At 71.8% G+C, this 55130-nt stretch carries 51 protein-coding genes and 1 pseudogene (2 of these 52 running past the window's edge); 19 read left to right on the top strand and 33 right to left on the bottom strand.

Translation table 11 applies throughout. The features are described from left to right. Both K318_RS0105680 and K318_RS0105675 read left to right on the top strand, forming a co-directional pair. Positions 1-855, top strand: the 3' portion of a protein-coding gene (locus tag K318_RS0105680; RefSeq protein ID WP_029088772.1) for an aspartate aminotransferase family protein. 381 nt of this gene lie to the left of the window's left edge; only the last 855 of its 1236 coding nucleotides appear in the window; its start codon lies off the left edge, out of view; it ends in the stop codon at positions 853-855. Then, positions 852-1874: a phosphotransferase gene (locus tag K318_RS0105675; RefSeq protein ID WP_029088771.1), complete on the top strand. Its 1023-nt coding sequence runs from the start codon at positions 852-854 to the stop codon at positions 1872-1874. The genes K318_RS0105680 and K318_RS0105675 overlap by 4 nt, the downstream gene beginning before the upstream one ends. 14 nt (positions 1875-1888) lie before the next feature. Here the strand turns inward: K318_RS0105675 and K318_RS0105670 are convergent, their stop codons facing one another. Beyond that, positions 1889-2872, bottom strand: a complete 984-nt coding sequence (locus tag K318_RS0105670) for a GlxA family transcriptional regulator (protein ID WP_035280731.1) — start codon at positions 2870-2872, stop codon at positions 1889-1891. 34 nt (positions 2873-2906) lie between these two features. After that, positions 2907-3506, bottom strand: a complete 600-nt coding sequence (locus K318_RS19695) for a cysteine hydrolase family protein (protein WP_245579776.1) — start codon at positions 3504-3506, stop codon at positions 2907-2909. Between the two features lie 163 nt (positions 3507-3669). Here K318_RS19695 and recQ point away from each other — a divergent pair, with 163 nt between their 5' ends. Then, complete coding sequence (gene recQ / locus K318_RS0105660) at positions 3670-5538, top strand: DNA helicase RecQ (RefSeq protein WP_029088769.1); 1869 nt, start codon at positions 3670-3672, stop codon at positions 5536-5538. A 104-nt stretch (positions 5539-5642) separates the two neighbouring features. Here the strand turns inward: recQ and K318_RS0105655 are convergent, their stop codons facing one another. The 8 genes from K318_RS0105655 to K318_RS0105620 all read right to left on the bottom strand — a co-directional run bounded on the left by K318_RS0105655 (position 5643) and on the right by K318_RS0105620 (position 15757). Further along, positions 5643-6800 carry an NAD(P)/FAD-dependent oxidoreductase gene (locus K318_RS0105655; RefSeq protein WP_029088768.1) on the bottom strand — a complete coding sequence of 386 codons (1158 nt, stop codon included), beginning with the start codon at positions 6798-6800 and terminating at the stop codon, positions 5643-5645. 138 nt (positions 6801-6938) lie between these two features. Then, entirely contained in the window at positions 6939-8402 is a 1464-nt protein-coding gene (locus K318_RS0105650) for an NAD(P)/FAD-dependent oxidoreductase (RefSeq protein ID WP_084499754.1), read from the bottom strand. A 77-nt stretch (positions 8403-8479) separates the two neighbouring features. Further along, a complete protein-coding gene (locus tag K318_RS0105645) occupies positions 8480-9364 on the bottom strand; it encodes an ABC transporter permease (RefSeq protein ID WP_245579775.1) in 885 nt (294 codons plus the stop codon). Beyond that, positions 9361-10290, bottom strand: coding sequence for an ABC transporter permease (locus K318_RS0105640; RefSeq protein WP_029088765.1), 930 nt, complete (start codon positions 10288-10290; stop codon positions 9361-9363). The genes K318_RS0105645 and K318_RS0105640 overlap by 4 nt, the downstream gene beginning before the upstream one ends. Further along, positions 10287-11444 carry a polyamine ABC transporter substrate-binding protein gene (locus K318_RS0105635; protein WP_029088764.1) on the bottom strand — a complete coding sequence of 386 codons (1158 nt, stop codon included), beginning with the start codon at positions 11442-11444 and terminating at the stop codon, positions 10287-10289. The genes K318_RS0105640 and K318_RS0105635 overlap by 4 nt, the downstream gene beginning before the upstream one ends. Beyond that, the gene (locus tag K318_RS0105630) at positions 11437-12579 is read right to left on the bottom strand and encodes an ABC transporter ATP-binding protein (protein WP_029088763.1); all 1143 of its coding nucleotides are present in this window, start codon (positions 12577-12579) and stop codon (positions 11437-11439) included. Before K318_RS0105630 ends, K318_RS0105635 begins: the two co-directional genes overlap by 8 nt. Beyond that, positions 12576-14279, bottom strand: coding sequence for an amidohydrolase (locus tag K318_RS0105625; protein WP_029088762.1), 1704 nt, complete (start codon positions 14277-14279; stop codon positions 12576-12578). Before K318_RS0105625 ends, K318_RS0105630 begins: the two co-directional genes overlap by 4 nt. Next, the gene (locus tag K318_RS0105620) at positions 14276-15757 is read right to left on the bottom strand and encodes an aminobutyraldehyde dehydrogenase (RefSeq protein ID WP_029088761.1); all 1482 of its coding nucleotides are present in this window, start codon (positions 15755-15757) and stop codon (positions 14276-14278) included. Before K318_RS0105620 ends, K318_RS0105625 begins: the two co-directional genes overlap by 4 nt. A 291-nt stretch (positions 15758-16048) precedes the next feature. Between K318_RS0105620 and K318_RS0105615 the strand changes: the two genes are divergently transcribed. Genes K318_RS0105615 through K318_RS0105605 form a run of 3 tightly spaced genes read left to right on the top strand, consistent with a single transcriptional unit; the run spans position 16049 to position 19420 of the window. Next, positions 16049-16609: an Lrp/AsnC family transcriptional regulator gene (locus K318_RS0105615; RefSeq protein ID WP_084499752.1), complete on the top strand. Its 561-nt coding sequence runs from the start codon at positions 16049-16051 to the stop codon at positions 16607-16609. Continuing rightward, on the top strand, positions 16606-18006 hold the full coding sequence (locus K318_RS0105610) for an aspartate aminotransferase family protein (RefSeq protein ID WP_029088759.1): 1401 nt from the start codon (positions 16606-16608) through the stop codon (positions 18004-18006). Before K318_RS0105615 ends, K318_RS0105610 begins: the two co-directional genes overlap by 4 nt. Positions 18007-18040: 34 nt before the next feature. Continuing rightward, positions 18041-19420, top strand: a complete 1380-nt coding sequence (locus K318_RS0105605) for an aldehyde dehydrogenase family protein (RefSeq protein ID WP_029088758.1) — start codon at positions 18041-18043, stop codon at positions 19418-19420. Between the two features lie 113 nt (positions 19421-19533). On the opposite strand, the gene K318_RS0105600 is transcribed toward K318_RS0105605, so the two are convergent. From K318_RS0105600 to K318_RS0105585, 4 genes are all read right to left on the bottom strand, one after another. Then, positions 19534-20841, bottom strand: coding sequence for a TRAP transporter large permease (locus tag K318_RS0105600; protein WP_029088757.1), 1308 nt, complete (start codon positions 20839-20841; stop codon positions 19534-19536). Between the two features lie 2 nt (positions 20842-20843). After that, positions 20844-21407 (bottom strand): TRAP transporter small permease, encoded by a 564-nt coding sequence (locus tag K318_RS0105595; RefSeq protein WP_051297597.1) that lies wholly within the window; start codon positions 21405-21407, stop codon positions 20844-20846. Then, positions 21407-22480, bottom strand: coding sequence for a TRAP transporter substrate-binding protein (locus K318_RS0105590; RefSeq protein ID WP_084499750.1), 1074 nt, complete (start codon positions 22478-22480; stop codon positions 21407-21409). Before K318_RS0105590 ends, K318_RS0105595 begins: the two co-directional genes overlap by 1 nt. Positions 22481-22790: 310 nt before the next feature. Next, the gene (locus K318_RS0105585) at positions 22791-23963 is read right to left on the bottom strand and encodes an acyl-CoA dehydrogenase family protein (protein WP_051297596.1); all 1173 of its coding nucleotides are present in this window, start codon (positions 23961-23963) and stop codon (positions 22791-22793) included. Between the two features lie 202 nt (positions 23964-24165). Between K318_RS0105585 and K318_RS24595 the strand changes: the two genes are divergently transcribed. Together K318_RS24595 and K318_RS0105575 are read left to right on the top strand one after the other, a co-directional pair. After that, positions 24166-24903 (top strand): IclR family transcriptional regulator, encoded by a 738-nt coding sequence (locus K318_RS24595; protein ID WP_169721447.1) that lies wholly within the window; start codon positions 24166-24168, stop codon positions 24901-24903. Positions 24904-25087: 184 nt separating this feature from the next. Continuing rightward, on the top strand, positions 25088-26131 hold the full coding sequence (locus tag K318_RS0105575) for an NAD(P)-dependent alcohol dehydrogenase (RefSeq protein ID WP_029088752.1): 1044 nt from the start codon (positions 25088-25090) through the stop codon (positions 26129-26131). 57 nt (positions 26132-26188) lie between these two features. Here K318_RS0105575 and K318_RS0105570 read toward each other — a convergent pair whose 3' ends face one another. The 6 genes from K318_RS0105570 to K318_RS19685 form a co-directional block, all read right to left on the bottom strand. Beyond that, a complete protein-coding gene (locus tag K318_RS0105570; RefSeq protein ID WP_029088751.1) occupies positions 26189-26830 on the bottom strand; it encodes a response regulator transcription factor in 642 nt (213 codons plus the stop codon). Further along, positions 26827-27993 (bottom strand): sensor histidine kinase, encoded by a 1167-nt coding sequence (locus K318_RS0105565; RefSeq protein WP_029088750.1) that lies wholly within the window; start codon positions 27991-27993, stop codon positions 26827-26829. Before K318_RS0105565 ends, K318_RS0105570 begins: the two co-directional genes overlap by 4 nt. 46 nt (positions 27994-28039) lie before the next feature. Next, positions 28040-28885: an ABC transporter permease gene (locus K318_RS0105560; RefSeq protein ID WP_245579774.1), complete on the bottom strand. Its 846-nt coding sequence runs from the start codon at positions 28883-28885 to the stop codon at positions 28040-28042. Further along, positions 28882-29877: an ABC transporter ATP-binding protein gene (locus tag K318_RS19690; RefSeq protein WP_051297595.1), complete on the bottom strand. Its 996-nt coding sequence runs from the start codon at positions 29875-29877 to the stop codon at positions 28882-28884. Before K318_RS19690 ends, K318_RS0105560 begins: the two co-directional genes overlap by 4 nt. A gap of 79 nt (positions 29878-29956) precedes the next feature. Beyond that, the gene (locus K318_RS0105550) at positions 29957-30733 is read right to left on the bottom strand and encodes an SDR family NAD(P)-dependent oxidoreductase (RefSeq protein ID WP_029088748.1); all 777 of its coding nucleotides are present in this window, start codon (positions 30731-30733) and stop codon (positions 29957-29959) included. Further along, entirely contained in the window at positions 30730-31725 is a 996-nt protein-coding gene (locus tag K318_RS19685) for a 3-hydroxyacyl-CoA dehydrogenase family protein (protein WP_051297663.1), read from the bottom strand. The genes K318_RS0105550 and K318_RS19685 overlap by 4 nt, the downstream gene beginning before the upstream one ends. 155 nt (positions 31726-31880) lie before the next feature. Here K318_RS19685 and K318_RS0105540 point away from each other — a divergent pair, with 155 nt between their 5' ends. From K318_RS0105540 to K318_RS0105515, 6 genes are all read left to right on the top strand, one after another. Further along, positions 31881-33002: a LacI family DNA-binding transcriptional regulator gene (locus tag K318_RS0105540; protein ID WP_084499749.1), complete on the top strand. Its 1122-nt coding sequence runs from the start codon at positions 31881-31883 to the stop codon at positions 33000-33002. Continuing rightward, a complete protein-coding gene (locus tag K318_RS0105535; protein WP_029088746.1) occupies positions 32999-33772 on the top strand; it encodes an SDR family oxidoreductase in 774 nt (257 codons plus the stop codon). The genes K318_RS0105540 and K318_RS0105535 overlap by 4 nt, the downstream gene beginning before the upstream one ends. A 32-nt stretch (positions 33773-33804) precedes the next feature. Next, positions 33805-34740, top strand: coding sequence for a 3,5-dioxohexanoate:acetyl-CoA acetone transferase (gene kce / locus K318_RS0105530; protein ID WP_029088745.1), 936 nt, complete (start codon positions 33805-33807; stop codon positions 34738-34740). 62 nt (positions 34741-34802) lie between these two features. Further along, positions 34803-35840 (top strand): TRAP transporter substrate-binding protein DctP, encoded by a 1038-nt coding sequence (dctP, locus tag K318_RS0105525; RefSeq protein WP_029088744.1) that lies wholly within the window; start codon positions 34803-34805, stop codon positions 35838-35840. Beyond that, positions 35837-36376, top strand: a complete 540-nt coding sequence (locus tag K318_RS19680; RefSeq protein WP_051297594.1) for a TRAP transporter small permease — start codon at positions 35837-35839, stop codon at positions 36374-36376. The genes dctP and K318_RS19680 overlap by 4 nt, the downstream gene beginning before the upstream one ends. Next, on the top strand, positions 36376-37653 hold the full coding sequence (locus tag K318_RS0105515) for a TRAP transporter large permease (RefSeq protein WP_029088743.1): 1278 nt from the start codon (positions 36376-36378) through the stop codon (positions 37651-37653). Before K318_RS19680 ends, K318_RS0105515 begins: the two co-directional genes overlap by 1 nt. Positions 37654-37724: 71 nt before the next feature. Here K318_RS0105515 and hisD read toward each other — a convergent pair whose 3' ends face one another. Continuing rightward, positions 37725-39068 carry a histidinol dehydrogenase gene (gene hisD, locus K318_RS0105510; RefSeq protein WP_245579773.1) on the bottom strand — a complete coding sequence of 448 codons (1344 nt, stop codon included), beginning with the start codon at positions 39066-39068 and terminating at the stop codon, positions 37725-37727. A 187-nt stretch (positions 39069-39255) separates the two neighbouring features. Between hisD and K318_RS0105505 the strand changes: the two genes are divergently transcribed. Then, positions 39256-40239: a LacI family DNA-binding transcriptional regulator gene (locus K318_RS0105505; protein WP_029088741.1), complete on the top strand. Its 984-nt coding sequence runs from the start codon at positions 39256-39258 to the stop codon at positions 40237-40239. On the opposite strand, the gene K318_RS19675 is transcribed toward K318_RS0105505, so the two are convergent. Further along, on the bottom strand, positions 40233-40430 hold the full coding sequence (locus K318_RS19675; protein WP_035280723.1) for a hypothetical protein: 198 nt from the start codon (positions 40428-40430) through the stop codon (positions 40233-40235). The two genes, K318_RS0105505 and K318_RS19675, sit on opposite strands and share 7 nt — an antisense overlap. A gap of 239 nt (positions 40431-40669) precedes the next feature. On the opposite strand from K318_RS19675, the gene K318_RS0105495 reads away from it, so the two are divergent. Further along, complete coding sequence (locus K318_RS0105495) at positions 40670-40948, top strand: DUF6480 family protein (RefSeq protein ID WP_051297593.1); 279 nt, start codon at positions 40670-40672, stop codon at positions 40946-40948. On the opposite strand, the gene K318_RS0105490 is transcribed toward K318_RS0105495, so the two are convergent. Continuing rightward, positions 40924-43116 (bottom strand): catalase, encoded by a 2193-nt coding sequence (locus tag K318_RS0105490; RefSeq protein ID WP_035280721.1) that lies wholly within the window; start codon positions 43114-43116, stop codon positions 40924-40926. The two genes, K318_RS0105495 and K318_RS0105490, sit on opposite strands and share 25 nt — an antisense overlap. A 234-nt stretch (positions 43117-43350) precedes the next feature. Here K318_RS0105490 and K318_RS0105485 point away from each other — a divergent pair, with 234 nt between their 5' ends. Beyond that, positions 43351-44457: a hypothetical protein gene (locus K318_RS0105485; protein WP_051297592.1), complete on the top strand. Its 1107-nt coding sequence runs from the start codon at positions 43351-43353 to the stop codon at positions 44455-44457. 48 nt (positions 44458-44505) lie between these two features. After that, the gene (locus tag K318_RS0105480) at positions 44506-45255 is read left to right on the top strand and encodes a GAF and ANTAR domain-containing protein (RefSeq protein WP_051297591.1); all 750 of its coding nucleotides are present in this window, start codon (positions 44506-44508) and stop codon (positions 45253-45255) included. Positions 45256-45315: 60 nt separating this feature from the next. On the opposite strand, the gene K318_RS0105475 is transcribed toward K318_RS0105480, so the two are convergent. From K318_RS0105475 to K318_RS0105455, 5 genes are all read right to left on the bottom strand, one after another. After that, positions 45316-45603 carry a GNAT family protein gene (locus K318_RS0105475; protein WP_029088736.1) on the bottom strand — a complete coding sequence of 96 codons (288 nt, stop codon included), beginning with the start codon at positions 45601-45603 and terminating at the stop codon, positions 45316-45318. 112 nt (positions 45604-45715) lie between these two features. After that, positions 45716-45874: a hypothetical protein gene (locus K318_RS24590; protein WP_156913814.1), complete on the bottom strand. Its 159-nt coding sequence runs from the start codon at positions 45872-45874 to the stop codon at positions 45716-45718. Between the two features lie 164 nt (positions 45875-46038). Then, a complete protein-coding gene (locus tag K318_RS0105465) occupies positions 46039-46923 on the bottom strand; it encodes a glycosyltransferase family 2 protein (RefSeq protein ID WP_029088735.1) in 885 nt (294 codons plus the stop codon). After that, the gene (gene rfaE2 / locus K318_RS19670; protein ID WP_051297590.1) at positions 46910-48415 is read right to left on the bottom strand and encodes a D-glycero-beta-D-manno-heptose 1-phosphate adenylyltransferase; all 1506 of its coding nucleotides are present in this window, start codon (positions 48413-48415) and stop codon (positions 46910-46912) included. Before rfaE2 ends, K318_RS0105465 begins: the two co-directional genes overlap by 14 nt. Next, entirely contained in the window at positions 48412-49782 is a 1371-nt protein-coding gene (locus tag K318_RS0105455) for an aldehyde dehydrogenase family protein (RefSeq protein ID WP_035280718.1), read from the bottom strand. The genes rfaE2 and K318_RS0105455 overlap by 4 nt, the downstream gene beginning before the upstream one ends. Positions 49783-49817: 35 nt before the next feature. On the opposite strand from K318_RS0105455, the gene K318_RS0105450 reads away from it, so the two are divergent. Further along, on the top strand, positions 49818-50915 hold the full coding sequence (locus tag K318_RS0105450; protein ID WP_035280716.1) for a glycosyltransferase family 9 protein: 1098 nt from the start codon (positions 49818-49820) through the stop codon (positions 50913-50915). Positions 50916-50935: 20 nt separating this feature from the next. Here the strand turns inward: K318_RS0105450 and K318_RS0105445 are convergent, their stop codons facing one another. The 5 genes and pseudogenes from K318_RS0105445 to K318_RS19655 form a co-directional block, all read right to left on the bottom strand. Further along, the gene (locus K318_RS0105445; protein ID WP_029088733.1) at positions 50936-51637 is read right to left on the bottom strand and encodes an SDR family oxidoreductase; all 702 of its coding nucleotides are present in this window, start codon (positions 51635-51637) and stop codon (positions 50936-50938) included. A 32-nt stretch (positions 51638-51669) separates the two neighbouring features. Then, positions 51670-53067, bottom strand: coding sequence for a PfkB family carbohydrate kinase (locus K318_RS19665; protein WP_051297589.1), 1398 nt, complete (start codon positions 53065-53067; stop codon positions 51670-51672). Continuing rightward, on the bottom strand, positions 53064-53651 hold the full coding sequence (locus tag K318_RS25870) for a D-sedoheptulose-7-phosphate isomerase (RefSeq protein WP_425393438.1): 588 nt from the start codon (positions 53649-53651) through the stop codon (positions 53064-53066). Before K318_RS25870 ends, K318_RS19665 begins: the two co-directional genes overlap by 4 nt. Before the next feature lie 93 nt (positions 53652-53744). Then, positions 53745-54977, bottom strand: a pseudogene (locus K318_RS25865) (glycosyltransferase); the annotation flags it as partial. Next, positions 54962-55130, bottom strand: partial view of a glycosyltransferase gene (locus tag K318_RS19655; RefSeq protein ID WP_156913812.1) — the end only. It continues 890 nt past the right edge of the window; the window shows 169 of its 1059 coding nt (coding positions 891-1059); its start codon lies off the right edge, out of view; it ends in the stop codon at positions 54962-54964. The pseudogene K318_RS25865 and the gene K318_RS19655, both read right to left, overlap by 16 nt.

Genomic DNA, 55130 nt, shown 5'->3' with positions numbered 1-55130 from the left:
GGCACCACCGCGGCTGTCGCGGAGGTCTCGCCCTCGCTCTCGGGAGCGGTGCCCGATCGCGTCGCGCTCGTCGACGTCCCGGAGCCCCACCGCACGGACTTCGACGCCGAGCTGGGCAGGCGGGTGGCCGAAGCCTGCCGCGCGCTCACGGCACGCGGCCACGGCGTCGCGGCACTCCTCGTCGACTCGACCTTCACGAGCGACGGCATCCTCGCAGGCGAGGGCGTCCGCCTCACGGCGGCGGTCGATGCGGTGCACGCGGCCGGCGGCCTCTATATCGCCGACGAGGTGCAGTCCGGCTTCCGCCGCACGGGCTCCTGGTGGGGCTACGAGCATCTGGGCGTGGCCCCCGACCTCATCACGCTGGGCAAGCCGATGGGCAACGGCCTTCCGATCTCCGCAGTCGCGGGCCCACGCGTGGTCTTCGACGACTTCGGCGCGCGCCGGCGCTACTTCAACACCTTCGCCGGCACCCCCGTCCCCGTCGCGGCGGCACAGGCTGTGCTGCGGGCGCTCTCCCGGCCGGGCTGGGCCGAGCGGGTCGAGGAGGCGGGCGCGCGCCTCGGCCACGGTCTGTGGGAGGTCTGTGCGGAGGCGGGAGTCCACCCCGACGTGCGCCGCAGCGGGCTCATGCTCGGGCTCGACCTGCGGCCCGCCCACGGCGGCGACGCGGATGCCGCAGGAGCGCATGCGGGCCGGCTCGTCGAGGACCTCTACCGCCGCGGCGTCCTCGTGAGCTCCACGGGGCCGGCGGGCGCGGTGCTGAAGATCAGGCCGCCGCTCGTCATCGCGGATGCGGAGATCGATGTGCTCACGGCGACGATGCGGGACGCGCTCGCCGAGGCACCGCGATGAGTCCCGGTCCGGAATCGCGGGGCAGCCCCGAGCGTGACCGCGTCCTCGCAGCGGTGGCGCAGGAGTACGGCTGCGAACCGTGCGATCCCCGCACCTACGACGGGGAGCACGACAGGAACTACAGGTTCACGGATCAGGCCGGACAGGACTGGGTGGCGAAGGTGAGCGACGCTTGGGTCCCGGCCGTCTCCCTCGACTGGCAGGAGTCCCTGCTGCAGACCGCCGCCGAGGCGTCCCTTCCCTTCGCGGTGCCGTCGCTGCGGCGCACACGGGACGGGCGGACGCGGATCTCCGTTCCCGCCGGGGCAGGCGGCGCGCTCGCCGTGCGAGTGGTGGGCTGGGTGGCGGGGACGCGGCTGGCTGAGGTGCCCGATCCGGGCCTGTCGACGTTCCGCAAGGTGGGTGAGGCCTCGGCGCTGCTGACGGAGGCGTTCTCACGGCTGAGCGCGCCCGCGGACCTGCCCGCGCACGACTGGCTCCTGCACCGCGGGCCGGAGGTGGTGCGCGCAGGGCTCGCCCGGCTGGATGCGGCCGGCAGGCGGACCGGAGCCGCCGAGCTGCGGGAGCGTGCGGAACGCGTGCGGCGCTTCGTCGAGGAGTTCGAGCGGGTGCATGCGCCGCGACTGGACGGGGTGCCCTGGACCGTGGTGCACCAGGACCTCCACGACGGGAATCTGCTGGTGGATGCCTCCGGCAAGCTCAGCGGCGTCATCGACTTCGGCGATGCGCACCGGGTGCCGCGCGTGTGCGATCCGGCCATCGCCGCGGCGTACGCGATGCGCAGGACGGAGGACCCGCTCGCGCGGCTGAGGGCAGTGGCCGAGGGCTATGAACGGCACGTCCCGCTCACGGCGGAGGAGCGGGCGCTGCTGCTGCCGCTCGCGACCCTCCGGCTGTGCGTGAACTGGGCGCTCTGGCACGCCCGTGCCGCGGAATCACCGGTCCTCATCGAGGAGGACGACTACGAGCGCCTCCGGTCCAAGGACACCTGGGCGACGCTGGAGGCGCTGCTGCGCTGACGTGCGCACCTGTCTCACCGCCTCCGCAGCGAGCGGGCGTCGGCGTAGCCCACCTCCCTCGCCGCGGCCTCCCGGGTCCAGCCCTGCGACACGAGCTGCTCCGCGCGCTCGCGCCGCACTGCGGCGCCGTAGGCGTGCGGCGTCAGGCCGGTGGCCGTCCGGAAGGCGCGTGCCAGCGTCCTGCCGCTCACCCCGAACCGCGCGGCCAGTCGGTCGAGGGGGAGGGGCGGCCCGTCGGCCGCATCGAGCACGTCCTGCACCCTGTGCACGAGGTCCTGCATGTGGTTGCGGTGGAGCAGGGTGACGGGTGTCTGCGAACCCCCGCCGGGCCGCCATGCGGGCACCACGAGGGCGCGTGCGACCCGTGCTGCGAGGGCGGATCCGTGGTGATGCGCGATGAGGTGCAGTGCCAGGTCGATCCCGCTCGAGATGCCCGCCGAGGTGTGGACGCGCTCCGCGCACGTGTAGAGCACATCCCGCTCCACGGTGCCGGGCACCAGGCGGGCGAGCTCGTAGACCAGCTCGTGGTGCGTGGTGACGGGCACGGAGCCCAGCACGCCCGCCTTCGCCAGGGCGAAGGCGCCGGCGCACACGCTCGCCACGTCTCCGCCTGCGGCATGGTGGTCTGCGATGACGGACAGCTGGGGCTCGGTGAGCGGCACGGTGCGGCGGTCGTGCCATCTCCAGCCCGGCACCATGATGAGATCGTCCGCTGTGAGCACCGGCAGCGTGGGCGAAGCGCACATGCGCACACCCTGCGCCGATTCGACGAGCGGGACGTCCGCGTACAGCTCGACGGCGTAGCCGGCCTCGGCCTCCGCATCGGCCCAGGCACCCTCACCGGGCCCTGGACCGTCGCCGCTGTCGCTGCCGCTGCTTGGCTCGGCGAGGATCTCGGCGGCCGCGCTGAAGGCCTGGAGCGGTCCGGTCACATCGAGCAGGTGGAAGCCCTCCGGAACGATGAAGACGATGCGGTGCGGTGCTCCGGCGGGTCTCATGGGTCTCAGCATGGCATATGCGACAGCGCCGAGCTCAGGACGCCGGACCGGACGCGTTCCAGCCCTCCACGCCCAGCTGCTCCAGGGTGACGATTGCGGCGAACCGCCCGGAGAGCACCGCCGCCGTGCGCGCGATGAGTGCGTCCGGGGCGAGCGTTCCCGTTCCGTCGTGCAGCGGGAGCGGGTGGGTGGCGGTGGCGTCGATGACGAGCTCGGCGCGGTAGCCCAGATCCCCTGCCACCCGGGTGGTGGTCTCCACGCACTGCTCCGTGCGGATGCCGCAGATGCGCAGATCCGTGATCCCCTGCGCCGTGAGCAGCCGCTGCAGGTGCGTGGTGGTGAAGGCGTTGTGGCTGCTCTTGACCACCACGGGTTCGCTCTCCTCCGCCCCCAGCCCGCCCGCCAGCCGCACGAGGCCGTGCGCGGGATCGAAGCGGTCCCCGCTTCCGGGCTCGGCGTGCAGGATCCAGATGACGGCCTCGCCCGCGGTCCGCGCGTGCCGGGCCAGCGCAGCGGCCTTCTCCACGATCCGGGGATCGGAGATGTCCTCCCAGCTCCGGTGCAGCCGGAATGAGTCCTGGACGTCGATGACGAGCAGTGCCCTGCGTGTTCCTCGCATTCGGATTTCTCTCATGCGGACCATCATGCGCCTCCGGACCCCCGCCGCGGCAGGGCTGGGAGTGACTGCCTGCGGAACGATCCGGACACGGATCCAGGCATGCCTCCGCAGCCCTGTGGTGACAGACCCGACGCCGGAGCCCGACGGCCGCACGCGCCCGGCCCCCTAGGCTGGGCTCATGGACGTTCCCACATCAGCGCCGCCGGACTCCGCCCTGGACCTCCTGTCCCGCGTCTTCGGCTACGAGTCGTTCCGCGGGAATCAGGCCGCGATCATCGACCGGGTGGCTGGCGGCGGCGATGCCGTGGTCCTCATGCCCACCGGCGGCGGCAAATCGCTGTGCTACCAGATCCCAGCGCTCCTCCGGCCGGGCACCGGCATCGTGGTCTCCCCGCTGATCGCCCTCATGGCCGATCAGGTCGCCGCGCTCGAGGCGGTGGGAATCCGTGCGGCCTACCTCAACTCGACCCTGGAGCCGTACGAGGCCGAGGCCGTCGAACAGCAGCTGCTCGCCGGCGAGCTCGACCTCCTCTACATGGCGCCCGAGCGCCTCGTGCTGCCCCGGACCCTCGATCTGCTGAGCCGGGCCCGGCTGGCGCTCATCGCGATCGACGAGGCTCACTGCGTCTCCCAATGGGGGCACGACTTCCGGCCCGACTACATGGGACTGTCCGTCCTCGCCGATGCGTTCCCCTCCGTCCCGCGCATCGCGCTCACCGCCACCGCGACGCGGGCGACCCACCGGGAGATGACCGAGCGGCTCCGGATGGAGGGTGCGGAGCACTTCGTCTCCAGCTTCGACCGGCCCAACATCCAGTACCGGATCACGCCCAAGGACCGGCCCCGGGAACAGCTGCTGCGCCTCATCCGGAGCGAGCACGCCGGTGAGGCCGGCATCGTCTACTGCCTCTCGCGCAGGAGCGTCGAGCAGACGGCGGAGTGGCTCGCCGCCCGCGACATCCCCGCGCTGCCGTACCATGCCGGGCTCGAGGCGCGCGTGCGGGCCGAGCATCAGGCGCGCTTCCTGCGCGAGGACGGCCTCGTCATGGTCGCGACGATCGCCTTCGGCATGGGCATCGACAAGCCGGACGTCCGCTTCGTCGCTCATCTCGACCTCCCCAAGAGCATCGAGGGCTACTATCAGGAGACCGGCCGCGCCGGCCGCGACGGCCAGCCCTCCACCGCCTGGATGGCTTACGGTATGCAGGACGTCGTGAACCAGCGCCGGTTCATCGACGACTCGGAGGGCAGCGATGCCTTCAAGCGCAACGCGCGCAGCCACCTCGATGCGATGCTCGCGCTGTGCGAGACGGTGACCTGCCGTCGCGTGCAGCTGCTCGGGTACTTCGGCCAGGACTCCCAGGCCTGCGGCAACTGCGACACATGCCTCAGCCCGCCCGTCACCTGGGACGGCACGGTGGCCGCGCAGAAGATCCTCTCGGCGATCATCCGCCTGGACCGGGAGCGCGAGCAGCGGTTCGGCTCCGGTCAGATCATCGACGTGCTGCTGGGGAAGGAATCGGAGCGCTCCACCCGGTCCCGGCACCACGAACTCAGCGTGTGGGGGATCGGACAGGAGCTGAGCGAACGGGAGTGGCGCTCCGTGCTCCGGCAGCTCACCGCCCGCGGCATCGTCGAGGCAGTGGGAGACTACGGCGTGCTCGTCACGGGCCCGCAGTCCGGCCCCGTGCTCCGCGGGGAGGCGAAGGTGGAGCTCGCCGAGGACCGGGTGCCGGAGCCGCGGCAGGGTCGCGGCCGGGGAAGTGCGGGCGCTGCGGGCGGAGCCGGCCGGGCGCGCGCGGCCGAGTCCCTGGAGGAGGGGCAGAAGGAGGTCTTCGAGGCGCTGCGGGCCTGGCGCACCTCGGTCGCCAAGGAGAAGCAGATCCCGCCGTACATGGTCTTCTCCGATGCCACACTGGTGGGCGTCGTCGAGGCGCGGCCGGCGACCACGGGCGCACTCGGCACCGTGAGCGGCGTGGGCGCGAAGAAGCTCGCGGAGTACGGCGAGGCGATCCTGGAGGTGCTGGGTTCCGCTCACGCCGGGTGAGTGCGCCGCCTCCCGCTGAGTGAGCATTTCATGTCGCATTTCGGCACCGAATCCGACATGAAGTGCTCACTCGAGTGAACGCGGACGGGGACGAGACGGGGTCTTCACACGATCGTGAGTTCATGGCGGAGCGCTGCGCCTGCCCCGTCCGCGAAGCGCTCCGCGCTCAGTCCGCTCACGTCCACGAAGGGATCCGTCCCCAGCACGAGGTCCCGCATCACCTCGCCCACCGCCGGACCCTGGAGGAAGCCGTGCCCGGAGAAGCCGCATGCGTAGAAGAGGCCTGAAGCGGCCGTTGCCTCGCCGATGAGCGCATTGTGGTCCGGGGTCACCTCATACAGCCCCGCCCAGCCCGCCCGGACCTCGACCTCGGCAAGTGCCGGTGCGCGCTGCGCGAGGAAGCCGGCCAGGTGCTCGAGCCAGGCCGGGTCCCGGTGCTCGTCGAACTCCTCGACGGGGACCGCCTCCGGCGCGCCCATGAGCAGGCCGTCCCCCTCGGCGTGGAAGTAGAACGAGGTCGAGAAGTCGATGGTGAACGGCAGCGCGCGGACGTCGAAGCCCACCGGCTCCGTCACGACGATCTGCCGGCGCAGGGGAGCGACCGGCAGCATCACCCCCGCCGTCGCCGCCAGTGCCGGTGACCATACCCCCGCCGCGCACACCACGGCCTCCGTGCGGATGGTCCCCCGTGAGGTCTCCACGGCTTCGACGGCCCCTCCCGCGGTGCGGATCGCACTCGCCTCGGTGCGGGTGCGCAGCCGGGCGCCGGCGGAGCGCGCCGCCTTCGCGAAGGCGGCCACCGCCGACTCCGGCGTGCAGTGCCCGTCGTGGGGGTTGAAGGCGGCGGCGATGAGTCCCTCCGTGCTGATGTGGGGGTTGAGGGAGGCGGCCTCGGCGGGTGTGAGCATGCGGGAGGCCTGCCCCAGCGAGTTCTGCAGTGCCACGTCCCGTTCGAACCGGGCCACATCCGCGTCCTCGCTCAGGAGGAAGAGATAGCCCGAGCGCACGAGGTCGATATCCTGACCCGTCTCCGGCCCGATGCGGGCGAAGGCCTCCAGGCTGCGTGCCCCCAGCAGGATGTTCGTCTCGTCGGAGAACTGCGTCCGCAGCCCGCCCGCCGCCCTGCTCGTGGAGCCGGAGGCGAGTTCGCCCCGCTCCACGAGGACCACGGACAGTCCGGCCTCGGCGAGCCGGTGGGCCGTGCACACGCCCACGATTCCGCCGCCCACGACGACCACGTCCGCCCGCTCCGGAAACCCCATCGTCCCCTCCTCAGCCCGCCTGCTACTCAGCCCCCTGCGACCGATGCATGGGGCCAGTCTGGTGGCCGGATCGCCCGCGCACAAGGGAGGCGGCCGGAACGGGGCAGGGCCGGTGGGGCCGGGCCCCGTCCGGGCGGGTCAGGAGTCGAATCCCACCCCGAAGGCGTCGAGGACTTTGAGGAGGGGGCCGCGGCGCCCGGAGTTCTCGTCCGCGCGGATGAGCGCCTTGGTGGTGAGCGTGATCCCGGCCCAGGCGAAGGGCTCGGGCGGGAAGGGGAGCGGCGCCCGGCGCACCATCTCCAGCTGCGTGAGCTCCGTGGTCTCCCCGGACAGGAGGTCGAGCATCACCCGTGCTCCGAACCTGCTGGCCCCGACGCCCAGGCCGGTGTACCCGGCAGAATAGGCGACCCTCCCGCCGTAGGCCGTCGAGAAGAACGGGAAGAAGCGGGTGCAGGTGTCGATCGCCCCGCCCCACTTGTGGGTGAACCGCAGGCCTGTGAGCTGTGGGAACGTCTCGAAGAACTGGCGGGCGAGCGTCTCGAAGGTCTCCGGTCTCTGATCGTACTTCCACGAGACCTGGCGGCCGTAGTGGTAGACGGCGTCCCAGCCGCCCCAGAGGATCCTGTCGTCCGCTGTGAGGCGGAAGTAGTGGAAGCGGTTGGCGGAGTCGGAGAGCCCTTCGCGGCCCCGCCAGCCGATGGCCTCCAGCTGCGCCGCGCTCAGCGGCTCCGTCATGAGCGCGTAGTCGTACACGGGCACGGTGTGGAAGCGCGTCCGCGCCAGCAGCGAGGGGAAGACATTGGTGCCCAGCGCCACGTGTCCTGCCCGGATCTGGCCGGAATCGGTGCGGGCCAGGACGCGGCGGCCCTGCCCGGACGCGCCGCGCGGTGCCCACCCCAGCTCCCGCACTACCGTGTGCTCGTACACCTCGACGCCCAGCTCGCGGATGACGCGGAGCAGGCCCCAGCACAGCTTCGCGGGATGGATCATCGCCGCGACGCGGGGTTCCCGCAGCCCGCCCAGATAGGAGGGCGAGTCGATGTGCGCGCGCAGCTCCTCACGGTCCAGCCAGTGCGCCCCGCCCTCGGGATCGTGCCCGGCCCGAAGGTCCTCGACCTGGTACTGCTCCGTCGCGACGTTGATGATCCCGGTCCGTTCGAACTCGCAGTCGATCCCGTAGCGGCGCACCGCCTCCTCGATCGCGTCGAGGTTCTCCACGCCCAGCTCCGTGAGCCGGGCGTTTTCCTGCGGCAGGTGCTTCTCGCCGTTCTCGTGGCCGTGGGTGAGGCTCGCCTCGCAGAAGCCGCCGTTGCGCCCGGAGGCCGCCCACCCCACGGTGCCTCCCTCCACGAGCACCACGGGGCGCTCCGGATCCGCCTCCTTGGCAAGCAGCGCCGTCCAGAGCCCCACGAACCCGCCGCCCACCACCAGCAGATCCGTATCGATCTCACCATGGAGCGGGGGCAGCGGCGCCGGCCTGGCCGGGTCGTCCAGCCAGAAGGGGACGGTGGACGCGCCTGCGAGGGAGGCGGAGATCTCCGCCGCCGAGGCCGGGGCACTCGCCGCTGCGGGTGCCGGGCTGCTGGAAGAAGCTGAGGTCATGGTTCCTGCCTTGCGGAAGGGGAATGGGGTTGTGCGCGAATCGGGCGGAACCCGCTCGCGCCGGCCGTCCGGGGCGTTCAGCTGCCGGCCATGGTCTTGACGATCCCGGTCGCAGAGTCGCCGGAGCGTTTGAGGACGAGCGCCACGACTGCCAGGGCGATGAGCGTGAGCAGCAGCATGATGGTGGACATCGCCGCGACCTCCGGCCGGAGCGCCACGCGCACGGAGGCGAAGATGTACACCGGCCACGGCGTGTAGCCCGGCTGCTGGACGAAGCTGGACAGGATCGTGTTGTCGAGGCTGAGGGTGAAGGACATGAGTGCACCGGCGAGGATGCCCGGCCCCGCGATGGGCAGGGTGACGGTGCGGAACGCCTCGAACCTCCCCGCGCTCAGGTCTGCGGCGGCCTCCTCCAGCGAGGAGTCCACCCCGGCCATCCGCGCGCGGATGATGAAAGTGACGACGGCGACGGAGAACATGGCGTGGGCGACGATCAGCCGGACGAGGCCGTTGTTGAACGGGCCCAGTCCGGCGTCCACCCCCAGTGTCACGAACCAGGGGAGGAATGCGATGCCGTCCACGATCTCCGGGGTGATGAGCGTGAGCGCGAGGAGCCCCATGAGCCCTCCGGCCCACCACGCCCCGCGCCGCGCCCGGGCGAGCGCGATCCCGCCGAGCGTCCCCAGCAGCGTGGACAGCAGCGCCGCACCCACGGCCGCCTGCAGCGAGGTCACCACCGAGGAGACGATGACGCTGCTGTTGACGGCGCTCACATAGGCGCCGAACCCGAACCCGTCCCAGCTCGCCAGCACCCTGCCGGAGTTGAAGGAGTAGACGACGATGACGGCGATGGGGGCGAAGAGGAAGAGGAAGACGAGCGCGCCCCAGGCGGAGAACAGCCCGTTGCGCAGGCTCGTCCGTTTCCTGCCGCGCATCTTCTGCGGTGCGCCCGTGCTGCTCACGACCGTGCTCCTTCCGTGACTGCCGCCGCAGAGGTGTCGATCCGCACCCGCACCGCGCGGTCGAAGACCTGGCGTCCGGCCCACAGCAGCAGCCCGGCGGCCGCCGCCACGGCGAGGGTGACGAGGATGAGGGAGACCGCCATCGCAGATCCCAGTGCCCAGTTCTGCGCGGTGTTGAACTGGTTGGCGATGATCTGGCCGATCATCGTGCCGCTCGCCCCTCCCAGCACGTTCGCGGTGACGTAGTCGCCGGTGAGCGGAATGAAGACCAGCATGCAGCCGGAGATCATCCCCGGCATGGCCAGCGGCATCGTCACGCGGAAGAAGGTGGAGAAGCGGCCGGCGCCGAGGTCGTAGCTGGCCTCGCGCAGGTGCCTGCCCGCGGTGTCCATGCCCACGAACAGCGGCAGGATCATGAGCGGCAGGTAGTTGTAGACCACGCCGATCTGCACGGCCGTGCGGGTGTAGAGGATGTCCAGCGGCCCGCCCAGCAGGCCCAGGGCCTGGCCCCAGTCGGAGAGGAAGCCGTCCGGGGAGAGCATGATCTGCCAGCCCAGGGTGCGGACGAGGAAGTTCGTCCAGAACGGCACCATGACGAGCATGAGGAGCAGTCCGCGCCGCTCGGGCGGGACCTTCACGGCCAGCCAGTAGGTGAAGGGCACGGAGATGAGCAGGCACAGGAGCGTGCCGACGATCGAGATGCGCAGTGTGGCCAGCAGCGTGGAGAGGACGGAGCCGGTGAAGACCTCCCCGTAGCGGTCCAGGCTCAGCCGGTCCGTGGCGACGGTGGTGAACTCGTCCGGTTTGTAGCCGAAGCTGTAGAAGAGCACGAGCGCCACCGGCACCACGAAGAAGAACAGGGCGTAGCCCCAGGTGGGGAACGACAGCGCTCCCGGTCCCAGGACGCGTGCGGCGACTCGTCTCATGCTCCGCTCCTCGTCTGCGCATCTGTGAGGATCTCCACCCGGCGCTGCATCCCCTCGTTCATCTCCGAGGCCACGAGCCGGTCCAGCACGTGCTGCTCGGGGAAGATGATCTCCGCCAGCTCGAACCCGTCCTCGATGCCGGGCTCCGCGAACGCCGTGGAGCCGGTGGAGTAGCCGATGTAGTCCGTCTCCGCCAGTGCCTGCTCGGGTCCGATGATCCAGTCGATGAAGGCATGCGCGGCGTCCGGGTGCTGGGCGCCCGTGGCGATGCACCAGGTGTCCATCCAGAGATTGGCGGACGGTGTGGGAAACACGAACCTCCAGCGCTCCGGGTCGTCGGCCTCGAGCATTCCCTGCCGGGCGTCGCCGTTGAATGCCTGCATGAGCGCGAAGCTGCCCTGGGCCATCGCCGTGTTCGCGTTGCCCATGTAGGCGCGGACGTGCGGAGCGAGCTGGTCGACGACGATCTCCGCCGCCTCGTCGAGCTCCGCCGGCTCCACCGTGTTGAGGTCGTGCCCCAGCGCGGCGAGCGCGATCGAGCACACCTCCCAGGCGTCCTCGAGCAGCATGGTGGCACCGGATGCCTCCCCGACGGCGAGGTCGATGAAGTCCTGCCAGCTCGTGGGATCGCCGCTGATCCGGTGAGCGTCGTACACGAACCCGGTGGTGCCCCAGGCCTTGCACACCGAGTGCACGTTGCCGGGGTCGAAAGTCTGGTCCATGAACGCGGGGTCCATGGTCGCGAGGTTGGGCAGGAGGGAATGGTCGAGCCTCTGCAGCAGACCGTGCTCCACCATCGTGGGGATGTAGATGCCGGTGGGCACCACGATGTCGTAGCCGGACGTCCCCCGTGAAGCGGCCAGCTTGGCCATCATCTCCTCGTTGGAGCCGAAGGCGTCCACCTGGAGCCGGACGTCGTTGTCCGCGGACCACGCCTCGAGCAGCTCCGGAGGATCGTAGTCTCCCCAGGAGTACACGTTGAGCCGTGATTCCAGCTGCCCGTCGGGTGCCGGGCTCTCCGCCATGCCCCTCTGCCCGCAGGAGGCCAGCAGGCTGAGTCCCGCAGTACCCATGCCCGCGAGCACGGTCCTGCGGCTGAGCCTGCCGATCGTGCTGTGTCCGGCGAGGACGCGGACCGGATTCCGCTCACTCATGGCTGAACACCTGCACAGCTGCGGCCTCCCAGGTGAGCACCACATCGTCGCCCTCGTGCACGTCCGGGGCCGCGGACGTGCGCACGCGGGAGAGCAGCTCGTGGCCGTCCGCAGCGCGGACGAGGTACTGGACGACATCGCCCAGGAAGGACTCTCCCACCACGCGCCCGGCCACGGCGTTGAGACCGCCCGGGGCGCCCTCCGTGGCCGGTCGTATGCCCATGCTCTCCGGACGGATGGCCGCGCGCACCTGTGCCCCGGCGGCGAATCCCGCGGCGGTCGCCCGGAGGTCGCAGCGCGGCCCCCGCAGCAGGAGGCCCTCCGCGTACGCCTCCACCACCTCGGCGTCCACGAAGTTCTGCTTGCCGATGAAGCCGGCGACGAACGCGTTGGCGGGGCTGCCGTAGACCTCCTCCGCGCTGCCCACCTGCTGGATGCGGCCCTCACTCATCACCACGATCCGGTCGCTCATCGCGAGCGCCTCCTCCTGGTCGTGGGTGACGAAGACGAAGGTGAGCCCGAGGTCCGTGTGGAGGCGGATGAGCTCCAGCTGCATCTCCTCGCGCAGCTTGCGGTCCAGCGCGCTCATCGGTTCGTCGAGGAGGAGGACGCGGGGGCGGTTGACGAGGGCGCGGGCGAGCGCCACGCGCTGCTGCTGCCCGCCGGAGAGCATGTCCGGCCTGCGGTCCGCGAAGCGGCGCATCTGCACAAGGTCGAGCGCCTCCGCCACGCGCGGTGCGAGCTCCTTCCGCGGGACCTTGGCGCGCTTGAGTCCGTAGGCCACGTTCTCCGCCACGGTGTAGTGGGGGAAGAGCGCGTAGGACTGGAACACCGTGTTGACCGGCCTGCGGAACGGAGGGAGCCCGGTCAGGTCGTCGCCGTCCAGGGCGATCGCGCCGGAGGTGGGATCCTCGAAGCCGCCGATCATCCGCAGCAGCGTCGTCTTCCCGCAGCCGGAGGGGCCGAGCAGGGAGAGGAACTCTCCGGCACGGATGTCGAGGTCGACGCGGTCGATCGCCGTGTGCTCACCGAAGCGCTTGTGCACCCCGGAGAGCCGGAGCGCACCGCCGGTCGCGGAGCTGCCGGCGCCCGTCTCACCCGCCGTCCGCGCGTGGATCTGCTGTCGAGCTGTCACTGTGTGGTCCTTCCGGAAGGAGCGGCGTGCACCAGGCGGCCGCCTGCGACGGTGAGGAGGTTGCGGACCGTGTGGATCTGCGTCCGGGCGAGTGCGAAGGGGTCCGCCGAGGCCAGGGCCAGGTCCGCGGCTGCGCCCACCGCCAGCCTGCCCGCCGTGCGGGTGCGGCCGAGGTGCGCGGACCCCGTCGTGTAGGCCCGCAGGGCACAGGAGAGGTCGAGGGCCTGGTCCGGTCCCAGCGGCTCCGGGCGGGCGCCCGTGGGGTGGGTGCGGTTGACGGCGACGTGGATCGCCTGCCAGGGATCAGGGGTGCTCACGGGCCAGTCGGAACCCATCGCGAGGTGGGCGCCGGAGCGCTGCAGATCGCCGAACGGATACTGCCAGCCGCTGCGCTCACTGCCCAGCACCGGCAGGTTGAGCTCCACCATCTGTTCGTCGAAGTGCGCCCAGAGCGCCTGCAGGTTCGCGGACACGCCCAGCTGCGCGAACCGCGGCACGTCAGCCGGGTCCACGACCTGGATGTGGGCGATGTGGTGGCGGTGATCCGCAGCGGGTCCCCCGCTGCTCTGCGCGTGCAGGGCCGCGAAGGCGTCGAGCGCATCCCGCACGGCGCGATCTCCGATCGCATGGCAGTGGACGTCGAAGCCCGCCCTCTGCACTGCGGCGAAGGCCTCCTCGAGGTGAGCCGGGCTGAAGTAGCGGGTGCCGGTGGCCGCCTCCGCCGCGCCGGTGACCTGCTCGCAGCGGCAGTAGGGCGTGCTCATCGCAGCGGTCTGCGATTCGACGATCCCGTCCAGCATCATCTTCACATTCGTGGTCCGCAGCCGCTCCCGGTCGAACCGGTGCCCGGCGAGCTCCTGCGCGGCCGCCTCCGAATCGTGCACATCGCGCGGCCACCACAGCGAACAGGTGACCTCCATCGTGAGGGTGCCCGCGGCCTCGGCGCGCAGATAGACGGGCAGGGCGTCGGACATCCCGCCGTACTCGCCCACGATCGCGTCGTTCCAGCCGGTGATGCCCAGCGCATGCAGGCGGTGCTGCGCCTGGACCAGCGCGGCGTCGAGCTCCGCGTCGGCCGGTGCCGGCAGGTGTGCGCTCACGAGGTCCATGGCGGATTCGTGGAGCGTGCCCACCGGCTCGCCGTCCCCGTCGCGCTCGATCACGCCGCCGGGCGGCGCGGGCGTGTCGCGGCCGATCCCGGCCAGCCGCATGGCGGTCGTATTCACCCATGCGGAATGGTGATCGGCATTGATCAGGTACACCGGACGTGCGCCCGCGGGATCGAGTGCGTCGAGCTCCGCAGCGGTGGGAACCCCGCCGGGGAAGTCGGACATCGTCCAGCCGCCGCCCGTGAGCCAGCCGGAGCCGGAGGACAGCGCACGGCGCACTGCCTCAAGCGTCTCCGCCCGGCCGTCGCAGCCGCTGAGATCGAGAGACAGCGCCTCCACGCCGGCGGCGACGGGATGGGCGTGGGCGTCCACGAAGCCGGGAGTGACGAGCCTGCCCGCGGTCTCCACGACGGGAGCACCCGGGACGGGCGCCAGCCCGCTGCCGATCCCGGTGACCACCCCGTCCTCGACGGTGACGGTGTCTGCCGAAGTGCGCGCGCAGCCGTCGAACACGCGCGCGCCGCGGATCGTGAAGGAGGCACGCGCGCCGCGCCGCGCGAGCGGGGTCAGAGCTGCCAGGCCTGTGCTCATGCGGAGAACACCGCCGACTGCCAGGCGCGGACGGGGCCCTCCGTCCGGTCGATCAGCACGTGCTTGATCTGCGTGTACTCCTCGAAGGAGTAGTGTGACATGTCCTTGCCGAAGCCGGAGGCCTTGAAGCCGCCGTGGGGCATGTCGGGCATGATCGGGATGTGCTCGTTCACCCACACCGTCCCGGCCTCGATCTCCTCTGCGGCACGCAGCGCCCGGTTGGTCGTGGTCGTCCACGCACTCGCCGCCAGTCCGTAATGGGTGTCATTCGCCAGCTCGATCGCCTCGTCGTCCGTCTCGAAGGGGACGGCGACGAGGACGGGGCCGAACACCTCCTCCCGCCAGATCTCGGAGTCCCGGCCGACCCCGGTGAGGAGGGTGGGGGAGTAGAAGGCGGTGGGTGCCGAGGCGGTGCCCGCCGTGTGCTCCGGGATCCCTCCTCCGGTGACGACAGTGGCTCCGTCGGCCCGGGCACGGTCCACGAACCCTGCCACGCGGTCCCGGTGCCCCGTGCTGATGAGCGCTCCCATGTCCGTGGCGGGATCGGAGGGGTCGCCCACGCGCACGCTCTCCATGAGTGCGGCGACGTGGGAGGTGAACGCCTCGAACAGGGAGGAGTGGACGATCGCACGGGTGGCGGCGGTGCAGTCCTGCCCTCCGTTGATGAGGGAGCCCGCCACGGCGCCGCGGGCCGCGGCCTCCACGTCCGCATCCGCGAACACCACCAGCGGAGCCTTGCCGCCCAGCTCCAGGTGGACGCGGGCGCCCTTGGCGCTCGCGAGCTCCATCACCCTCCGGCCCACCCGGGTGGAACCCGTGAAGGAGGACATGACGACGTCCGGGTGGGAGACGAGCGCCTCGCCGCACTCCGGCCCGTCCCCGGCGAGGACGTTGAGGACGCCGGGCGGGAAGCCGGCCTCGGCGGCGGTCTGCGCGAGCAGGAGAGAGGTGCCCGGGGTCATCTCCGAGGTCTTGAGCACGATCGTATTGCCCGCCGCCACAGCGGGCAGGACCTTCCACGCCGCCATCTGCAGCGGGTAGTTCCATGGTGCGATGGAGCCCACGACGCCCAGCGGCTCGCGCCGGATCATCGAGGTGGACCCCTCCCAGTAGGCGGAGGCCGCCAGGCCGTGGAGCTGCCGGGCGGCGCCGGCGAAGAAGCGGACGTTGTCGATGCTGCCGGGGACGTCGAACTCCTGCGCCAGCCGCAGGGACTTGCCGGTCTGCCGGGATTCCAGCGCAGCGAGCTCGTCGGCGCGTGCGGCCAGGCCGTCCGCGAGTGCGAGCAGGAGGTCCGCGCGCTCCGCGGGCGTGCGGCGCTTCCAGCTCGGGTAGGCACGGCGGGCCGCAGCCACGGCCGCGTCCACGTCTGCGGCGGAGGCGAGTGCGTAGGTGTCCAGCACCTCTCCGGTGGCGGGGCTCACGAGGGTGTGCGTGCGGCCGGTGCCGCCCCTGCGCTGCCCGTCGATGAACTGCATGGGCTGCATCTCTCTCCTGGTGTGTGCGAGGGGTGTGTTCGTGTGCGTGGGGTCTGCCCGTGCTCACCTGCGGCGCGTGCGGCGGTGCACCGCCCGGCATGTGACCACTGACACGTTCGAGTGGCCTCACGCTAACACGTGGAGTCGGAGCGGAGAAGAGGAATCCGAAGCTAATCTTGATTCAAACGATTGGATCCGTATTTTTTTGCCCTTGCAATGCTGGAATTGGTGGGTGATAGTGGATCGTGAGCAGCGAGCGGCCGCTGGGTCGCCGGAGAGGAGACCTCGACGATGACCGAACATGGCGAGTCCGCACGGGGAGAGGCGGACAGCCAGTCCGCAGAACGGGGACGCCGGCACGCCGGAAGGGATCGCGGGCACGCGGACGTCCGTCTGCGCAGTCACGACCTCCAGCTGGACGAACGATCGAAGGCGATCATCGAGGCTCTGCAGCATGACGGGCGGCGCTCCTATGCGGACATCGCGAAGGAGGTGGGCCTCTCGGAGGCCGCGGTGCGGCAGCGGGTGGCGAAGCTGGTGGAGAACGGGACGATGCAGATCGTCGCCGTCACCAACCCCATGCAGCTGGGCTTCCAGCGGCAGGCGATGCTGGGCCTCCAGGTCACCGGCGACCTCGCTCCGCTCGCGGATGAGATCTGCGGGATGGAGCAGGTGGACTACGTCGTCGCAGCCGCCGGCACCTACGACCTCCTCGTCGAGGTGGTCTGTGAGGACGACGAGGAGCTCCTCGCGCTGCTGGGCCGCATCCGGACGCTTCCGCAGGTGCTCCGGACGGAGGTCATGACCTATCTGAAGCTGTGGGATCAGCGCTACAACTGGGGGACACGATGAGCAAGGCAACGACGGACGCCGCAGGCAGGACGGGAGACGCTCTGCAGGCCGGGATCCGGGACCACCTGTGGATGCACATGGCAGGCCACCGCCACCTCTACGAGGGCGGGCGCACGCCCGTCATCACCCACGGCGAGGGCCACCACATCTTCGACGACCAGGGCCGGAAGATCATCGACGGTCTGGCGGGCCTCTTCGTGGTGCAGGTGGGACACGGGCGGGAGGAGCTGGCCCAGGCGTCCTACGAGCAGGCGAAGAAGCTGGGATTCATGCCGCTGTGGTCCTATGCGCACGAGCCGGCGATCGAGCTGGCGGAGCGGCTCGCAGGCTATGCGCCCGGCGATCTCAACCGCGTGTTCTTCACCTCCGGCGGAGGCGACTCCGTGGAGAGCGCGTTCAAGCTCGCCAAGAACTACTTCAAGCTCCAGGGCAAGGGCGAGAAGCACAAGGTGATCTCCCGTGCCACCGCCTACCACGGCACGCCGCACGGAGCGCTCACGGTCACGAGCCTGCCGGGACTGCGCAACCAGTTCGGCCCGCTGGTGCCCGGCGGGCACAAAGTCCCCAACACCAACTTCTACAGGGCGGACGAACGCTTCGCGGGTGACGAGAAGGCATTCGGCAGGTGGGCCGCGGACCGGATCGCGGAGGCCATCGAGTTCGAGGGCGCGGATTCCGTGGCGGCGGTCTTCCTCGAGCCGGTGCAGAACTCCGGCGGCTGCTTCCCGCCGCCGCCGGGATACTTCGAGCGGGTGCGCGAGATCTGCGACGAGTACGATGTGCTGCTCGTCTCCGACGAGACCATCTGCGCCTTCGGACGGGTGGGGTCGATGTTCGCCTGCACCGACTTCGACTACGTGCCGGACATCATCACGTGTGCCAAGGGCATCACCTCCGGCTACGCCCCGCTGGGCGCGATGATCGCCTCGGACCGCCTGTTCGAGCCCTTCGGCCGCGGCGGGGAGACCTTCTACCACGGCTACACCTTCGGCGGGCATCCCGTGGCGTGCGCAGTGGCGCTGAAGAACCTCGACATCTTCGAGCGCGAGGGTCTCAATCAGCACGTCCATGAGAACGCCGGAGCCTTCCGCAGCACGCTGGAGAGGCTGCACGACCTGCCGATCGTGGGCGATGTGCGCGGAGCCGGGTACTTCTACGGGATCGAGCTGGTCAAGGACAAGGAGACGAAGGAGACGTTCACGGCCGAGGAGTCGGAGCGGGTCCTCAAGGGGTTCGTCTCCGAGGCGCTCTACGAGAACGGCCTGTACTGCCGCGCCGACGATCGCGGAGACCCGGTCATCCAGCTCTCCCCGCCGCTCACGGTGGGACAGACGGAGTTCGACGAGATGGAGGCCGTGCTGCGCACAGTGCTCACGCAGGCATGGGACCGGGTCTGAGGGAGCGTACAGCAGAACGGGGAGAGGATTCAGCATGAGTGAGACGGGATACCGCGTCCAGAACCCCGCCACCGGAGAGGTGGTGGAGCGATTCGAGACGCTCACGGACGAGGCGCTCGAGGCGGTCCTCGAGGCTGCGGCCCGCGCACAGAGGAGCTGGGCGGAGACGCCCATCGAGAACCGCGCGGCGGTGGTGAGGAGGGTCGCCGCGCTGTTCGAGGAGCGGAAGGAGGAGCTCGCCGCGATCATCGGCGAGGAGATGGGCAAGCGCGTGACGGAGGGCCGCGAAGAGGCGGAGTTCTCCTCGGAGATCTTCGGGTACTACGCAGACCACGGCCCGTCGTTCGCCGCGGACCAGCCGGTGGAGACTGCGAGCGGGACGGCCGTCATCGAACGCAGGCCCGTGGGCGTGGTCCTCGGCATCATGCCGTGGAACTTCCCGTACTACCAGGTGGCTCGCTTCGCAGCTCCCAATCTGGTGCTGGGCAACGGGATCGTCCTCAAGCACGCGGAGATCTGTCCGTGCTCGGCACTTGCGATCGCGCAGATCATGGAGGACGCCGGGCTGCCGGAAGGTGTGTACTCCACCATCTTCGCCTCTCATCAGCAGGTCTCCGAGATCATCGCGGACCGGCGGATCGCGGGCGTCTCCCTCACCGGTTCGGAGAGGGCCGGGGCGCAGGTGGCGGCACAGGCCGGAGCCGCGCTGAAGAAGGCGGTGCTCGAACTCGGCGGTTCCGATCCCTACGTCGTGCTGGACGCGGACGACGTGTCCGCAGCCGCAGAGCTCGCCTGGGGCACGCGGATGTACAACACCGGTCAGGCCTGCAACTCGAACAAGCGCCTCATCGTCATGGACGACATCTACGACGAGTTCGTGGAAGCGCTGGTGGGGCAGGCGCAGGCGATGCGGCCGGGGCAGTGGTCCGACGAGGACGCACAGGTCTACCAGCCCCTGTCCTCGCGCGCGGCGGCCGTGCGGCTGCGGGAGCAGCTGGACAGGATCGAGGTGGCGGGTGGAACGGTGCGCACCGGCGGCGAACTCGTCCCCGGAGACGGCGCCTATGTGTCTCCGGCCGTCGTCACGGACGTCCCGGTCGGATCGGAGGTCTACTACGAGGAGCTGTTCGGTCCGGTGGCCGCGGTGTTCCGGGTGTCCAGCGACGAGGAGGCCCTCGACCTCGCGAACGACACCCGGTACGGCCTCGGCGGCACGGTGTTCTCCGCGGACGAGGAGCGCGCCAGGCGGATGGCCTCCAGTCTGGAGGTGGGCATGGCGAACGTGAACACTCCCGCCGGCGAAGGTGCGGAGCTGCCCTTCGGCGGGGTGAAGAACTCCGGCTACGGGCGGGAGCTGGGACCGGTGGGCATGGACGAGTTCGTCAACAAGCGGCTCTTCTACGTGGAGGGGTGAAGCCCGAGCGCAGCGTCCCGGCACCCCAGCGCCCCGTCGAGTGAGCGCTTCCTGTCGGAAATCACGGGTGAAACCGACAGGAACCGCTCACTCGGGATTGGAAGAGGCCCGGCTCAGCCGGCGGTGATCGAGGGGAACCAGGTCGCGATCTCGGGGACGAACACCATGAGCACCACGAGTCCGGCCTCGATCGCGAGGTACGGCAGCGCGCCGCGGATGATCGCACCGATATCAAGGCTGGGCACGACGGACTTCATCGCGTAGAGGTTCAGCCCCACGGGTGGCGTTATGACCGCGGTCTCCAGGGTCACCACGAGGATGACTCCCACCCAGAGGGGGTCGTAGCCCATCGCCTCGAAGATCGGCAGCAGGATCGGGGTGATGACCAGCAGCAGCGAGGCTGCGTCGATGAGGCAGCCGAGAGCCATGACGATGATGAGCAGGCCGATGACGATGACTGGGTCCGGGACGGAGAGCCCGCCGATGAACCCGGTGATCGCCTCGGCGGCGCGGACGACGACGAGCATCTGGGAGAACACGAAGGCCGAGCCGACGATGATGAGCAGGCTGCCGGAGATCTGCGTGGTGCCCACGAGGATCCGCTTGAGATTCTCCCTCGTCAGGGCCCGATCGAAGATGCCCACGACGAGGAACGCGCCGATCGCGCCGATGCCGGCCGCCTCGGTGGCTGTGGCCAGGCCCGTGTAGATCGAGCCGAGCACGATCGCGATGAGGACGAGCGCGGGGGCGACGTCGCGGAAGGTCTTCCACCGGTCGGTCCAGGTGATCGATTCCTCCGCCCGCGGGGCGAGCTCGGGTTTGACGACGGCCATGATGACGACGAACACGACCATGAGCCCGGCCAGCAGCAGACCGGGGACGATCCCGCCGGCGAAGAGCGCGCCGATGCTCACCCCGGAGATCGCGGAGTAGAGGATGAACATGAGGCTGGGCGGGATGAGCATGGCCAGCGCCCCGGAGGCGACGACGGCACCGGAGGCGAAGCTGGGCCGGTAGCCGCGGGTGAGCATCTCCGGCACCGCCATCCGCCCGACGACGGTCACGGCCGAGAGGCTGACGCCGGAGAGCGCGCCGAACACGGTCGAGGAGCCGACCGCGGTCACGCCGAGGCCGCCGGGGAGCCTGCCCAGCCAGGCGTGGGCGAAGCGGAAGATCGCCCGGCCCAGGCCGCCCACGGCGAGGATCTCGCCCATGAGGATGTACATCGGGGCGGCGACGAGGGAGTAGCTCTCGAGCTGGGATACGAAGGCGATGGGGACCTGCTCGAGCCCGCGCCAGCCCTCCAGCAGGAGCAGGCCGAGGAGGCCGGAGGTGCCGAGTGCGACGAAGATCGGGGTGCGCAGGTAGACGAGGGCCAGCAGGGCGAGGACGGCCGTGATGACGGCGAGTGCGTCGAGCATGCTCAGGCCTCCCTGGTCTTCTGCGTCGGGGCCTGCTGCGTCTCGTTCTTCTGCGACCTGCGGACCACGAAGCGGAGGAGCGTCGTCAGCGCTGTCAGCAGCAGCCCGACGGTGACGAGGGCGTAGCCCACCCAGATCGGGATGTTGAAGGTGCCGGCTGTGAGCAGGTTCGCCTGAGCGAAGTGGAGGGTTGTGCGCGCCGCGGCGATGCCCGCGACGAGGCAGAAGCCGAAGGTGGCTGCGAAGGTGATCCAGTCCGCGAGCGCCTTCCGCCGCGGCGAGAAGTTCCGGTAGAAGAGGTCCATGCCGATGTGCTCGTCGCGGGCCTCGAGGTCGGGGACCGCGAGGATGACGATGGCGATGAGACCGACCATCGAGAGGGTGATGGACCATTCCAGGGGCCGGGCCAGGGCGTAGCGCATGATGACGTCGAAGCCCGTGATGAGCATGAGGACGAGGGTCACGACTGCTGCGACCCAGCGGCACACGGAGGTGAGGCGGGACAGCGCGGCGAACCAGCGCGCGGCGGGTGCGGAGCCCGGCGCAGGGGCGGGTGCGGCGGCCATCATGCCTCCTTCACATAGGTGAGGGCGCGGTCGGCGAGCTCGTCGTCGCCGACGGTGGATCTCCACCAGTCCACGACGGAGGCGGTGGCGTCACGGAACCGGTCGATCTGCGCCTCGTCATAGCGGATGATCTCGAGCTGGGAGTCCTCGATCCCGGGCAGGTACTGGCTCTCGTAGACCTCGAGCTGCTTCTCGGTGCCCGCCTCTGCGTAGACCCGGCCGGCCGCGTGCAGGGCCTCCTGCACCTCCGGTGCGGTGTCGTCGTACCAGCGGGTGTTCGCATAGGCGTCCACGCTGTAGCCGCCGAAGTGCGCCTGCATGCCATAGCCGAGGACGTCCTCGAGCCCGCGCGAGACGACGGTGCCCAGATAGGAGACCATGCCGTCGATGGTCCCGCGCTCGAGCGCCTCGTACAGCTCGCCGGAGGACATGGACACCGGTGCGCCGCCCAGCGCCTTGATCGTCTGCCCCTCGACGTGGCCGGCGGTGCGGATGCGCATGCCGCGCAGGTCCTCCGGCTTCTCCACCGGCCGGTCCACCGTGAACAGCCACTGGAGGGTGCACGGCATCGCCCCCAGGTTCATGATGCCCTGCGGCCGCAGCCGTTCGTTGATGAGATGCTCCAGCGGCGATTCCGGAGCGAGCGCCCGACGCAGCTGCTCGAAGCCGTCGTTGACGAAGGGCAGCTCCGCCGCCCCCAGGATGGGGAAGCTCGTGGAGACGTAGCTGGAGGTCTGGATGCCCACGTCCGTGACGCCGCGGAGCATTCCCGGGACCAGCTGCTCGGCGTTGAGCAGGGCGCCGGAGTCGAAGAAGTCCACGACGCCGGAGCCGAGGCGCTCGTCGAGGACGTCGTTGAAGGCGAGCAGCCCGGGATACAGGTCGTCGTAGGCGGGAGTGATGTAGCTGGAGACGCGGAGCGCCCCGTCGGGGCGCAGGCCCCGCTCGGAGGCGCCGGGCGCGCAGCCGGCGGCGAGCAGGGGGACGGCGGCGGCCAGGCCGAGGAGGCCTCGCCGGCTGAGGTGCGTGCGCCCGGGGGCGGCGGGAGGCCCGGAAGGGGGCTGACGGTGCATGGTGTGCTTCTCGGTGGTCGGAGGGCTGTTCGTCTTCGAGCCTGCGGACTCCGGATCGCGGGAGCGGGGCGGTGGATGGTCGCGGGGTGGTGCGACCGCGGGGCGTCCTCCCCTGTGGGAGGGGACGCCCCGCGGAAGTCTGCCACACCCGTTCGGCACAGGGTGAGCTGAGCGCGCGAATCTGAGACGCCTCCCGCCTCCCGCCTCCCGCCTCCTGCCTCCGCGCCGGGTGAGCACTTCCTGTCGGATCCTGACGTGAGATCCGACAGGAAGTGCTCACCTGGGGGAAGTGGGCGGGGAGTGGGGGCGCTCAGAACGAGCGGGGCATGCCCAGGACGTGCTGGCCCACATAGGAGAGGATGAGGTTCGTGGAGATCGGCGCGATCTGGTAGAGCCGCGTCTCCCGGTACTTGCGCTCGATGTCGTACTCCGTGGCCATGCCGAATCCGCCGTGCGTCTGCAGTGCGGTGTCGCCGGCCTGGAAGGAGGCCTCGGAGGCGAGCATCTTCGCCATGTTCGCCTCGGCTCCGCACGGCAGCCCGGCGTCGAAGAGGTCGCAGGCCTTCCAGCGCATGAGATCGGCGGCCTCGAGCTGGACGTGGGCGCGAGCGATGGGGAACTGCACGCCCTGGTTGGAGCCGATGGGCCGGTTGAAGACCACGCGCTCCTTCGAGTACCCCACGGCGCGCTCGATGAACCAGCGGCCGTCGCCGATGCACTCGCTGGCGATGAGGATGCGCTCGGCGTTCATGCCCGTGAGCACGTACTTGAAGCCCTTGCCCTCCTCGCCGATGAGGGAGGAGGCGGGGATGCGCATGTCGTCGAAGAACAGCTCGTTCGTCGAGTGGTTGATCATCGTCTCGATGGGGCGGATGGTGAGCCCGGGCAGCTCGCGGATGTCCACGAGGAAGAGGGAGAGCCCCTGCGACTTCTTCTCCACCTGGTCCAGCGGTGTGGTCCGCGCCAGGAGGATCATGAGGTCGGACTGCTGTGCGCGGGAGATGAAGACCTTCTGGCCGTTGACCACGTAGTCGTCGCCGTCGCGCACCGCGGTCGTCGTGAGGCTCGTGGTGTCGGTGCCCGCGCCCGGTTCGGTCACGCCGAAGGCCTGCAGCCGCAGCTCGCCGGAGGCGATGCCCGGCAGGTACTTCCGCTTCTGCTCCTCGCTGCCGTGGTGGAGCACCGCGTTCATGGTGTAGAGCTGCGCGTGCACGGCTCCCGAGTTGCCGCCGTTGGCGTTGATCTGCTCGAGGATGACCGAGCCGTCGCCGAGGCCGAGGCCGAGGCCGCCGTACTCCTCCGGGATGAGCGCGCCGAGGCAGCCGGTCTCCGTGAGCGCTGCGACGAACTCCTCGGGGTAGCGGTTCTCGCGGTCGACGGCCTGCCAGTAGCTGTCGGGGAAGTCCTGGCAGATGCGGTCGACGAGGCCGCGGAGGTCCCTGCGCGTCTCGGTCTCGTGGCTGATCTCGGCTGCAGTGGTCATGAGCTGCCTCTCCTTCTTCGCTGCTCTGCGGGAGCGAGGGCCCCGCATCCGGTTCGGTCCGCTGTGTGGACCAGTGGTCCATTCCACGGATAGGGTACCCGTGTGCGGCGTGATGTGCGTCAGCCTGCCCGCATGCGGAGACGCCCGCCCGCGCAGGCGGGTCGAACGCGCGGAAGCGGGACGCGAGAAGAGAGGGGACCCCGTGAGCAAGCCGATCCAGAGCGCGCTCAACGTGCTCGCGGTGCTGGAGGTGCTGGCGACGGTGCAGCCGGCGGGCCTGTCCGAGATCGCCCGTGCCGCGGACCTGCCCAAGACGACGGTGCTGCGCTGCCTGCACACGCTGTCCGAGGCCGGCTGGGCGCGGCTGGGGGAGGACCGGCACGCGGAATGGTCGCTGACGAACCGCGCACTCCTCACCGGCATGCGCGCGGCCCCCGCGGGAGAGCTCGCCGGCATGGCGGGGGAGGAGATGGGGCGCGTGCGGGACCGGATCGGCGAGACCGTCCACCTCATGGTCCGCGACGGGGGCGAGCAGATCGTCGTCGCCCGTGCCGATGGTGTGGGTGCCATCCGCACCTATCTGCCGTTGGGCACGCGCATCCCCTTCCACTCGAGCTCTTCCGGCCGTGCCCTGCTGGCGGCGCTGGACCCCTCTGAGGCAGAGGCGATCCTGGCGGAGGAGTCCGCCGCACCGGGCTTCGACCGCGAGCGGGTCGATGCCTTCGTCACCGCTGCACGGGCGCACGGCTATTCCGTCAACGAGGGCGAATGGCGTGATCAGGTCGCGGGTGTGGGGGTGCCGGTCCTCGGCGCCTCGGGGGAGCTGCACGGGGCGATGTCCGTCTCCCTGCCCGTCGCCCGCCTGGCTGAGGTGGGGGCGGAGGAGATCGGCCGCATGCTGCTCGAGGCCCGTGCCCGCCTGGCTGAGCGCCTGCGCTGACGTCACAGCCGCGCTGACGTCCGCCCGGCCGCCCTGCGCCGTCCGCACAGTGACCCCGAGCATCGCCCATCGCGGGATTCACCGCCGCCGTTCACCCGCGGGCATTAGCGTCTGTGCATGCGGGACGCGCTCCGGGCCCGGACCGGCCGGACCGATCGCGTTCCGCGAGTCAGAGGAGGATGCCATGCGCGCAGTCGTGTTCGAGCAGTTCCAGCAGTTCCCGGTGCTGAAGGAGGTCGAGAGACCGGTCCCCGCAGCCGGCGAGGTGCTCCTCCGGGTCGCCGGCGCCGGCGCCTGTCATTCCGATGTCTCCGTCTACCGCGAGTTCACGGCGGAGCACCCCGGCAACATCCAGCCCTCGTTCGTGCTCGGCCACGAGACCGCGGGCTGGGTCGAGGAGCTGGGCCCGGGAGTCACCGGGGTGGAGCCGGGCTCGGCGCACCTCGTCTACGGGCCCACCGGCTGCGGGCGCTGCCGCCAGTGCGTGCAGGGCCGGGAGAACTACTGCGAGAACGCCGCGACGAATCCGGCGCTCGCGATCGGCCTCGGCCGCGACGGGGGCATGGCCGAGTACGTGTGCGTGCCCGCCCGCAACCTCGTGCCGCTCGGCGAGGCCGATCCCGTCGCTGCCGCCCCGCTCGCCGACGCCGCGCTCACCCCCTACCACGCGGTCCGGCTCGCGGAGTCCTCGCTGTCCGGCGGCGGGAAGACTGCGCTCGTGATCGGTCTGGGCGGTCTCGGGCAGATCGCGGTGCAGATCCTCACCGCCCTGACGGGTGCCGCGATCATCGCGACCGACCTCAAGCCCGAGGCGATGGAGCAGGCGGAGGCGCGCGGCGCCGTCACGGTCCCCGGCGGTGAAGGACAGGCCGAGCGCATCCGCGAGCTCACGGGCGGACACGGCGTCGACGCGGTGTTCGACTTCGTGGGCGCGGCCCCCACCGTGGAGCTCGCCAGGTCCGTCGCCGGGATCGGCGGCACCGTGGTGATCGTGGGCATCGCCGGCGGCACAGTGGAGTGGAACTTCTACACCGCGGCCTACGAATCGGCGCTCATGAGCACGTACTGGGGCTCGATCGCCGACCTCCACGAGGTCGCCGCGATGTACAGGGCCGGTCAGATCGTGCCCGATGTCGAGACCTTCACCCTCGATGAGGCGCCCGAGGCCTATCGCCGCCTCGAGGCCGGCGAGCTCAGCGCCCGCGCCGTCGTCGTCCCGCACGGCTGAGGAGGGCATCCGCGCCGAGCACAGCCGAGCTCAGGCCGCGCTCACAGCCAGCCGCGCTCACAGCCAGCCGCGGTCGCGCGCGACTGCGGCGGCCTCGGCGCGGGTGCTCGCATGCGCCTTGCCGATCGCCGCGGACAGATGGTTGCGCACCGTGCCCGGTGAGAGCCCGAGGGCGCGGGCGATCTGCCGGACGGTCGCACCGGCCAGCGCCTCCCGCAGGACCTCCTGCTCGCGGACCGTGAGCGGATTGCGGCCGGTCGTGAGCGATTCCGCGAGCAGGCGCGGATCGAAGGCCTGCCGACCGGCGTGCACATCGCGGACGGCCTGGGCGAGCTCCTCGGCGGGCGTGTCCTTGACGACGAAGCCCCGTGCGCCCGCCTCTGCCGCGCGCCGGAGATAGCCGGGCCGGCCGAAGGTCGTGACGATGAGCACGGCACAGCCGGAGCCCTCGCCCGCCCCCTGCGCCGCGTCCCGGAGCGCTGCGGCGGCCGCGATCCCGTCGATCTCCGGCATCTCGATGTCGAGGACCGCGACATCGATCCGGTGCGCTGCCACGGCCTCCACGACGCAGGCCCCCGAATCGAGCTGGCACACGACCTCGATGTCCGGTTCGAGGCCGAGCAGGGCGGCGAGTCCGCCGCGGATGAGGGCCTGGTCATCAGCGAGCAGCACGCGGATGGGTGCTCCTTCCGCGCTCATCGCCGCACCTCCACCCGGGTGCCCGGCCGCGGATGCCCCGGCCGGTCGTCGGCGACGGTGAGCGTCGCCGAGGCCGCCTCGGCCCGCGCGCGCATCCCCGCCAGCCCCAGCCCCCGGCCGTGGGAGGAGGGCTCGGCCGCGCCGCCCACTCCGTCGTCGACGACCCGCAGCAGGCCCGGGCCCAGCGTCACCGTGACGGCCTCGGCCTCTGCATGGCGGAGGATGTTCGTGACCGCCTCGCGCAGGCACGCGGCGAAGAGCGCATCCTCGGCCTCGTCCGCAGTCGCGGCCCGGCCCGGGGCGCCGCCCCGTTCGGCGAGGGTCTCCGGCGGCGGCAGGGAGACCGATACGCCGGCGGCGGTGAGCGCGGCCGCGACGGCCTCGATCTGGTCGGCGAGCGTGAGGGGAGCGGTCCGGGCGACGACGGCGCGGGTCTGCTCGATGGACTCCCGGGTGAGCGCGAGGAGGGCGATGAGCTCGGCCTCGGCGCGGGTGGGATCCTGGTGCACGAGGCGGCGGGCGAGCTGGGCCTTCACGCTGATGACGGTGAGGGAGTGGCCGAGGAGGTCGTGGACCTCGCGTCCCAGGGACTCCTGCTGACGGGTGAGGGCGAGCTCCTCCCGCAGGGCGCGCGTGTGCTCCTCCCGGCCCACCGCGAAGCGCACGAGCCCGATGCAGAGCACCGCGAAGGAGACGGGCACGAACACCCAGAAGGTGTCCTCGGGCACCCGCGCCAGCACGAGCGTGAGTGCCGCCGTGACGAGGAGCGTGATCCCCACCGCGGGCAGCGCGATGCGCCAGGGATGGCAGAACAGCCACAGCGCGCAGACGAACGTCGCGGCGACGAGGGCCCCCGCGCCGGCGGTGGGCACCGCGGCCGCAGCGCACAGCACCAGGACCGCGGTGTACGCGAGGGTGTTCGCCCAGCGGGGGAGTGCGGCCAGCGGGCGGGGACGGGCATAGGCCCGCAGGTACACCCCGCAGAACCCGAGGATGCCCGCGACGCCGAGGCCGATGCGCCACGGCCCGGCACCGCTCGTCACGATCTGAGCGAAGGGGAAGGCGAGGAAGCCCAGCCACACCCCGGCCATGAGGAGCGTGGTGAGCAGGTCCTCGCGGGGCACCCGGTCGGGGAGCGCATAGTCGTGCGCCTGTGATGACATGGCCCCTCCCTCGCTCCTGTGCCCCTCCGCACGGCCTCGGCCGTCCTCAGCGTGCCGTGCGCCGGCGCCCGGCGAGGCCGCAGATCGCGCCGAAGACGGCGGTCCACACCACCACGTTTAGCACACTGAACAGCAGGGAGTCTCCTGCCTCGGGAGCCGCCGGGCCGATCTGCAGGAGCTGTCCCTCGAGCTGCGGCCAGCGGGCCGCGGACGCGAGCCCGTAGAGGGGCGTGAACTTCGCGATCGCGAGCATGGCGCCCGACAGCGGCATGAACAGGTTGCCGAAGAACGCCAGCAGCACGAGGAGCCCGCTCGCCACCGAGACCGCCGCCTCGGAGCGGAACAGCAGGGCAGAGGCCAGCCCGTACAGGGCGAACGGCAGCGAGCCGATCAGGACGATGAGGCCCGTGATCGGCCACATCCAGGCGTGGTCGAAGCGCGCGCCCATCGCGGTGGCGAGGAAGAAGAGAGCGAGGACCGGCAGCAGGGCCATCGCCAGTCCCACGAGGCATTTGCCGGCCGCGTACATGCCGTTGCTCAGCGCCGTGAGCCCCAGCTGGCGACCCCAGCCCTGCTGCCGCTCCACGGCCGCGGAGCCGGCGGTCGCGGTCATCGCGGTGACGGCGCCGTAGACGGCCATCGAGGTCATGACGTAGGCGCTGCCGTTGCCGCGGCCGAGGGCCTGGTCCCCGTAGTCCGCGATGCCGCCGAAGATGAGGAACATCGCCATCGGCAGCACGACGATGAAGAAGGTCGCGGAGAACATGCGGACGGTGCGCAGCAGGTCCCAGCCGGCGTAGCCGAGGAGGATGCGGGCGCGCCGCCGCGGAGGAGTCGCGCTGGACATCGGCTCAGCGGCCGTGGGAGCCCCCGTCCGTGCTGTCGGGTTCATGCCGGACCTCCGTTCGCGGTGGCGGGTTCCGTCGGCCGGTCCGTCTCCGGGATGGAGTCCGCCTCCGGGCCGGTGAGGTCGAGGAAGACGTCGTCGAGGCTCGCCTGCGTGATCTGCAGATCGCCGCCGAGGCCCTCGGCCAGGAGGGCGAGGGCGAGCGCATCGGTGTCATGGGCGCTGAACCGCACGCGGATGCCGTCCCGGCTGCCGGCCAGCACCGCCCCGTGCCTCTCCGCGAAGGCCGCCGGTCCCTGCTCGCCGCCGAGGGGGCCGGTCCAGGCGCACGTGAGCGTGCGCGTGCGTGCGGCGGTGAGCTCGGCGACCGTGCCGTCGGCGTGGATGCGCCCGCTGCGCATGAGCACGATCCGCTCGGCGAAGTCCGCGGCCTCCGCGAGGTAGTGCGTGGCGAAGACGACGGTGCGGCCGCGGGCGGCCTCGGCGTGCATCGTCTCCCAGAACTCGGTGCGGGCCCGGACGTCCATCCCGGTCGTCGGCTCGTCGAGGACGATGAGCTCCGGCGAGGTGAGCAGGGCGAGGGCGAAGCGAAGGCGCTGGCGCTCGCCGCCCGAGCACTTGCCCACCCGGCGCGGGGCGAGCCCGGACAGCCCCGCCCGCTCGAGCGCCTCGGCGGGCGGAATGTGCGCGAGGTGGCAGGCGGCGACCATGCGGACCGTCTCGGAGACCGTGAGGTCGTCGAGCAGACCGCCGGTCTGCAGGACCGCGGAGGCGCGGCCGGAGCGCACGGCGCGGGCGGGGTCCTCTCCGAGCGTGCGGACGGTGCCGCCCGTGGGCACGGAGAAGCCGAGCGCCATGTCCAGCAGGGTCGTCTTGCCCGCTCCGTTGGGGCCGAGGACCGCGACGACCTCACCGCGGTCGATGCGCAGGTCCACGCCGTCGACGGCGCGGACGGCGCTGAAGCGCCGGTGCAGGTCCCGAGCCTCGAGCGCGGGGCCCGGCCCGTGGTCGTGTGCGGTCGTGCGTGCTGTGCCCATGCGTCCAGCCTGCTCGGCCGGGAGCGGAAGCGGAACTGCCGTTCGTCACGCCCGGGCCATGACGGATGTCACGCTCGCCTCAGGCGGCCAGCCACCCGCCGTCCACGTTGAGCACCTGGCCCGAGACGTAGGCCGAGGCCGCGGAGAGGAGGTAGACGGCCGCACCGCCCAGTTCGGACGGCTGCCCCAGCCGGTTCATGGGGATCCTGCCCATGACGGCGCTCATGCCGGCCTCGGTCGTGAGCAGGTCCTCCGTGAGCGCGGTGCGGTAGAAGCCGGGACCGATCGCGTTGGCGCGGATGCCGTGCGGCGACCACTCAGTGGAGAATGCCCGCGTCACGCCGAGGATCCCGGTCTTCGAGGCGACATAGGGCGAGCACGTGGGGCGGCCGATGGTCGAGTTGAGGGAGGCGATGAAGACGTGCGAGCCCGCCGCCCCGCGCGCCATCTGCTCGCGGGCGATCGCCGCCGAGAGGAAGTACGGCACCTCGAGGTTGAGCGTCATGACCCGGCGGAAGTCCGCAGGCTCCACGTCGACGGCGTCGACGCGGTGCTGGACGCCCGCGGCGTGCACCACCCCGTCGACGGGTCCCTGGGCGGCCACGGCCTCGAGGAGCCCGGGGACGGCCTCGGCACCGGTGAGGTCCCAGGCGAGCGGCACGCACTCGCCGTCGAGCGCCGCGGCCGCGCGGGCGGTCTCCTCGAGCTGGCCTGCGGTGCGGGCCACGGCGGTGACGCTGGCCCCGAAGGCGGCGGCCGAGAGCGCGATCGCCCGGCCCAGCCCGCGACCGGCCCCCGTCACGAGGACGTGCTTCCCGTCGAGGCGGAAGCCCGCGGGCGTGAAGTGCGCGGTCATCGCTCGTCCCCTCCCGCCGCGGGTGCCTCCTCCGCCGGCCTGCGGCGGAGACCCTCGAGTCCGTCGAGGGAGCGCAGGAGCTCGGTGAGGCCGTGGAAGTATGCGTTCCTGATCCGCGCGACCTCGGCCGGATCGTGCTCGGCGAGCGGGGTGAGGCCGGCCCCGCTCTTGAGCCCGAGACGGCCTGCGGTGGCAGCCTCGTCCAGCAGCGGCGACGAGGCGAAGCGCTCGCCGTAGGCCTCCTGCTCCGTCGTGAGGCAGGCGCGGTAGACGTCGAGCCCCGCCATGTCCGCGACCTCGAAGGGGCCGAAGGCGGCGAGCCGGTACCCGAAGGAGGTGCGGGTGACCTCGTCGACGACCTCGGGGGAGGCGACGCCCTCCTCCACGAGCCGGAGCGCCTCGGCGAACAGCGCGTGCTGCAGCCGGTTCGCGACGAAGCCGGGGACGTCGCCCACCCGGGTGGGGCGCTTGCCGATCGCCGTGTGGAACGCGGTCGCGGCCGCGACGACGGCTTCCGCGGTCGCCGCGGCGGGGATGATCTCGACGCCGGGGACGATCCGGGAGGGGTTCATCCAGTGGCAGCCGAGGAACCGCTCGGGGGCGGACACGTACGCGCTGAGCTCGGCGATGGGCAGCGTCGAGGTGTTCGAGGCGACGATCGCCTCCGGGCCCGCCGCCGCGGAGATCGCCCCGAGCGTGCGGGCCTTGAGCTCGAGCACCTCGGGCACCGCCTCGATGACGAGATCGCGGTCGGCGACGGCAGCCTGCACGTCCGCGGCCGCGGTGAGGTTCGCCCGCACCGCGGCGACCGTCTCCTCGTCGAGCCCCATCGCCTCGGTCTCGTCCTGGAGCTCCGTCACACGCCGCTGCGCGGTCCTGGCATCGACGTCCGCGAGCGCGCACGGGATGCCCGCCCCCGCGATCGTCGCGGCGATCCCGCCGCCCATGTATCCGCCGCCCACCACGGCGGCACTCCTGATCGAATACGTCATCGTCATCCGCTCCCTGTCGGTCTCTCGCGCTCATCCCACCACAGGCGCGGCGGCGAAGCCGAGCTTTTCACTTAACATCGCTTAACGATGGGCTCCGTTCGTACTCTTCTCCGTGTTCTGTGCGGACAGCGGAGTTCGTGAGGGGGTGAGTGCTGATGCGGGAACAGGACAGCGGCGCCGAGCGTCCGCGGGAGGGCGGCGAGGCGACGCCGAAACCGGGCGGACGGGGCGCGGCCGCCGCGATCGCGCGGAGGCTGGGCATCTCCCAGGCAGCCGTCTCCTACGTGCTCAACGGCCGCCCCGGGGTCTCGGACACCACCCGCCGGAAGGTGCTCGAACTCGCGAACGAGGCCGGGGTCCGTCCGCGTGCGGAGCGGCCCACCGGCCTCAGCCGCGTCATCGCGCTCACCGTCCCCACCGTCGCGAACCCCATGTTCACCTCCTGGGCGGAGGGGATCATGACCCACGCCGCCCAGGCCGGGTACGAGGTGCTGCTCGCCACCACCGACGACGATCCGGAGAAGATGCGCTCCGTCGCGCGCATGCTCGTCAACCGCGGCATCGACGGCGTCATCACCGCCGCCGTCCACCGGGAGGACTCGCGCTCGCTGGGCATCCTGCGCGAGGGGCGCATCCCGTTCACGTTCCTCTCACGCACCTCCCAGTTCGTCACCGCGGACTTCGTGGGCATCGACGACTTCGCCGCGGCGCAGGAGCTCACCCGTCACGTGCTCTCCCACCGGCCCGAGCGGGTGGCGACCGTCGTCGGTCCGCGCTTCTCCTCGTCCTCGCACCTGCGCGAGCGGGGCTTCGCCGAGGCGCTCGCCGCCCACGGGCTCGCCGTGCCCGGCCGCTGGAAGGTGAGCACCGAGCTCTCGCGCGCCGGCGGACGCCGCGCCGGCCGGCACCTGCTGGCCTCCGGGACCGTCCCGGACGCGGTGCTGTGCGGCAGCGACGAGCTCGCCGCCGGCGTCATGGAGGTGCTCGACGAGGCCGGACTGCGAGCGGGTGCGGACATCGCGGTCACGGGCTTCGACGGCCTCGAGCAGTCGACCTCCCGTCTGGTGGGGATGACCTGCGTCGTCCAGCCGCAGGCGGACATGGCCGAGCGCGCCGCGGCCCAGCTGATCGACCGCGTCGAGAACCGCTCCCGGCGCGAGCCGCGCGCCCTCGTGCTCCCGCACAGACTGCACCTGGGCCGCACCTGCGGGTGCCCGCCCGCACCCACCGACGTCTCCGGGCCCGTGCCGGAGGATTCCAGAGAGAGGCAGACATGACCGAAGAGCACGCAGCCGGCAGGACCGCAGTGGTGACGGCGGGCGCGGCCGGGATCGGCCGCGCGATCGCGGACCGCCTGCAGGCGGCCGGATACACCGTCATCGTCACGGATGTGTCCGAGGCGGCACTCGCCGGGGCCCGTGCGGCCGGCTTCGCCGCGCACCGGGTCGATGCCGGCGACCATGCGAGCGTCGCGGCATTCGCCGAGGAGCTCGCGGCCTCCCACGAGGCCGTGGACCTGCTCGTGAACAACGCGGGTGTGGCCGGACCGACGGCCCGCGTCGAGGACATCGACCCCGAGGAGTGGGAGGCCGTGACCCGGACCAATCTCTCCTCGCAGTTCTTCCACGTCCGCGCCCTGCTGCCGCTGCTGCGCCGGGCGCAGGGCGCGGCCATCGTGAACCTCTCCTCGGCCGCCGGCCGCCTGGGGATGTTCGGCCGCAGCGTCTACACCGCCTCGAAGGCCGGCGTCATCGGGTTCACGAAGACGCTCGCCATCGAGCTGGGGCCGGAGGGCATCACCGCGAACGCGATCTGCCCGGGCGCCGTGGGCGGGGAGCGGATCGAGCGGGTCATCGCGGACAAGGCGGCGGTCCTGGGCCGTCCCGTGGCCGACGTCGAGGCCGACTACCGCGGGCAGAGCGCGCTCGCGCAGTTCATCGAGCCCGAATCCGTCGCCGCGGTCGTCGAATTCCTCGGCGGACCCGGCGGACGCCAGATGAACGGCCAGGTCATCAGCGTCGACGGCTACACGCAGAAGCTCTACTGAGACCCATACCCGAACGGAAAGGAGCCGCACACATGGCGGCGAAGAAGCGCAGGATCATCATCACGTGCGCGGTGACGGGCGCGATCCACACCCCGAGCATGTCCCCCCACCTCCCGCGGACCGCCGAGGAGATCGCGGACGCCTCGCTCGCGGCGGCCGCCGCGGGGGCCTCCATCATCCACCTCCACGCCCGGCACCCCGAGGACGGGCGGCCCTCCCAGGATCCCGCGCACTTCGCGCCGATCCTGGAGAAGGTCAACGCCTCGACCGAGGCCGTCCTCAACCTCACGAGCGGCGGCTCGCCGCACATGAGCGTCGAGGAGCGGATGCAGCCGGCGATGACGTTCTCCCCGGAGCTCGCCTCGCTGAACATGGGGTCGATGAACTTCGGACTCTTCCCCATGCTCAAGCGGTTCACCGAGTTCGAGCACGCCTGGGAGCGCGAGCACCTCGAGAACAGCCGCGACCTCATCTTCAAGAACACGTACTCGGACATCGAGGAGATCCTCACCCGGGGCAGCGCGAACGGCACGCGGTTCGAGTTCGAGTGCTACGACACCTCGCACCTGTACAACCTCAAGCACTTCGTCGACGAGGGCCTGGCCGCCGGCCCGCTGTTCGTGCAGACAGTGCTCGGCCTCATGGGCGGGACGGGTGCGAGCACGGAGAACCTCATGCACATGCGGCGCATCGCGAACGAGCTCTTCGGCACCGACTACGAGTGGTCCGTGCTGGGCGCCGGCCGCCACCAGATGCCCCTGGGCGCAGTCTCCCTGGCCTCGGGCGGGCACATCCGAGTGGGTCTCGAGGATTCCCTGTGGGACGGACCGGGGCAGCTCGCGAAGTCCAATGCCGCGCAGGTCGCCCGCGCCGTCCAGCTCGTCGAGGCACTCGGCATGGAGGTCGCCACACCCGATGAGGCCCGGGAGATGCTGGGCCTCAAGGGCCGGGACAGGATCACGCTCTGAACGAGCACACACGGCCCGCCCGGATCCGTCCGGGCGGGCCTGAGAGGAAAGGAGGCCGGGGCATGAAATGGGTGAAGACACTCGCCCTGGCGACGGCGCTGGCGCTCACTGCGAGCGGCTGCGGGACCCTGGTGAGCAAGGACGCCGACTATGAGGGCTCGATCACCTTCAGCCTCGCGCTGGGTCCGGACTCGCACCACGCGGCCGGGGCGTACGCCTTCGCGGAGAGGCTCGCCGAGCTCACCGACGACCGGATCAGCGTGGACTACTACTACAACAACGCTCTCGGCGGCGAGCGCGAGGTGGTCGAGGGCATGAGCATCAACTCGATCCAGATGGGCATGGCCTCGACGGGGCCCATGGGCGGCTTCGTCCGCTCCTTCATGCTCTTCGACATGCCCTACATCTTCCGCGACCTCGACCACGTCTACACCGTGCTCGACGGCGAGATCGGCGAGGAGCTCGCCGCCGAGTTCGAGGAGACGGCGAGCGTGAGGATCATCGGCTGGACGGAGAACGGCTTCCGCTACGAGACGAACTCCGTCCGTCCCATCCGCACGCCCGAGGACCTCCAGGGGATCAAGCACAGGACGCAGGAGTCCGCCGCGCAGATCCAGACCTGGCGGGCCTTCGGCACGGACGCCCTCCCCATGGCCTGGCCGGAGGTCTACACCGGCCTGCAGCAGGGCGTCATCGACAGCCAGGAGAATCCCATCGCGACCATCGCGGACGTGAACTTCCAGGAGGTGCAGGACTACATCGCGATGACGCAGCACGTGTACTCCCCGGCGCCCATGATGATCTCCTCCCGCTATTTCGAGACGTTCTCGGAAGGCGATCAGGAAGCGATCCTCGCCGCCGGCGAATACGCCACCGGCATCCAGCGCGAGGCCAGCGCGGAGGCGGAGGCGGCAGCCCTCCAGGAGCTCCTGGACGCGGGCATGGAGCAGACGGAGATCGACCGCGAGGCCTTCGAGGAGGCCGCGCAGCCGGTCATCGACGACTGGCGCGAGGAGATCCCGCGGGACCTCATCGACCGCGTCATCGCCACGGAGGCCGAGCCCGGCGCGGCCGCGACTGAGCAGGAGGGCACATCATGAAGGCGTTCATGCGGAGCTATCTGCGGGTGTTCGGCGTGGTGAACGCCGGCATCCGGTACGTGCTCGCCCTGCTCCTGGCCGCGATGAGCGTGCTGATCGGCTGGCAGGTCTTCGCAAGGTTCGTCGTGGGCGAATCGCTGACCTTCTCCGAGGAGGTCTCGCGATTCGCGATGGTCTGGCTCGTGGTCCTCGGCGCGGCCTATGCCGCGCAGAACGGGCGGCTGATCAAGGTCGACATCCTCGAGCACGTGCTCGGCGGGGGAGCGCGGAAGGCAGCGATCATCGTCGCCGGCTGCCTGTCGATCGTCTTCTACCTCGTCCTCGTGGTCTTCGGGATGTTCATCACGGACGCGGTCGCGTTCCAGCGCACTCCGGCGACCGAGATCTCGATGAGCATTCCGATGGCCGCGCTGCCGGTGGGCGGTGCGTTCCTCGTGCTCAACACCGTCTGCCACCTCTTCGCCACGGTGCTGGACGTGAGGCAGGTGAGCGAGGTCGATGAGATCCTCGCCGAGGCCGGGGAGGTGGAGCGGTAATGGCCCTCCTCGTCATCGCAGCCCTCGTCCTCCTGTTCCTGGGCGTCCCCATCGCAGTGGCCATCGCCGGATCGACGACCCTCGCCGTGGGCGCCTCCGGCATCTTCGGCATCGAGGTCGTGCCGCAGCAGATCTTCAATGCGCTCAACCAGTTCCCGCTCATGGCGATCCCGTTCTTCATCCTCGCCGGCCACCTCATGCAGGTGGGAGGCATCTCCGAGCGCCTCATCCGGTTCGGCAATGCCATCATCGGCCATATGACCGGCGGCCTCGCGATGGCCGCCGTGCTCACCTCCATGTTCTTCGCCGCGATCTCCGGCTCGGGGGCTGCGACGGTGGCCGCGATCGGCTCGATCCTCATCCCCGCGATGCTCGCGCGCGGCTACGACAGGGGCTTCACCGCCGCGAACCAGTCCGTGGCAGGGGCGCTCGGCGTCATCATCCCGCCCTCGATCCCGCTCATCCTCTACGCCGTCGCCGCGAACGTCTCCGCCGGCGACATGTTCATGGCCGGCGTCTTCCCGGGCGTCATCGTCACCCTCTCCCTGCTCATCATGGCCTATCTCGTCTCGCGGAAGCGCAGGTACGCCGGCATCGAGAAGGCGACGGGGCGCGAGCTCTTCACCGCCTTCCGGAAGTCGATCCTCGCGCTCCTCATGCCGGTGATCGTGCTCGGCGGCATCTACGGCGGCATCTTCACGCCCACCGAGGCCGCCGTCGTCGCGGTGGTCTACTCGGTGATCGTGGGCTTCGCGTACCGGCAGCTGAGCCTGAAGAAGCTCGTCGACGCGTTCGCGGACTCGGCCGTCACCTCGGCCATCGTCATGATCGTCATCGGCACGGCGGGCCTGTTCGCCTTCTACATCAATGTGCTCGGCGCGCCGACGCAGCTCGCGGAGACGATGACGAACCTCAACCTCGGCATCGTGGGCTTCATCATCCTCGTGAACGTCATCCTGCTCATCGCGGGCATGTTCATCGAGGCGGCCGCCGCGATCCTCATCTTCGTCCCGATCATGCTTCCGATGGCTACGGCCTTCGGCATGGATCCCGTGCACTTCGGCATCATCATGGTCGTCAACCTCTCGATCGGGCTCGTGACGCCGCCGGTGGGGCTCAACCTGTTCGTCGCGGCGGACCTGACGAAGCTGTCGCTGGGGCGGATCTCGAAGGCCGTGCTGCCGTTCATCGGTGTGCTGATCATCGACCTCGTGCTCATCTCCGCGCTGCCGCAGCTCTCGCTGTGGCTGCCCTCGCTCGTGAACACGGCGGGGTAGCGGGAGTCCGTTCCGCACAGACGCAGCGGCCGCCGCGAACTCCGGTTCGCGGCGGCCGCTGCTCCGGGCTGTCAGAACGTGTGGTCGCTCCAGGAGAGTGCCTCGCCGCGGTACTTCGCCGCGCGCACGTCCCCGGAGCGGGCATGTCCCTCGAAGCGCTCCACGCGGGCCGCGCGGCCGGTGAGCTCGCCGAAGAACGCCGAGGACTCCTGGTCCGTCACCTCCTGGTACGTGCAGGTGCGCAGGTACTTGCCCACCCAGAGGCCGCCGGTGTAGCGGGCCGCGCCGCGGGTGGGCAGGACGTGGTTGGTCCCGATGGTCTTGTCCCCGTAGGAGACGCACGTGCCCTCGCCCAGGAACAGCGCGCCGTAGTGCTTCATCTGCGCAAGCGCCGCGCGAGGCTCGGCGGTGAGGACCTGGACGTGCTCATAGGCGTACTCGTCAGCCAGTGTGTAGGCCTCGTCGAGGGATCCGACCACGTGGACCGCGCCCCAGTCGCGCCAGGCCGTCTCCGCATAGTCCCTCGTGGGCATGTCCGGGAGTAGCGTCTCGATGTGCTCCATCGTCTGCCGGGCGACCTCTTCGCTCGTGGAGATGAGGACCGCGGGGGAGTCGGGACCGTGCTCGGCCTGCGAGAGGAGGTCGACGGCGACGATGAAGGGATCGGCGGTCTCGTCGGCGACGATGAGCACCTCGGTGGGGCCGGCGATCAGGTCGATGCCGACCTCGCCGAACAGCTGGCGCTTGGCCTCGGCCACGAAGGCATTGCCGGGACCGGCGAGCATGGACACGGGGGCGATGGTCTCGGTGCCGACCGCCATCGCCGCGACGGCCTGGATGCCGCCGAGCAGGTAGATCTCGTCCGCGCCGGCCAGGTGCATGGCCGCGACCGTGGCATCGGGCACCTCGCCCTGGATGAGCGGCGTGCAGGCGGCCACCCGCTTCACTCCGGCGACCTTGGCGGTGAGGATCGTCATGTGCGCGCTGGCCAGCAGCGGGTACTTGCCGCCGGGCACATAGGCGCCCGCGCCGTCGATCGGGACGTTCCTCTGACCCAGCCGGACGCCGGGCAGGGTCTCGATCTCGAAGTCGGTGAGCGAGGCGAGCTGAGCCTCGGCCATGCGGCGGACCTGCGCCTGGACGAACTCGATGTCCTCGATGACCTGCCGGGGCACGCGGGCGAGGATCTCCTCGATCTGTCCGGGGGTGAGCAGGAAGGAGTCCGGGCCGTAGTCGTCGAACTTCAGCGAGTACTCGCGCACGGCCTCGTCGCCGCGCGCACGGATATCGGCGATCGCATCCGCGACGATCCGCTGGACCTGAGGATCGGCCCCGCGCTGGATCCGGGTGCGTGCGGGCTCCTTGAGCATCGTCGATGCGGTGCCGAAGCCGGTGTGCGGTGTGGTGCTGGTCATCTCTGTCCCTCCTCGGACGCCTGCGCAGACATATGAGTTCTGCCTCGATGAATGTATACGTATACATCAGGGTGCGGCAAGCGCTTCGCGGACGCTGGGGCGGACGCGGTCGGTCACCGCGGTGCGGCACAATTGCGTGTGGACGGAGACGGGGCGGCGGGCGCCCCGCGGAGTGAGAGCGGGGCAGATGGTCACCAGCAGGGATGTGGCAGATGCCGCCGGGGTCTCTCAGGCCACCGTCTCCCGTGTGCTCAACGACCCGGCGACGGTGAGCGAGCCGACGCGTGCGCGCGTCCTCCGGGCCGTCGAGGCGCTCGGCTATCACCGCAACCGGGCTGCTGCGACCATGAAGACCTCGCGCGCGCATTCGGTGGGCGTCATCGTCGCCGAGCTCGCGAACCCCTTCTACGTGGAGGTGCTCGAATCCCTGAGCGCGGCGTTCTCGGCCCGCGGGCAGCGCGTGACCATCTGGGACTCCTCGCATCAGGCCGAGGCCGCCGTGCAGGCGATCCGCGAGGGCACGGTGGACGGCGTGGTGATGGCCGCATGGCGGGAGGACTCCGCGGCGATGCGGGCGGCGCTGGACTCGCAGCGCCCCGTGGTCATGCTCAACCGGCTTCCGGCAGGCGAGGGCTTCGACTCGGTGACGAGCGAGAACCGTGCCGGCGGTGCGCTCGTGGCGGGGCACTTCGCACGGCACGGCCTCCGCCGGACGGTCCTCGTGGCCGGGCCCGAAGGGGTCTCGACGGCCGATGAGCGCCGAGAGGGCTTCCTCTCAGGCCTGCGGGACCGGGGCCTGCCGGCTCCGGTGGTGCTCGAGGGCGGATTCTCCTATGAGCGAGCCGATGTGCAGATGCGCAGGCACATCGAGCGCCACGGGCCTCCGGAGGGGGTCTTCTGCGCCAACGACCTCATGGCCGTGGCGGTGCTGGGCGCGCTCCGGGGGGCCGGTGCCGCCGTCCCCGCTGACACCTGGGTCGTGGGATTCGACGACGTCTCCTGTGCGGCCTGGCCGGTCGTCGATCTCACGACCGTGAGCCAGCGCGGTCGGGAGATGGCCCGGGCCGGTGCGGAGATGCTCATGGATCGCATCGAGGGGCGCGCAGGCCCGTGGCGGCATCGGGTGTTCGAGGCTGAGCTCGTGCTGCGGGGGACGACGGGCGGTCAGTAGTTGGCGGGCGGATCGCTGCCGGGGAAGGACTCCTCACCCCATTCGTCGGCCAGGGCGTCGTCGTGCTCACGGTCGGTGCTCGCGGAGGCGAGTGCCTCATCGATCTCGGCGGCCTGGGCCTGCTCCGGCGCCGCGTCCTCGCGCCGCTGCTCGTCCTGGGGAGGTCGGGGGCTGCGTGGGTTCTGGGCCATGGCGCGCTCCGCTTCTGCTTCGAGGTTCCCTTGCGCCCAACGGTACGCCGCTGCGCGCGGGCTGTCGACGGGCGGGGCGGAGAAGTGCGCGAACAGCACGCCCAGAACGCAGAGAAGTGACAAGTTGTCTTGTTTTCGCGTCGCGCCGGCGGGACACTGGTCGTGCAGGAGTGCGAGAGCGCACCCGACAGGTGCTCCGGCGGAGCCCGTCCGCCGGGGCCGTGATCCGAGGAGGCGAGATGAACGACGGAACGAGAGGGTCCGACGAGGAGAACTCCCGTCACGTTCCCCGCAATCCGAACATCGACCCGAGTGCGGAAGGAGATCCCGATCTCGAGCCCGGCGGCGGGGTGCGGCCGGGCCGCACCCCGCCCGAGTCCAATTCCGCGACCTCGACGCCGCCTCACCGGGCGCCCCGCCGGCCTTCGGTCACGCGGGCGGGGATCGTCCTCGGCGCGATCCTGGTCGTGGCGATCGGGCTGATCTTCCTCTCCTATGCGCTCGGGCTGCTCGCCTGAGCGTCGAACCGCTCCCATGCGCGGTGCATGCCCATCGCGGAGAACAGGTCGTCCGCGATCTCCCTCGCGGAGCCCTCGAAGACCCCGGGGGCGCCCTCGGGGATGCCTGCGGCCTGCCGCACGGCGGAATCCGGTCCGAAGGCGAGCGCCTTGGAGTGGCGGTAGGCCTCGGCGGCGAGGCGGACGATGCGGGGATCGGGGCCCGCGGAGGCCGTGCCCTGCGTGAGCACGACGAGCGCATCGAATTCGACCGAGCGCGCAGTGAGCCATGTCCGCTGCACCGGGGTGCCGTCGATCAGCGGGGCCTCCGTGGGGGCTGCGAGGAGCGGCACCATCGAGCGCGCGTCGATCATGTCCCGGAGCAGGCGCACCTCCTCCGCCTCGACGCCCTCGTCGATCACGATGCCCACCTGCCTGCCGTCCAGCGGCCACTCCCCGCCGATCTGGGACAGTGCGGGGCTGAGGAGCTCCGGTTCGACGGGCGGGGACGCCGGCGCCGGAGGCGTCATGCCGAGTGCGCGGCCGACGGTCTCCGCGAGCTCCGCGTCGATGCGTGCGAGGTGTCCCAGCTGCCGTTCCTTGATCGTCCGCTCATAGCACTTGCCCAGTTCGAAGGCATAGGCCTGCGCCGCATGCGCGCGCTCGACCGGGGAGAGGCTCCTGTAGAAGAGCGTGACCTGCGAGAAGTGATCCTCGAAGCTGCGCGGGTTCTCCCGGACCCTCCGCGGGCCCGGCACCGGCTGCGGGATGTCGATGAGCGCCGCGGCGTCCGGATCGGCTCCCGCCGCGAACGGGCAGCCTCCGTCCAGCGAGTTCGGCCGGTAGGGCGCCACCCCCTCGTGGACCGCGGTCTGGTGCATGCCGTCGCGGAGCATGTCGTTGACCGGGGCGTGGGGCCGGTTGACCGGGATCTGCGCGAAGTTCGGGCCCCCGAGCCGGGAGATCTGCGTGTCGAGGTAGGAGAAGAGGCGCGCCTGGAGGAGGGGGTCGTCCGTGACCTCTATCCCGGGGACGAGGTGCCCGGGGTGGAACGCCACCTGTTCGGTCTCCGCGAAGTAGTTCTTGGGATTCGCGTTGAGGGTGAGCAGTCCGATGGGGTGCACCGGGGCGAGCTCCTCGGGCACGATCTTGGTCGGGTCGAGGAGGTCGATGCCCTCGAAGGTCTGGTCCGCGGCGTCGGGGAAGACCTGCACCCCCAGCTCCCACTGGGGATGTGCGCCGGCCTCGATCGCATCGGCGAGGTCCCGCCTGTGCATGTCGGGATCGATGCCTCCGGTGAGCTGCGCCTCCTCCCAGGTGAGCGAGTGCACCCCGAGCCTCGGCTTCCAGTGGAACTTCACGAGCACCGTCTCGTCGTCGGCGTTGAGGAGCCGGAAGGTGTGGATTCCGAAGCCCTCCATCATCCGGTAGGAGCGGGGGATGCCGCGATCGGACATGTTCCACATCGTGTGGTGCTGGGCCTCGGTGTGCAGTGAGACGAAGTCCCAGAACGTGTCGTGCGCGCTCTGCGCCTGGGGGATCTCGCGGTCGGGGTGGGGCTTGGCGGCGTGGACGACGTCGGGGAACTTGATGCCGTCCTGGATGAAGAACACGGGAATGTTGTTGCCCACGAGGTCGAAGGTCCCCTCGTCCGTGTAGAACTTCGTCGCGAAGCCGCGGGTGTCGCGCACGGTGTCGGCCGAACCGCGCGAGCCCAGCACGGTGGAGAACCGCGTGAACACCTCCGTCGTCGTCTTCTCCGCGAGGAAGCGCGCACGGGTGAGGCCGGCCGCGGTGCCGTAGGACTCGAAGACGCCGTGGGCGGCGGCGCCGCGCGCATGCACCACTCGCTCGGGGATCCGCTCGTGGTCGAAATGCGTGATCTTCTCCCTCAGGTGATGGTCCTGGAGGAGGGTGGGGCCACGGGAACCGGCCTTGAGGGAGTGGTCCGTGTCGCGAAGGCGGGCTCCCTGGGCGGTCGTGAGGTGGGGGCTGCGCTGCGTGCGCGCGGTCGGCTCCGCGGCGGTCCCCTCGGCCTCGGCTCCCTCGCTCCAGGGGCGACCGGTGGGCGATGCGGCCGCCGGCTCCCTCTGATCGTCCTTGGCCGGGGGCGGCGGGGCCGGCTGTGTGGGCTCCTCTGCGGGCGGATGCGCGGCGCTCGGGGCGCCGGGGATGCGGATGTGTGTCATGGTGCGTCCTCCGATCGATGGGGCGGAGTGTCATGGACATGGCAGCTGCGGGCCGCCGAGGCCATGGGGTCGCGACAATGAGACTTGATGTTCATCGCTCCCTTCCCTGTCACGGTAGACCCCGCGTGCGGGTCGGTCAACGGTGCGCTGCGGCTGGTGACGCGCCGGGTGAGGGAGATGTGGGAACGGCAAGAAGGCTTGACTTACACGGCGGTTCCTGGCTCACTGTGGGGTATGAACGGAGTCCGGAGCGGCGAGGCGGGCGGGCATGTCCTCGGCCTCATCGCGGATCCGGGGATCGCCCACAGCGCCGCCGTCGGCATGGCCGAGGCCGTCGCCGGCGATCTCAGCGCGCTGGCGGGCGGGGGCTGGTCGGTGGACGTCGAGGTCCGCCGGCTGCCGCTGGACCCCTCCGGCGACGTCCCCTTCTTCTCCTATGCCGATCACCTGCGCGAGCAGTCGGGATGGGAGTGGGTCGTGTACCTCACCGAGCTTCCGAGGTTCCGTGCCGAGGGGCCGATGCTCGCGGAGTGCGCCCCGGCCGCGCGGTCCATGATGCTCTCCCTGCCCGCGTTCGGCGCCGTGGGGGTGCGGGCACGGCTGCGCAGGGCCGTCGTCAGGCTGATCGCCGCCGCGGAGACGGGGGAGGCGCCGTCCCGTCCTCGTCTGGGGATGGGCGGGCACGGCGGAGGGCGTGTGCTGCGTCGCTGCGATCCCGAGGACGGCTCCGTCGAGTACCTCGTGCGGACCGGCGTGCGCGCTCTCCTGCCGGCGGTCCTGGGGATCGTGCGGACCAACCGCCCGCTCGGCCTCCTGCCGGCACTGTCGAACTCCCTCGCGCTGGCTGCGGCGACGGGTGCCTTCGGGATCTTCTACGGCTCCATCTGGGCGATGTCCGATGCCCTGTCCCCGGGCAGGCTGGCCTTCATCAGCGCTGCAGTCATCGCACTGCTGGTGGTCTGGCTCCTCGTGCGCAACGGACTGTGGGACACCAGGCGCGGTCTCTCGGCCCGCAGTGAGGTGCTGCTGAGCAACGCCGCGACCGTCCTCACCCTGGTCATCGGCGTGTGCGCGATGCACGCCGTGCTCTTCCTCGTCATGCTCGCGCTCGGTGCAGCGGTCGTGGAGCCCGGCTACCTCGAGACGCAGCTGGGGCACCCGGTGGGGCCGCCGGACTACGCGCAGCTCGCCTGGCTCTCGGCCTCGCTGGGCACGCTGGCGGGTGCGCTCGGCTCCAATTTCAACAGCGAGGAGGCGGTGGCCGAGGCGACCTACAGCCGCAGGGTCCACGAGCGGCGCAGGCTTGCGCAGAAGCTGGAGGGGGCAGATGATGAATCGTGACCGAGCGTGCGTCCGGCGAGGAGGCGCGGTCGAGGGGAGGGGGCGGTGATGGATGACGGGACGTTCTCAGCGGAGGGGATGTTCTCCGGGGATGCCGCGGAGCGCCTCCATGACCTGCTCGTGCGCGACCGTGAGCTCTCCGGCTTCCTCGACGACCTCGCCGCCCTCACGGCGAGGGAGCTGAACGGGGAGACGGAGGTGCTCTGCGGCTTCACCCTGGAGCGGGACCGGCGCAATGCGGCCGTGGGCAGCAGCTCCGCGGAGGCGCGCGCGATGGACGAGGCGCAGGCCGCCTTCGACGAGGGCCCGTGCCTCGAGGCCGAGCGGACCGGGCGACTGATCAGTGTCGAGGACGTGAGGTCCGAGGAGCGCTGGCCGGCCTATATGGCGAAGGTGCGCGGGCACGGCGTCCGCAGCGCCCTCGCGGTGCCCCTGGATCTGAAGGGGGCCGGGCGCGCCGCGATGAACCTCTACGCCAGGCGCCCGGCGGCCTTCGACGACCGGGCGGTGCGGCGGGCGATCGCCTTCGCCGGGCTCGCCGGGAAGGCCATGCGGGTGGCGCTGCGGATCGCCGCGCACGCGGAGAGCGCCGAGCACCGCCGCCGCGCGATGGAGACGCGCGCGGTGGTGGACCTCGCCACCGGAGTGCTCATGGCGCAGATGAAGTGCGGGCAGGAGGAGGCGGTGGCGATGCTCAAGCGGTTCGCCTCGCAGCGCAATGCGAAGCTCGTCCGCCTCGCCGAGGACATCGTGGTGTCCGTGGGCGGACAGGTGCCCGCGGACACCTTCGAGGCGTGACCGGAGTCCTTCGAAGCGCCGCACGGCCCGCAGCGGGCCGGACCGCACCCGCATCCCGGGTCAGAGGCGATCGCTCTCGGACATCGTGCCGGCCCGGGACATGAGGGCCAGGTAGGTCCGCGCGATGGAGCAGCTCGGCACCACCGTCAGCCGCTTCGATCTGGCCTCCCGGACCGCGCGGCCCAGCAGCTCCGTGCAGTGGGCGGCCGCGTCGTCGACCTCGATCGCCTCGCAGTAGACGAACTCCATCTCCTGTCCGCGGATCGCGTAGTGCAGCGAGGCGACGAGGCGTCCGGGCAGGTAGAGGTCGAGCTTCGAAGCTTCGAGGTTGTTCAGCAGGGTATACAAGCGGGGCTCCTTCAGCGGAGTTCCGGCCGACTGCCTGACCAGCGCTTATATTACTCCACCTGCAGTGTGCGCCCAAACTCCCAGCTGCTCGCGGGCGGGTGCGGCCCCTGCCTCACTCCTCGAGCTGCAGGGCGCGCGCCTCGAGTATGCGCTTGGCGAGCGCGCGGGTCTGGTCGCAGTCCTCGGGCGACAGCGTGAGGGCGAACCCCGAGGCGTACTCCTCGAGTGCCAGGAAGACGGTGGTCTTCTCCTCGCGGGTGAGACGTGTCATGCATGCTCCTCGATGCGAGTGCGAGAGCGCGGGGCTCCTGCATGGGGCGGGTGCTGCTTCGCAAAGGTTAGGAAGGTCGGAAGGGGCGGACAAGCCCCCTTCCGCATGCGTGTGCGTGCGTGTATGATACCGGACCCGCGCCTGCCGGCGCCTGCGGAGGCCCGTCAGCCCTCGGACTCCTCGGCAAGCAGGTCCGTGGCCTCCACGCTGCGGTCCTCGACCGTGGTGGGCGCCTCCAGGTGGACGGCTCCGCTGGGGAGGACGGCGGCCCCGCCCCAGCGCGGCATCATCCGCCACTGTGCGAGCACGTCCTCGCCGGCGTGCTCGGGCGGGAGCGTGTCCCAGAAGCCGAAGCCGCCGCTGTCCAGCAGCTTCGCCCTGTCGTAGAGCACGCAGCCGCCCACCCAGGCGATGCGGTAGACGAGGAACGGAGCGTCCCCCAGCTCGGTCTCGGCGGCGAGGTGCGCGAGGTTGGCCGCGCTGTGCAGGCGCCACCGCTCGTGCGCAGGCCCGTCGCGGGGCGCGGCCTCGGGCTCGACGCGGCCCTCCCAGGGCTCGAAGCTCTCCCATTCGCCGGGTCGCCGGTCGCCGAGGAAAGACAGTCCCTGGACCGCGGAGCCCATGAATCCGCAGCCGTGCGCGTCGAGGGCGGTGCGGAGCCGGGAGACCGTCCCGGGCTCGAGCCACACATCGCTGTCGAGGAAGAGCACGAGCCGCGCCCCGGAGGCCTCCAGCAGGTGCTGGCGCTGCTGCGCGAGCCCCCGGCGGGGCAGGTTGCGCAGGCAGCGGACGCGACGGCCCTGCGCGCGCAGGAGCCGGATCATGCCCGCGACCGCGGGCTCCTCCCAGACCGGGGTCGGGGACTGGTCGCTCAGCACCACGTCGAAATCGGCCTCGAGCTGTGCGGCGAGTCCCGAGAGGGTGACCGCGAGCGCGGCCGGGCGCTCGAAGCACGGCACCAGCACCTCGACGTCGGGGGCCGGGTCCGGGCAGCCCCGCGCACCGCCCGGACGGTCCGCCGCCCACTGCGCCGAGCTACGCGCGGGCATCCGAGGCCCTGTGCCCGGCCGCGGGAGCGCGCAGCCGCTCGACGAGCGAGGAGCTCGAGTGCTCGGAGACGTAGTCCATGATGCGCACCCGGCCGCCGTGCGCCTCGACCACGGCCGTCTCCGTGAGCATCTCCGGGGTGTAGTCGCCGCCCTTCGCGTAGACGTCCGGGCGGAGCGCGGCGATGAGGGGCGTGGGGGTGTCCCCGGAGAAGGCCGTCACGTAGTCCACGCAGCTCAGTGCCGCGAGCACTCCGGCCCGGTCGCCCAGGGGATTGAGCGGGCGGTCCGGACCCTTGAGCCTCCGCACGGACTCGTCGTCGTTGACCGCGACGACGAGGACGTCGCCCAGCTGCCTCGCCTTCGCCAGGTAGGAGGTGTGCCCCCGATGCAGGACGTCGAAGCACCCATTGGTGAGGACGATCCGCCGCCCTGCCGCACGGTGCTCCGCGACCGCCTCCACGAGGGCCTCCTGGGTCACGAGCGCATCCCGGAACCCGCCCAGATGCGCTGCGAGGTCCTCGACGGAGCACAGCGAGGTGCCCAGCCGGTGCACCACGACGTCCGCCGCGGCCTGAGCGAGGTCGAGGGACGCGCCCGCCGCCAGTCCCGCGATCCGCGCGAGCGTGAGGGCGGCGACGAAGGTGTCCCCGGCCCCGGAGGCCTGCTTCTCGGTCGCCGGATTCGCCCACGTCCGGTGGGCGGCCCCGCCGGCGTCGAGGAGCACGGCGCCGTCGCGGTCGAGCGTGACGACCACCTCGTGCGCCCCCGTGCGCTCGCGCAGCGCTCCCGCCCGTGCGCCCACCGCGGCCAGGCGCGCGGCTCCGGAGCCCAGCGGCGTCCCGAGGAGCGCCTCCGCCTCGGCCGCGTTCGGCGTGACGAGGTCCGGGCGCATCGGCGCCCAGTGGCCGGGACGGTGCGCGTCGACGACGACGAGCGGCGGCCGCGGACCCTCCGCGAGGCGCTGCGGCAGTCCGGGTGAGTGGACTGCGCCGCCGTAGTCGCACACCACGAGCGCGTCGACGCCGTCTGCGCCCGCCGTCGCCGCCGCGGCCAGGCGGGTGAGCGCCTCGGACCCGGGCCGAGGCGACTGCCCGGTCCGGTCCAGCCGGAACAGCACCTGGTCCTCGACCACGATCCGGGTCTTGGTCGTGGTGCTCCCGTCCCGGCGCAGCAGGAGCGAGGTGTCCACTCCGGCCTCGCCGAGGAGGCGCATGAGATCTGCCCCGGCCTCGTCATCGCCGATCAGCCCGACCATGCGGACCCGCGCTCCCAGCGCGGCGAGGTTCATGGCCGTGTTCGCGGCTCCGCCGGGGACGCGGACCGTGCTGTCCGCATCGACGACGGGTGCCGGTGCCTCGCGGGCGAGCCGGGTGCTCGTGCCGTGGATCCAGACGTCGAGGAGCGGATCGCCGACCACGGCGACGAGCGGGGAGCCGGCGGCGATGCGGCGGGGGAGATCGGGCGCGAGGGCCTCCGCGTCCGCGGCCGTCATCGCCGCTCGCCTCCGAGCACCGGGGTCCCGAGGTGGACCACCGAGCGCGTCGTCATCTCGTCGAGCAGCTCCGGCCCGTAGCCGAAGCCGTCCCCGCTGTCCGCACGGGGCTGTGCGGCTCCGCCGGGGGCGCCACCGAACACGCCGTTGACCTTCATCGTCCCGACCGTGAGCGAGTCCGCGGCCAGCAGCGCATGGTCGAGCCGCGGCGTGAGCACATTCGCAGCGAGGCCGTAGCGGCTCTCCGCCGCGAGGGCGAGGCCCTCCTCGAAGGACCCGACTTCCGCGACCGGCGCGACGGGACCGAACGTCTCCTCCCGCATGACGGTCATCTCCGGCGTGCAGCCGGCGAGCACGGTCGGCGGGTAGTGCGCTCCCGGTCCGGCGGGGACGCGACCGCCGGCGAGCACGCGTGCCCCGGCCTCCGCGGCCGCGCTCACCCGCTCGTGGACCCGCGCGCGGTGGGCGCGGTCGACGAGCGGCTGCGGCGAGTCCGCGGCGACTGCGCGGGCGCGCTCGACGAGGAGGCCGAGCACCTCGCTCGCGAGCTCGCGGTGGAGGAAGATGCGCTCCACCGACGTGCAGATCTGCCCCGCATTGGCGAACGCGCCGAGCGCGGCCTGCTCCGCCGCCCACCCGGGGTCCACCCCGGCATCGACGAGCAGCGCGTCGCTGCCGCCGTTCTCCCTGATCACGTGGGCGCCGTGGCCGGCGGCCGTCGCGGCGATCTCCGCACCCGCGGCGGTCGAGCCCACGTGCGCGACGACGTCCACCCGCGGATCGGCCACGAGCCGGCGTCCGGTCTCCGCGTCTCCGCTCACCGTCAGGAGCACGCTCGGCGGCAGGGCGGAGGCGAGGGCTTCGCCGAACCGGAGGCCGACGCCGGGGCAGCGCTCGCTCGGCTTGTGCACGACGGTGTTGCCGGTCGCCAGGGCCGCCCCGATGAGCCCGAGGGACACCGCGACCGGATCGTTCCAGGGAGTGAGCGCCGCGACCACGCCGCGCGGCCGGGTGACCGTGTAGTCGGCGGCAGGCGCTCGCCCCCTGAGGCTGTGGCCGCGATGCAGCGGCCCGAGTTCCGCATACTGCCGCAGGGTCCCGACGCCGGCGTCCACACCGTCCCGGGCCTCGGCGTCCGGCTTGCCCGTCTCTCTCCGGGTGAGCTCGGCGAGTTCGTGGGCGATCCCGGCCACCGCGTCCGCCGCCTCCCGGAGCAGAGCGCCACGCTCCTCGGCGGGAGTGCGCGCCCATGCGGCCCCGGCCGAGCGCGCGGCGGCGACGGCGGCCGCGGTCTCCCCGAGTCCGGCGGCGGCGACGGTGGTCACGGTCTCTCCGGTGGCGGGGTCGAGTACAGTGATCTCGGTCATGGTGATCCTCCTCGATCGGAAGGCCGGGCGGTGCGATGAGCGGGACGTTCGTGGGTGCGGCGGGCGCACGGTTCGAGGGGGTGCGGCGGATCGCGGTCCTGCGGGGCGGCGGCCTCGGGGACCTCATGTTCGCCCTCCCGGCGTGCGCGGCGCTGGCCGCGGCGTACCCCGGGGCTTCCCTCACCCTGCTCGGCTCCCCGTCCCACCGAGAGCTGCTCGCCGGGCGTCCGGGGCCGGTCGACGAGGTCGTCGTGCCTCCTCCGGCGCACGGCGTGCGCCCCGGACCCGAGGAGCCGGCCGCGCTCGCCGGGTTCTTCGCGGCCATGCGCGCCCGCGAGTTCGACCTCGCGGTGCAGGTGCACGGCGGCGGCCGGAACTCCAATCCGTTCCTGCTGCGGCTGGGAGCCCGGCACACCGCGGGCACGCAGACCGAGGACGCCGCTCCCCTCGAGCGGAACCTGCCCTACCGCTACTACCAGCACGAGACGCTGCGTGCGCTGGAGGTCGCAGGTCTCGCGGGCGCACCTGCACAGAGCCTCGAGGCGCGGCTGACGGTCACCGCCGCGGAGCGCGCGGCGGGGGAGGAGCTGCGGGCTGCGGATGCGCGCGGCACGCTGGTCCTCCATCCCGGTGCGACCGACCCGCGCAGGCGCTGGCCCGCGGAGCGCTTCTGCGCTCTGGCGCGTGCCGCGGCGTCGGAGGGCTGGCAGGTGCTGGTGGTGGGGGACGAGACGGATGCGGCCGCGGGCGAGCGCATCGCGGCGGCGGCCCGGGCGGCGGGAGGGCCCGCAAGCTCCCTGGCCGGGCGCCTCGGCCTCTCCGCGCTCATGGGCGTGCTCGCCGTCGCCACCGTGATGGTGGGCAACGACAGCGGCCCCCGGCACCTGGCCGCCGCTGCGGGCACTCCGACCGTGGGCCTGTACTGGGTGGGGAACTGCCTCAACGCGGGTCCGCTGGGGCGAGGCGGGCATCGGGTGCATCTGTCCTGGGTCATCCGGTGCCCGGTCTGCGGGGTCGACGTCACCCAGGTGGGCTGGACGGCCGAGCGCTGCGAACACGATCCCTCCTATCTCGCGGACATCACCGCGGACGCCGTCTGGGAGGACGCCCGGGCGCTGGCCGCAGGCCGCTGAGTGGCGGCTCCTCGCCGTCCTCACGGCCACGAGTCCTCGTGCTCGTGGGCGATGAGCATCTCGCGGACCTCGGCGCTGCGGGGCTGCGTGAGCGCGAAGACGATGGCCTCGGCGACCCGGGCGGGGTCGTTGAGACGGGAATCGTCCTGCGGCCGGTACCGCTCTTCGCGCTCGTCGAAGAAGTGCGTGCTCATCCCGCCGGGGATCACGTTCGTCACCCCGATCCGACCTGCGGTCTCGGCCGCGAGCGCCTGGCTGAAGCCCCGCACGCCGAACTTCGAGGCGCTGTAGGCCGTGGCCCCCGCCGCTCCCCGCAGTCCCAGCGTCGAGGCGACGGTGACCACCCGCCCCCGCGTGCGCACGAGGTGGGGCAGCGCCGCACGGACCGCGGAGACGGTTCCGAGCAGGTTCACCGTCAGGACGCGCTCCCACCGGGCGGCGGGCACGGCGTCCAGCTCGCCCGGGACGTCGATGCCGGCGGCCGTGACGAGGGCGTCGATGCCGCCGAGGTCCCCGGCCGCCGCCTCCATCGCGCGCTCCACCGCGGAGCGGTCCGCGACGTCGAGCTGCCGGGTCCTGAACCCCTCGGCGGCCGTCGTGTCCAGGTCGAGGACGAACGGGATCCCGCCCGCCCCCTCCACCGCTCGGGCGCATGCCAGCCCGAGGCCGGAGCCTCCGCCGGTGACGACCACCCTGCGATTCTGCATGCTCGTGCCGTCCATGATCGTGTCTCCTCTCGCTGTGTGCGTCGGTCTCACCGGCCCCGTCCCGTCCGCTCACGCTGCGGGGCCGCGGGTGCGGCGCCCAGTGCAGCGGCCAGCGCGGTCGTGGAGCGCGCGGGATGGAAAGGGACCGTGACGGTCTCACCGCCCCAGCCGGCGATCGCGCTCGCCTCGGGCAGGGAGCCCGCGCCGTAGTCGCCGCCCTTGACCCAGACGTCCGGGCGGAGGCGCGCCAGGACGGAGGCCGGCGAATCCTCGTCGAACACCACGACGGCGTCGACGCATCCGAGCGCCTCGAGGAGCTCCGCGCGGTCCCGCTCCCGGATGAGGGGCCTGTCCTCCCCCTTGAGCCTGCGGACGGAGGCGTCGGAGTTCAGGCAGACCACGAGGAAGTCGCCCAGGCGCCGGGCCGCTGCCAGGGTGCGGGCATGGCCGGCGTGGAGCAGGTCGAAGCATCCCCCCGTCGCGACGATCGTGCCGCCGTCCGCGCGGACGGCCGCGAGCCGCTCCTCCCAGACGGGCGGCGTGCCGGCCTCCCCGGAGCGTGCGAGGGCGTCAGGGGCGCCCACACCGCCGGCGGCGAGGAACGCCGAGGCCTCGGCGACGCTCCTCTCGACGGCCATGCCGAGCGACCCGCCGGCGGCGAGGTGCGCGGCCAGGGCACCGGCGAAGCGGTCACCGGCACCGCAGGCGTCTCCGCCGACGGTCCGGGGCACTGGGACGAAGAGGGGCAGCCCGCCCCCGCGTTCGAGCGCCACAGCTCCCGTCCCGCCGAGGGTCACGACGGCGGCTCGGACGGGCCAGGCGCGCAGGACCGCTGCGGCGGCCCGCCCGCCGTCGCGACGGCCCGGCCGGCGGCCGCCGAGGAGGGCGGCGGCCTCACTCGAGTTGGGCGTCGCAGCCGCGGCCCCCTCGACCGGGACGGCACCGCGCGGGTGCGGATCCCAGACGAGCGGGACCTCTGCGGCGCGGGTGCGCAGCGCCGCACGCAGCCCTGCATCCGCGCAGAGGCCGCGGCCGTAGTCCGAGACGAGGACGGCGTCCGCTCCCTCCAGCGCCGTGAGCATCTCATCCGTCACGCAGGGGGGAGGCGCCGCACCGCACCCCTCGTCCATCCGCGCCACCACCTGTCCCCCGGCCAGCAGCCGTCGTTTGACGGGAGTGGGGGCACGCGAGGGGCCGGCGGCGACCCCCACGTCGGGAAGCGAGCCGCGCAGCGCCTCTCCGGCCTCATCGTCCCCGAGCGCGGTGACGAAGGAGACCTCGTGCCCGGCCTCAGCCAGCAGACGGGCGGCGAGTCCGGCACCGCCGGCCCGCTGCCGCGTCTCCTCGACGTCCACGACCGGCACGGGTCCGTCGGGCGAGAGGCGCTGGGCGCTGCCGTGCACATCGGCGTCGAGCAGAGCGTCCCCGACCACGGCGATCCTCATGAGTGCACCACGCTGCGCGCACCCGCGGGCACGGGTGCGGTCCCCGCGCCGGCCTCCGCCCGGAGCGGGGCGAGGCCCTGCCCGACGTCCGGCGTGCGCGCGATCTCCGCGTCGAACACGGTGCACAGGGCGTGGACGGCCATGAGATGGGCCTCCTGCACATTGGGCGCGGGTGCGTCGACGGCGATGACGGACTCGCAGAGGCTCTCGAGCGGGGTCGGACCGGGGCCCGTGAGCGCCCAGGTCCGCACTCCGCGCTCACGGGCGGCCTCCGCGGCACGGAGCAGATTGGGGCTGCGGCCGCTGGTCGTGAGGAGGACCAGGATGTCTCCCGGCCGCGCATGCGCGGCGACCTGCCGGGCGAAGACCTCCTCGTAGCCGTAGTCGTTGCCGATCGCCGTGACGGCGGAGGAGTCCGTGCTCAGCGCGATCGCGGAGAAGGCGGGGCGCTCGCCGGCGAAGCGGCCCACGAGCTCGGAGCTCAGGTGCTGGGCCTCCGCCGCGGAGCCCCCGTTGCCGGCCGTGAGCAGCCGCGCCCCGGTCCTGAGCGCCGCCGCGAGATCGCGGCCCCACGCCCGCAGCACCGGCACCTGCCCGCGCAGCGCGCCGACCGCGCGCACCGCCCCGTCGAGGTGCGCTCCGAGCGCACAGGGCTGGTCAGCGATCCTGCCCTGCCTCGAACCCCGGTCCGTCTGCGCGAGCACGTCGAGGAAGACCGCCTCCGTGCGCTCGGCCACCGCGTCCCATGTGTACTCGGCACGCACGCGGTCGGCGCCGGCGCGGCCCAGTGCCCGCGCGAGCCCGGGGTCCGCGAGGAGGCGCGCGGCCGCCGCGGCGAACGAGTCCGGATCCTGCGGCTCCACGTGGAGGCCCGTCCGCTCGGGCACGACCGTGTCCTGCAGACCGCCCACGCGCGCGGCCACGACGGGGACCCCGCACGCCATCGCCTCGAGAGGGACGATGCCGAAGGGCTCGTACCAGGGGGTGCAGGCGACGAACCGTGCGCTGCGGAGGATCGCGGGGACCCCGGTGCGCGGAGCCTGTCCGCGCAGGACGAGCTTCTCGGCCACCCCCAGATCGCGCGCGAGCTCATGGAGCCGGCGCGCCTCCGGGTCCTCGCGCAGCTCCTCCGCCGAGGCCCCTCCGCCCACCACGTGGAGCTCGACGTCGTCGAAGCCCTCCGCCGCGAGCAGCGGCAGCGCATGGACGACGAGATCGACGCCCTTCCGGGGGACCAGCCGTCCCAGGCACACGATCCGCCGCTTCCCGCCCGTGTCCTCGGCGGGGCCGGCGGTCCCGAACATGCCGAGATCCACCCCGCAGGGGACGACGGCCGTCCGCTCCCGCGGGATGCCCATGGCCTCGAGCTCGCCGACCTCGTCCGAGCACGTCGCGATGATGCGGTCGGCCTCCTGCCCCACGTGCGGCTCGAGCTCGGCCCGTTCCGGCGGGCTCGTGTCGAGCACGCCCTGGTGGCGGCGCTTGACCGTGCCGAGGGCGTGGAAGGTGTGCAGCAGCGGCACCCGGTCGAGCCCCGCGGCGCGCAGGGCGGTGGACGCGGCGAGGCCGGACATCCAGAAGTGGGAGTGGACCACGTCCGGGGCGGAGTCGCGGTGCGCCCGCCAGTGCGCGGCGATGCGCAGGCCCAGCTCCGTCATGTGGGGGAGGAGGTCGTCCTTGGGCACGGGAGCCGCGGGACCGGCGTCCACGTGGACGACGGTGACGCCGCCCTCCGGTCCCACGACCTCGGGCAGGGCGGGGTCGTCGCGTCGGGTGAAGACGGTGACGCGGTGACCGCGCGCGGCCAGGGCCCGTGAGAGCTCCGCGACGTGGACGTTCTGGCCCCCCGCGTCCACTCCGCCGAGGGCGGCCAGCGGGCTCGCGTGCTCGGAGATCATCGAGATGTCCATCGTGCCTCTCCTTCCCGGTGCCGCGGTGCGGCCCCTGGGGATCCGGTGCTGTGGCATGTGCGCTCGGTGCGGGCGCTGGCGGCGGGGAGCAGGGAGTCGAGGAGCTCGTCCCAGTCGCGGAGGAACCGCTCGAGTCCGTAGCGTTCGAGCGCG

This window comes from Brevibacterium album DSM 18261 (genome assembly GCF_000426445.1).
Taxonomy (GTDB): domain Bacteria; phylum Actinomycetota; class Actinomycetes; order Actinomycetales; family Brevibacteriaceae; genus Brevibacterium; species Brevibacterium album.
This window is presented reverse-complemented; position numbering and strand designations above follow the sequence as displayed.

What these genes read in the sequence shown, in the direction of transcription:
- K318_RS0105675 (WP_029088771.1), top strand. Translation starts at nt 852, where the DNA reads ATGAGTCCCGGTCCGGAATCGCGGGGCAGCCCCGAGCGTGACCGCGTC.
- K318_RS0105670 (WP_035280731.1), bottom strand. Translation starts at nt 2,872, where the DNA reads ATGAGACCCGCCGGAGCACCGCACCGCATCGTCTTCATCGTTCCGGAG.
- K318_RS19695 (WP_245579776.1), bottom strand. Translation starts at nt 3,506, where the DNA reads ATGAGAGAAATCCGAATGCGAGGAACACGCAGGGCACTGCTCGTCATC.
- recQ (WP_029088769.1), top strand. Translation starts at nt 3,670, where the DNA reads ATGGACGTTCCCACATCAGCGCCGCCGGACTCCGCCCTGGACCTCCTG.
- K318_RS0105655 (WP_029088768.1), bottom strand. Translation starts at nt 6,800, where the DNA reads ATGGGGTTTCCGGAGCGGGCGGACGTGGTCGTCGTGGGCGGCGGAATC.
- K318_RS0105650 (WP_084499754.1), bottom strand. Translation starts at nt 8,402, where the DNA reads ATGACCTCAGCTTCTTCCAGCAGCCCGGCACCCGCAGCGGCGAGTGCC.
- K318_RS0105640 (WP_029088765.1), bottom strand. Translation starts at nt 10,290, where the DNA reads ATGAGACGAGTCGCCGCACGCGTCCTGGGACCGGGAGCGCTGTCGTTC.
- K318_RS0105635 (WP_029088764.1), bottom strand. Translation starts at nt 11,444, where the DNA reads ATGAGTGAGCGGAATCCGGTCCGCGTCCTCGCCGGACACAGCACGATC.
- K318_RS0105625 (WP_029088762.1), bottom strand. Translation starts at nt 14,279, where the DNA reads ATGAGCACAGGCCTGGCAGCTCTGACCCCGCTCGCGCGGCGCGGCGCG.
- K318_RS0105620 (WP_029088761.1), bottom strand. Translation starts at nt 15,757, where the DNA reads ATGCAGTTCATCGACGGGCAGCGCAGGGGCGGCACCGGCCGCACGCAC.
- K318_RS0105615 (WP_084499752.1), top strand. Translation starts at nt 16,049, where the DNA reads ATGACCGAACATGGCGAGTCCGCACGGGGAGAGGCGGACAGCCAGTCC.
- K318_RS0105610 (WP_029088759.1), top strand. Translation starts at nt 16,606, where the DNA reads ATGAGCAAGGCAACGACGGACGCCGCAGGCAGGACGGGAGACGCTCTG.
- K318_RS0105605 (WP_029088758.1), top strand. Translation starts at nt 18,041, where the DNA reads ATGAGTGAGACGGGATACCGCGTCCAGAACCCCGCCACCGGAGAGGTG.
- K318_RS0105600 (WP_029088757.1), bottom strand. Translation starts at nt 20,841, where the DNA reads ATGCTCGACGCACTCGCCGTCATCACGGCCGTCCTCGCCCTGCTGGCC.
- K318_RS0105595 (WP_051297597.1), bottom strand. Translation starts at nt 21,407, where the DNA reads ATGGCCGCCGCACCCGCCCCTGCGCCGGGCTCCGCACCCGCCGCGCGC.
- K318_RS0105590 (WP_084499750.1), bottom strand. Translation starts at nt 22,480, where the DNA reads ATGCACCGTCAGCCCCCTTCCGGGCCTCCCGCCGCCCCCGGGCGCACG.
- K318_RS0105585 (WP_051297596.1), bottom strand. Translation starts at nt 23,963, where the DNA reads ATGACCACTGCAGCCGAGATCAGCCACGAGACCGAGACGCGCAGGGAC.
- K318_RS0105575 (WP_029088752.1), top strand. Translation starts at nt 25,088, where the DNA reads ATGCGCGCAGTCGTGTTCGAGCAGTTCCAGCAGTTCCCGGTGCTGAAG.
- K318_RS0105570 (WP_029088751.1), bottom strand. Translation starts at nt 26,830, where the DNA reads ATGAGCGCGGAAGGAGCACCCATCCGCGTGCTGCTCGCTGATGACCAG.
- K318_RS0105565 (WP_029088750.1), bottom strand. Translation starts at nt 27,993, where the DNA reads ATGTCATCACAGGCGCACGACTATGCGCTCCCCGACCGGGTGCCCCGC.
- K318_RS0105560 (WP_245579774.1), bottom strand. Translation starts at nt 28,885, where the DNA reads ATGAACCCGACAGCACGGACGGGGGCTCCCACGGCCGCTGAGCCGATG.
- K318_RS19690 (WP_051297595.1), bottom strand. Translation starts at nt 29,877, where the DNA reads ATGGGCACAGCACGCACGACCGCACACGACCACGGGCCGGGCCCCGCG.
- K318_RS0105550 (WP_029088748.1), bottom strand. Translation starts at nt 30,733, where the DNA reads ATGACCGCGCACTTCACGCCCGCGGGCTTCCGCCTCGACGGGAAGCAC.
- K318_RS19685 (WP_051297663.1), bottom strand. Translation starts at nt 31,725, where the DNA reads ATGACGTATTCGATCAGGAGTGCCGCCGTGGTGGGCGGCGGATACATG.
- K318_RS0105540 (WP_084499749.1), top strand. Translation starts at nt 31,881, where the DNA reads ATGCGGGAACAGGACAGCGGCGCCGAGCGTCCGCGGGAGGGCGGCGAG.
- K318_RS0105535 (WP_029088746.1), top strand. Translation starts at nt 32,999, where the DNA reads ATGACCGAAGAGCACGCAGCCGGCAGGACCGCAGTGGTGACGGCGGGC.
- kce (WP_029088745.1), top strand. Translation starts at nt 33,805, where the DNA reads ATGGCGGCGAAGAAGCGCAGGATCATCATCACGTGCGCGGTGACGGGC.
- dctP (WP_029088744.1), top strand. Translation starts at nt 34,803, where the DNA reads ATGAAATGGGTGAAGACACTCGCCCTGGCGACGGCGCTGGCGCTCACT.
- K318_RS19680 (WP_051297594.1), top strand. Translation starts at nt 35,837, where the DNA reads ATGAAGGCGTTCATGCGGAGCTATCTGCGGGTGTTCGGCGTGGTGAAC.
- K318_RS0105515 (WP_029088743.1), top strand. Translation starts at nt 36,376, where the DNA reads ATGGCCCTCCTCGTCATCGCAGCCCTCGTCCTCCTGTTCCTGGGCGTC.
- hisD (WP_245579773.1), bottom strand. Translation starts at nt 39,068, where the DNA reads ATGACCAGCACCACACCGCACACCGGCTTCGGCACCGCATCGACGATG.
- K318_RS0105505 (WP_029088741.1), top strand. Translation starts at nt 39,256, where the DNA reads ATGGTCACCAGCAGGGATGTGGCAGATGCCGCCGGGGTCTCTCAGGCC.
- K318_RS19675 (WP_035280723.1), bottom strand. Translation starts at nt 40,430, where the DNA reads ATGGCCCAGAACCCACGCAGCCCCCGACCTCCCCAGGACGAGCAGCGG.
- K318_RS0105495 (WP_051297593.1), top strand. Translation starts at nt 40,670, where the DNA reads ATGAACGACGGAACGAGAGGGTCCGACGAGGAGAACTCCCGTCACGTT.
- K318_RS0105490 (WP_035280721.1), bottom strand. Translation starts at nt 43,116, where the DNA reads ATGACACACATCCGCATCCCCGGCGCCCCGAGCGCCGCGCATCCGCCC.
- K318_RS0105485 (WP_051297592.1), top strand. Translation starts at nt 43,351, where the DNA reads ATGAACGGAGTCCGGAGCGGCGAGGCGGGCGGGCATGTCCTCGGCCTC.
- K318_RS0105480 (WP_051297591.1), top strand. Translation starts at nt 44,506, where the DNA reads ATGGATGACGGGACGTTCTCAGCGGAGGGGATGTTCTCCGGGGATGCC.
- K318_RS24590 (WP_156913814.1), bottom strand. Translation starts at nt 45,874, where the DNA reads ATGACACGTCTCACCCGCGAGGAGAAGACCACCGTCTTCCTGGCACTC.
- K318_RS0105465 (WP_029088735.1), bottom strand. Translation starts at nt 46,923, where the DNA reads ATGCCCGCGCGTAGCTCGGCGCAGTGGGCGGCGGACCGTCCGGGCGGT.
- rfaE2 (WP_051297590.1), bottom strand. Translation starts at nt 48,415, where the DNA reads ATGACGGCCGCGGACGCGGAGGCCCTCGCGCCCGATCTCCCCCGCCGC.
- K318_RS0105455 (WP_035280718.1), bottom strand. Translation starts at nt 49,782, where the DNA reads ATGACCGAGATCACTGTACTCGACCCCGCCACCGGAGAGACCGTGACC.
- K318_RS0105450 (WP_035280716.1), top strand. Translation starts at nt 49,818, where the DNA reads ATGAGCGGGACGTTCGTGGGTGCGGCGGGCGCACGGTTCGAGGGGGTG.
- K318_RS0105445 (WP_029088733.1), bottom strand. Translation starts at nt 51,637, where the DNA reads ATGGACGGCACGAGCATGCAGAATCGCAGGGTGGTCGTCACCGGCGGA.
- K318_RS19665 (WP_051297589.1), bottom strand. Translation starts at nt 53,067, where the DNA reads ATGAGGATCGCCGTGGTCGGGGACGCTCTGCTCGACGCCGATGTGCAC.